This is a genomic window from Streptomyces sp. NPDC104096 (genome assembly GCF_055584385.1).
In genome coordinates, this window is record NZ_JBVJMD010000047.1 from 1 (window position 1) to 55697 (window position 55697).

The following is a 55697-nucleotide window of genomic DNA, read 5'->3' on the forward strand; positions in this document are numbered from 1 at the left end:
TATCGGGGCGACCCTCCGCCTTGCGATCGCACGCACCAGACGCCGCCGGGCCCGCCCTTCGGGCGGACGACGCTACTTTCGAAACACGCCCTAGCCGACGAGTGTCCTGGCCGGGCGCGGGTACGCCCCGTGACCGGCCCGGTGTGTCCGGCGCGCGGTGAAAGCCGTGTAGAGTGGAACCAACGACGCGGGGTGGAGCAGCTCGGTAGCTCGCTGGGCTCATAACCCAGAGGTCGCAGGTTCAAATCCTGTCCCCGCTACCAAAGGAAGGGCCCGGCAGCTGCCGGGCCCTTCCGCATGTTCCCGAGCGTCGGTCCTGTTCCCTGCCCGCCCCCTTGCCGCGCACGGCCCGATGGATCTCCGGAGCGCGCGGACTGGGATACTCCGGCCATGGACGACGGGGGAGTGGCCGGCGCGGCGCGAGCGGCCGTGGAGACACCTGCACGGAGTGCACGCGGTACGTCGACGCCCGGCGCGGGCTGGCAGCTGCGTCCCGCGGCCGGGACGGACATCGAGGTCATCGCGGAGCTGCGGGCCCACGTCATGCGTCCCGATCTGGAGCGCCTGGGACGTTACGACGAGCACCGGGTGCGACAGCGGCTGCGGGATTCCTTCTCCGCGCGGTACACATCGGTCATCATGGCGGACCGTGAGTTCGTCGGCTGTGTCACGGTCCGGCCCCGGGACGACAGGCTGTGGCTGGAGCACTTCTACCTTGCCCCGCCCCGTCAGGGCCGAGGGCTCGGATCCGCCGTCCTGCGCACGGTGCTGGGGCGGACCGACGCGCAGGGCATGACGGTGGGCCTGAACGTCCTGCAGGGCAGCCCTGCCCGCCGCCTCTACGAGCGCCACGGATTCGTCGTCGAGTCCCAGGACCCGGTCGACGTCTTCATGGTCCGCCCCCCGGGCGGTCAGTCCGCCTTGCGGGCCACGCCGCCGTAGAAGCCGATCTCGTCGGAGCGGGCCGGCGGCGGGGTGTCCGGGCGCCAGAACGGGACCTGGGCCAGGCCGGGTTCGAGCAGCTCGAAGCCGTCGAAGAACCGCTCGACCTCGGCACGGGTGCGCAGGTTCAGAGTGGCCGTCGCCTTGTTGTAGACGGCCTGGGCCTCGCTGCGATCGGCGAAGTCGCCCGTGGCGTGCGAGAGCACCAGGAAGCTGCCGGCCGGCAGCGCGTCCCGCAGCGTGGCGACGACCTGCTCGGGTTTCTCGGCGTCGGTGAGGAAGTGGACGACGGCGACGAGGAGCAGGGCGACCGGTTCGTCGAGGGCGATGATCCGGCGGACGTCGGGGTGGTCCACGACGGCCTGCGGATCGCGCAGGTCGGCCAGGACGATGCTGGTCGTGCCGGAGCGGCTGAGCAGGGCGTCGCCGTGCGCCTTCACGATCGGGTCGTTGTCGACGTAGGCGACGCGCACGTCCGGCGCCACCTCCTGAGCGATCTCGTGCACGTTCGGCGAGGTGGGCAGTCCGGTGCCGATGTCCAGGATCTGCCGGACGCCGCTGCCGACGACATGGCGGACGGCGCGCCGGAGGAAGGCGCGGTTGGCCCGCAGGCCGATGCGCACCTCGGGCGCCGCCGCGGCGAGCCGCTCGCCCGCCTGGGCGTCGACCTCGTAGTTGTCCTTGCCGCCCAGCAGATAGTCGTAGATCCGCGCGGGGTGCGGCCTGCTGGTGTCGATGTCCTCGGCACGGTAGCCGTCCTGCCCCACGCTGCGCTCCTCTCGGCGACCGCCACGGCTGCCCTCCCGTGACCGGCGGACGACAGCTTCCCACACCAACTCTGCTGCGAACGAACGCAGTTCTGGTGACAGACAGCGGTCGGACAGCCCGGAGCGGCTGTCACGGGTCAGGACGGGTTGCCCGCCGCGGCGGCCAGGCCCGGCTGGAGGCGCCGGGCGGCATCGAGATGGTCGGCGGTCCAGATCAGCCGTACGGCCGGAGCGGTGGCCCGCCCCGTCTCGTCGGTGAGGTCGCGGCGCAGGGCCTCGACCAGCTGTCCCTCGGCCAGCGGGCTGCGCGGCAGGGGCCGTGGGGGAGCGACGGTCCGGCCCAGGGCGGCGGCCAGGTCCCGGTACCAGCCGGCCACCTGGTCGGCGACGCTCTGCACGACCAGGCGCGCCGCGGGGCGGTCGGGGTCGACGTCCTGGTCGTCGGCGCACCGCCACAGCTCCAGTACGGCGTCCGCGGCCAGGCGGAGTCCCACGATCCCGGTGACCAGGGTGGTCATGTCGGCCAGCGGCACCGGCTTCGCACCGCGCTCCGCGAGGTAGCTGCGGAAGGCGTCGTCGAGCCGTCGTGCGGCGGCGGCCGCCGCACGGCCTTCCTCGACGGGGGTGTCCGCCTTCGGCGCTGGTCCGGGGGCGCAGCGGCCCACGGCGTACGCCACCGTCCCGGCCAGATACCGGGCGGTGTCGGTGTACGCCTCGGCGAGGGCCCGCTCGACCGCGGCCGAGGCGCCGCGCGGCCAGAGGAACAGCGCCATGAGCACGCTCACGGCGCAGCCGATGGCGATGTCCTGGACCCGCAGCAGGGCGATGTGCCAGTCGGGATCCTGGCCGATGTTGAACAGGACGACGAGGGCGACGGTGAAGGCCGCCTGGCCGGCGGCGAAGGAGATGACGGCGGGAGCGACCCCGGCGAGCAGCACGGCGAACGGCAGCACGAACCACAGCGCGGTGCCGTGATGTCCGACGAGGTGCAGCAGCCCGGCGCCGACGACCGACCCCACGACGGTGCCGCCCAGGGCGCGGACGGCGTTCTGCCCCGTGCTGAGGGCGTTGGAGCGCAGCACCGACAGGGTTCCCAGGAGTACCCAGAACGAGTGCTGGACGTTGGTCAGATTCGCCAGGGCGACGGCGATGCCGAGGCCCAGCGCGCCGCGGAGACTGTTGTGCAGCCAGACGGACTGGGGCCGGAAGTGCGCGGCGGCCCGCTCGCGGGCCGAGGCCAGGGGCTCGGTCACGGCTCCGGGATCACGGCCGAGCAGTCGTTCGAGCCAGCTACGGCGTTCGGCGGCGGCCGTCAGATCCACGTTGCCCGCGATCTGAAGGGTGGCGAAGCCCAGCTCCTGCGCGCGGAACGACTGGTCGAGGACCCCGATCACGGGATGCGCACGGGAGGGCGTACCGATCCCGCCCCGGTGCACGGGCAGCCGGGCGGTGGCGCGCTGCTCCATGTCGCTCATGGCCCGGCGCAGCTCGTCCGACGCGCCGCGCAGCGCCTCCCGCGAGCCGTGCGGCGCGTCGAGCAGGTCGGCCGCCTCGTCCAGCACCCGGGCGGCGGCCCGTCGTACGGTGTGCGCGTCGGCGTCGCAGGCCGGGCGGCTGTCGGGGCCGCTGTCGGGAGCGGGCGCGCTGTCGGCCAGGATGCCGCTGAGCCAGGTCAGCTCGTCGACCAGCCGCACCAGCGCGCGCGAGCCGGTGGACAACCCGGTGGGCCGGTAGGGCGTGGCGACGAAGACCTCGCGCAGCTCGGCCGCCGCTGCGCAGGCCCGGTCGGCCGTCACCCGGCACTGCATGACACCCGGCGGGTCGGGTCCCCCGGCCAGCCAGGACGCGTCGGTACGCAGCTGTCGAGCGGCGGCGCGGCAGACCCGGGCCGCGGGCGCGCTCAGCGGGTCGGCGGCCGGCCGCGGCCACAGCAGGGAGATCGCGAGCATGGTGGCAGCCGCCGCCAGCCCCGCCCCGGCGAGCCGCTCGGGCAGTTGCGACAACGACGCCGGCGAGGACACGGGCAGGACCAGTGCGAGCAGCAGCGCGGTCGACGCACCCGCGAGGACGGAGCTGACGACGCCCGCGAAGAGCACCAGGAAACCGACGACGACCATGGCCGTGACCGCGAGCCAGAGCTCGCGCGAGGCGATCGTGCCCAGGCTGATCAGGGCGGCCCAGGCGACGGCGAGCCCCAGGTGGGCCTGGAGCCGCTGGGCCATGGGCCCGGTGAACTCCACGAACAGCAGCATCGAGAACGAGCCGAACGCCGCGTAGGTCGCCATCGGCGCCGAGCCGATCACCTGGCTGCACACGGCGAACACCGTGGGCATCACGAGCGCGGTCCGCGCCGCCTTGCGCGTCGCCACCAGCTCGGGATCACGCTCACGCAGCCAGGAGAGGACGCGTACGCGCCGCATCGGACCAAGTGCCGGCACGCGGTCGCACCTCCTGTCCCTCCCGGCGCGGGGGAAATCGCCGTATCACGACCATTGTCCCTTCCGTGGAACGTGCCGCGCGGCGATGTACGGCCAGGGCCTTTGATTCCGACTCGTCCGCACGCGGCCGACTCGCCGGGCACCCGCACCGGGCAGTTCACCGGCCGGGCCCCTCGCGGGCGTCGAGGCGGGTGTTGAGGCGGGCGGCCTGGCGTGTCAGGTGGTCGCGCTCGGCGAGGCTGGGTGCCTTGAGCGCCGCCTCGGCGTACAGCCGTGCCGCCGCCACCAGGTCACCGTCCCGCTCGTGGAGGTGGGCGGCGACCGCGGTGTGGCGGGGCAGGCAGTCGTCGAGGGCGGCGAGCGCCGCCAGCCCGGCACGCGGCCCGTCGGCCTCGCCGACGGCGACCGCGCGGTTGAGCCGGACGACCGGGCTGTCGGTCAGGCGTACGAGCTCGTCGTACCACTCGACGATCTGCACCCAGTCGGTCTCCTCGGCCTCGGGCGCGTCGGCGTGCAGTGCCGCGATGGCCGCCTGGGCCTGGAACTCGCCCAGCCGGTCGCGGGCCAGGGCCGCCTGGAGGATCTCGACACCCTCGGCGATCGACTCGGTGTCCCACCGGGTCCTGTCCTGCTCGGCGAGCGGTACCAGGCCCCCGTCGGGCGCGGTCCGGGAGGCACGCCGCGCGTGGTGGAGCAGCATCAGGGCGAGCAGCCCCGCCACCTCGGGGTGGTCGATCGAGGCCGCGAGCTGCCGGGTCAGCCGGATGGCCTCGGCGGCGAGGTCGACATCGCCGGAGTAGCCCTCGTTGAAGACCAGATAGAGGACGCGCAGCACGGTGGCGACGTCTCCGGGCCGGGTGAACCGCACCCCGGAGACGGTGCGTTTGGCCCGGCTGATCCGCTGTGCCATGGTCGCCTCCGGCACCAGGTAGGCCCGGGCGATCTGGCGGGTGGTGAGCCCGCCGACGGCACGCAGCGTGAGCGCGACCGCGGAGGACGCGGTCAGGGACGGATGGGCGCACAGGAAGTAGAGCCGGAGCGTGTCGTCCACCCCGGTCGCCGGTCCCGCCGCCGGTTCCTCCTCGACGAGGTCCTCGCGTCGCCGGCGGGCGGCGTCCGCCCGGGTCGCGTCGAGGAACCGCCGCCAGGCCACCGTGACCAGCCAGCCCTTCGGGTCCCGCGGCGGGTCGGCCGGCCAGACGCGGACCGCCTCGACCAGCGCGTCCTGCACGGCGTCCTCGGCCGCCGCGAAGTCGGCTCCGCGGCGGACGAGGATTCCGAGCACACTCGGGGTGAGGCTCCTCAGCAGGGCCTCGTTCATCGGCGAGGTCACTCCGTGATGGTGGGCGGCTCGGTCAGGAACGGGCGCAGTTCGAGCCACTCGTGGATCGGCTCTCCGCCCGCCCCGGGGGCGGCCGACAGCTCACCGGCCAGCTCGACGGCGCGCTCGTGGCTGTCGACGTCGATCACCATCCAGCCGGCGATGAGATCCTTGGTCTCGGCGAACGGACCGTCGGTGACCGGCGGGCGCCCCTCACCGTCGTACCGGACCCACTGGCCCTCCGGGGCGAGCGCCTGGCCGTCGACGAACTCGCCGGTCTTCTCCAGCCGGTCCGCGAACTCCCGCATGTACTGGATGTGCGCCGTGACCTCCTCCGGCGTCCACTTGTCCATCGGGATGTCGTTGACCGCGCTCGGCGCGCCGCGGTAGTGCTTGAGCAGGAGGTACTTCGCCATCGTGGTTCTCCTCGGTGCCGGTACGACCCCATTGTGGTCGCGTTCACCCCGGGGACGGAGCGGTCCACGGGATCTCGACATCGCCGTCCAAGATTTTTTCGACGGGTTCGGCCGGTACCCGGGGGAGCCGTCCGGCGGCGGCCCCGGGCACCGGCCGGATGTCAGCCGAGGGCGGGCGGTGCGGACCCGTCCGCCGTCCCCCAGCCGGAGGGCACGGTGCCGACGTCGAACGCGAGGGACCTCGTGTCCCGCAGGTCCGCCGTCGTCAGGTACGTACGGTCGTAGGGGGAGCCGTCGACGCGGGCCGACCGGATGTAGCGGCGGTCGTCCGAGGTGCCCGGCGCCGTCAGGGTGAGCGCGCCGCGCGGGTAGTAGCGGCGGTCGAGGGTGAGGTCGACCCGTTCGAAGACGGGCGTGGACAGGCCCCAGGTGTCGTAGCCGGGCTGTACCGGGAAGACACCGATCGACGACAGCACCATCCAGGCGGACATGGTTCCCAGGTCGTCGTTGCCGGTCATCCCGGTCGGGGCGTCCGTGAACAGGGTCAGCGCCGCGTGCACCACGTCCGTGGTCTTCCACGGCTGGCCGGTGGAGAGATAGGTGTACGGCGCGATGAGATCGGGCTCGTTCTGGGGGTTGTACTTGTCCGCGTTGTAGTAGTCGTACGGACCGTTGACCCAGACCTCGCGGGCGGTCCTCGCGGGGTCCCGCACGAGTCGGTCGTAGGCGAAGAACGAGTCCAGGCGGTCGTTGGCGGCCCGCTTGCCGCCGATCAGGCCGACCATGCCCGGCAGGTCCTGCGGCACGAGCCACTGGTACTGCCAGGACGTGCCCTCGTGGAAGCCCTCGCTGCGGGCGGGGTCGGCCGGTCCGGTGAACGCCCCGGAGGCGTCGCGCGCGCGGAAGAAGCCGGTCGAGGCGTCGAAGATCCGGCGGTAGTTCTGGGCCCGTGCCGCGTAGCGCGCCGCGTCCGCGTCATGGCCGAGGTCGCGGGCCATCTCACCGAGCACGGCGTCCGACAGGGCGTACTCCAGTGTCGCGGACGCGCCGTGGTCGTAGTCGGAGTCACCGGGCTTCGCGTGCGGCCGGTTGCTGACGTACGGCGCGAACCCCTCGGCGAGGTACTCCCGGTTGGCCTCGCGGCCCACGGCAGGCGAGTCGGCGGCCGGCACGCCGTCCGCGTTCTTCTTCAGGGCCCGGTAGGCCTGCTCCTCGTACCCCTCGAGCAGGCCCTGCTGGTAGGCGTTGGTCAGGAACGGGGTCACCGGGTCACCGGTCATGATGTTCGTCTCGACCGTGCCGTAACCCCACTTGGGCAGCCAGCCGCTCTCCTCGTCGATCTTGATGACGGAGATCGCCATGTCCCGGGCCTCACGCGGCGCGAGCAGCGCGAGCAGTTGGGACTGGGTGCGGTAGGTGTCCCACAACGACCAGTTCTGGTAGTACGTGAAGCCGTGCGTCCGGTGGATCCGCTGGTCCCAGCCGGTGTAACGGCCGTCGACGTCGCTGCCGATGTTGGGCGCGAGGAACGACCGGTACAGGGACGAGTAGAAGGTGCGCCGGAGGGTGTCGCCGCCGCCCCGCGCGCGTACGTCGTCGAGCCGGTCCTCCCACGCGCGCTGTGCGGCGCCGCGGACCTGTCGGAAGGAACGGCCGCCCTCCGCGCGGAGGTTGACGGCCGCGCCGCGGGCGTCGACGTACGAGAGCGCGGTCGTCGCCTCGACGGTCCGGTCCTCGGTCGTGTCGAAGCGTACGTAGGCGCCGTCCCGTCCGGTGTCCGAACCGGCGGTGACCGTGGAGCCGTCCCAGGTGCCGTGCGCGGTGAACGGCCGGTCGAAGCGGGTGATCGTGTAGACGGTGTACGGCCTGGTGTCCTGGCAGAAGCCACTGCCGGTGATCGCGGTGCGCACGGTCCGGTTGTCGAGGACCTCGACCCGGGTGGCGACCGTCCGGTGCAGTGACTGCCCCGCGTCGAGCAGGACGTTGGCCCTGTCGGTGGCGGGGAAGGTGTAGCGCTGCACTCCCGTGCGTGCCGTCGCGGTCAGTTCGGCGGTGATGCCGGACTTCAGCGCGACCTTGTAGTAGCCCGGACTTGCCTGCTCGGTGTCATGACTGAACTCGGCCTCGTACTTGGCGTAGTCCGTCTCGGTGATGTCGCCCGTGGTCGGCAGCACGGGCAGATCGCCGCCCAGACCGCAGCCGACGCCGGAGAGATGGACGAGGGAGAAGCCCCGGATGTGGTTCTGGGAGTGGTCGTAGCCGGTGTTGTGCCCGGTGTCGGGGGAGAACTGCACCATTCCGAAGGGCACGGCCGCGCCGGGGTAGGTGTTGCCTTCGTTCTCGGTTCCGATGAACGGGTTGACGAGATCGGTGAGTCGGCCCCCGTCGGCTGGTGCCGTCCGCGCGGCGGCCGGTGCGGCCTGTGGCGCGCGGGCGGTCTGCGCCGCCTGGGCGGCCGGTGCGGTGAGGGCGGCGCCGAGCAGCGCGACCGCCGCGACCACCGTCCTCGCACCGCGTGTTCGCTGGATCCATCGCATGGGCGTCAGCGCCTCTCGAGCCACTGGACAACGTTGTCAGAGTCGAGCGCGTTCATTCTTGGCGTTATGTGTGTACTCGTCAAGAGCCTTTGTGGGCGGGTGAGTTCGCGAGACGTCCCGGGACGTACGTGGGCTCGACCGGTGAACGCGGCCTGTACAACATGGCGTTCGAGATCGCCTGCCGCGCGGTGAACGAGGTTCTCGCGGGCCGTGCCGAATCCGTCGACGTCACCTCACGGCCGACGGCGGCGTGCGGGTACGCGACGACGGGCCCGGTGTCCCCTTCGAGACCGACGACGACAGCGGGACTCCCGGCCTCGGAGCCCTGCTGCCCCACCCGCACGCCGGGGCGCGTCCCGATGGCCGACACGTCGTGGACACGGACCTCGTCGGCGTGGGCCCCTGCGTGGTCGACGCCCTGTCGAGCCGTCCGACGGCCGAGGTGCGGCACGGCGGGATCCGGTGGGGGCCCAGGAGTACGCGCGCGGGGTCGCCGTCGGCCCGCCCACCGCGGTGGGCCCGGTGACCGACAGCGGGACCACCATCGCCTTCCGGCCCGACACCACATCTTCGGCACGTCCGTGTGCTCGTTCGCCGCGCCGGCCGAGCGGTTCAGGGAACCGGCGTTCCTGAACCGCGGTCTGTGTGTCGCTGACCGACGAGCGCCTCCCGGCCGGCTCCCGGGCGGTACGGTTCCGGTCGCCCGGCGGGGCACGGGGCTGGTTCCGTGGTGTCACGTACGGCGAGCTGGGCGGCGCGGTGGTACGCGACTGTGTCGCGCAGGCCGTCCGGGGACACCTCCTCACCTGGCTGGAGGAGCATCCGGAGCAGGCCGCGGCCGTCGTCGGCCGGGTGGCCGGGGGCACCCTCCGGGACTGAGCCGGACCGGCCGTTCACGGCGCGGGCGGGGGTCCGGACGTACGCCCGTGGTCACGCGGCCGGGCCGCTGGGCCGATCGCGCGTGTTCGAGCCGGCGTCGGCTCGGCACCCCTGCCGAGCCGTCCGGAGGTGCGCAGGATGGTGTGCGACCTCCAGGCGGCGGGCATCCTGCTGGGAGCGGTCGCCGGAGTGGTGATCCTGGAGGTGAGGCCGCACACCGGCTCCTGGCGGATCGTGCTGGGATTCGGGGCGCTGCCCGCCCTGGCCGTCATCTGGCTGCGGCGCAGGGTGCCGGAGAGCCCTCGCCGGCTGGCGCGGAACGGGCGGGAGCGGGAGGCGTGCGAGGTCGGCCGGGCCCTGGTCGGCTCGCCGGTCCGGGTGTCCGACGCCGACCGGGTCCGGCAGGAGGCGACACCGGAGGGGCTGAAGGCGTTCCTCCGACCCCGGCTGTTCTCCCCTCGCCGGCGCAGACGCACGATCTTCGCCGCGGTGCCGCGGTGCCGTGGTTCCTGATGGACCTCGGGCCGAACTCCACCACCTTCGCCCTGCCCGCCGAGGTCTTCCCCTCCGGGATGCGCACCGCGGGCCACGGCTTCGCCGCCGGGTGCGGGAAACCGGGCGCCGCCCTGGGACGTTCCTCTTCCCCGTCCTGCTGTCCGACATCGGGGAGAGCGCGTTGCCGTACGGGGTGGCCGGTACCTGCGCGCCGGGCTTCCTGATCACCTGTGTCTTCCGGGCCGAGACCCGCGACCGTTCCCTGGACGAGCTGTCCGGCGCCCGGATGGCCGCGGTCGCGCCCCGGGTGACCCCGCCGTGATCCCGCGCCGGGCGGGACCGCCGAGGGGCCGGTCCGGGTTTCAGGACCGGCGGTCCGCGGTGGCCGCCTGTGTTGCCCGGCTGAACGTCGAGAGAAGGTGCAGGGCGGTCGTACGGGTTTGGGACAGCAGGGTGATCGCCGGTGCCGTCCAACGGTCCAGACTGCGCGCGGCGTCCGGCTCGAGTTCGATGGTGATGCGGACGAACCGGGTGCTGAGCGTGGTGGCCCTGGTGGCGGAGGAGCCCGGTTCGGCCGGGTCGCGGTGCAGGGCGGCGCGGTAGTTGTTCTTGCGCTGGGTCATGCGTTTTCCTGACGCTTGATGAGTTCTTCGGCGAGCTCCATGTAGGCCGTGTCCTGGGCGCGGACCGGGCCGCCGAACGACTGGGAGTACAGGTCCAGCCGGGCGATCTGGGTGCCGAGCACGTCGAAGCCGCGTTCGGCGAGCACTTCGCGGGCGTCGGCGTCGGGGCCGGTGCGCGTGGCGTCGGGGCGGTTCGTGCGGTTGAGCAGCACGGCGGTGCGGGCCGGTCGCGTGCGGAGGGACTGCACGTCGCCCATCTCGGCCCCGATGGGTGCCATCCGGTCGAGTTCGATGGGCGCCGGGGTGACGGGCACGATCCATTCGTCGGCGTGGCGCATGATGCTGCGCGCGATGCGGGCGTGGTCCTCCAGTTGGGGGGCGTCGTGCACCACGGTCTTGCGCAGGCCGAGGAAGTCGTCGATACGGCGGTGCACATCGCCCACCGGCAGGGCGATCACGGGGAACGGGAAACCGCCGGCGAGTTCGCTCCAACGCAGCGCGGAACCGGCCGGATCGCCGTCGACCAGGAGTGGGGGCCGTCCCAGTTCGTACAGGGCGTGGGCCAGCCAGACGGCACTGGTCGTCTTCCCGACCCCGGGCTTCAGATTGATGAAGGCACAGCTCAGCAGCACAGACGTCACCGTAGGGAGCCGACGCCGCGGGTGCCGCCCGGCACGCAGACGCGACTCCCGGGTTCACCCGCGGGGTCGCACACGACCCGCGCGTTGACGGCGGCCGGGCGACGTGCCGCGGAGCGACCGGCTCTGCGGCGCCTTCCCGGGCGTCGCCGCCGGTGCCGAAGACCGGCCGGACCCATTCGCAGCGCCTCGCCGACTCCGCTCGGCGGGCCCTCGAACTCCTGGCCGACGGGCGGATCCGTATCGACGTCACCGCCGAATACGCCCTCGACGAACTCGGCGTCGCCGTTCAGCGGCTGCCCGAGGGCGTCACCGTCGAAAAGAGTGTCCTGCGCATCGCCGGCCGGCCCGCGGACCGTCCCCGCCGAGGCGTGCGTCGTCCGTGCACGCCCTGAGCGCCGGGTGACGCTTCCGTGCGCCCTCGGGCATGGCCGGATCCCTGCCCTCCGCCGGGCAGGGCGGGCGCGTGCTGGGTATGCCTCCAGCGCCGGTGGGAGCGCGAGCTTGGGGGACACTGTGGCACGCCTGTCGTGGACGTCCGGGCCCTCCTTACCACCACGCCCCCGAAAGCGGCACGCCGTGAGCCGCACCCGGGGCCGGAACCTCACCGGGCCGAGGTTCCGTGATGTCCTGCCCGCCCTCGCCGCGACGACGGCAGCGGTGTGCGCGGTGACCGCCGCGCTCGCGGTGGGTTACCGCGCCGCCGGGATCGTCGTCCCCGTCGCCGGAATCGGTCTCATCCTCTGCGCCGTCGCGATCGGGGTCCGGCGCGGGCGCCCGGGCAGTCGCCGCCGCCACGGTCACTACACCGCCGAGGAACTCCTCGCCCTCGACATCCAGGGCCTGGCCCTGGCAGTGGCCCGGATGCTGCGACGGGACGGCTGGCGGGTACGGCTGCTGCCCGCACCCGACCGGCCGCGCCTGTGCGCCCGCAACGCGGCCGGCCACCGGCTCCATGTGGCCTTCCGGCCGGTCGCCGAGCCCCTGCCGGACGAGGACCGGCCGCACCGCCACGCACACCGGGACGGCGCGGCACCGCAGCTTCGACTCGTCGTTCACCGCGGCGCGTTCGCGGAGCGCGACATCCGATGGGCCCACCGCCAGGAGAACACGTTCCTCCTCGACGGCGAGGCGCTCCGATCCTGGGCGCAGGGCGTCCGCCTCGACGACCTGCTGGCCCGGACGTCGTGACGGACAGGTCCTAAGCGGCGCCGCTGACGCCGGGAGTGACGAAGCGTCGGTGCAGCGGGCTGAGGCCGGTCTCGGGTGCGCCGGAGATGCCCGCCTTCTGGACCGCGGGCGCGAGTCGTTCGGTGAAGAAGGTCTCGAACGCCTCCTCAGATTCCCATACGTCGGTCACATGGAGTCCTTCGGCGTCGAACCAGGCCACGTGCACCTGGCCGCCGGCTGCCGGGATCTCCTCCCAGCCGACCGTGTCGCGTACCGTGTCGTACTGCTCCGGCGTGACTCCCGCCCAGTGCAGCGCCATCACCACAGCCATGTCCGGCCCCCTTGTCGCACGTCGTGACGTCCGTGGTCGGGAGGATCGTTCCACCTCGCGGGACCCGCCGGACAGGGCGCGCGGATGCGCGCCGACCGCGACGGAAGGCCCCGCGCGCTCGTCGCCGGCGTCAGTTCTTCGAAGGAGAGTCATGTCCTTTCCCCGCCTTCCCCGGTCCGCGCCCGGTGAAGTGCTGTTGATGTGCACCTGTTACGAGGACGGCAAGGCCCGATGGGGAGACCTGCTCGACGAGATCGGGGGACGGCGGGAGGGCGACGCGTTCGTCCTGGCGGACGGCCGGGTGCGGCTGCGCCCGGTCGAGGACGGCGGGTGGGACTACCTGCACGGCGGCAACGTACCGGCGCTCCTGCCGGGCGGCGGTCCCGTGCCGCCGGTCGTCGTCCTGGCGGACATCCCGGTGGCGTACGGGGGGAGCGGGCCGTTGCTGGTGGACGCCGCGGCGATACCGGGGCGGGGCGTCCGGGTCGCGTCGGACCGGCTCGGCGAGGTCCTGGACGCGCTGCTGAGCGGCGCGCTCACCTTCGACGACCTGGTGCGCGCCATGGACCGGTACGGCGTGTACCAGGGGGACCGGGGCCGGCCCGCCTTTCCCGCGCCGGCACGGCAGCAGCGCCGGTCGTTCCCGGCGCTGCCCGCCACCGACGTGGCCCTTCTGGTCCGTACCGACTTCGGCGACGAGCAGGGCTGGCGCGCTCTGCTCGACGAACTGGGCGGGGCCGACGAGGACGGTTTCCTCGGTACGGCGCTGGGTGCCGACGAGATCGACGAGGACGACTTCCCGTTGCAGGCGCTGACCGTCGACGACCGGGCCTTCGAGGGGCTGTCCCCGGGCCAGGTCCCCGCGCTGGTCCCGCCCGAGAAGCACACCACCCTGGTCGCGCTCGCGGACGCCCGGACCTTCGCCGGGCACGGCAGGCCGCTGACGGTCGTCGACCTGTACGACACCCCGGGACAGGTCGCCGTCCTTCCGGGCCGCGAGGTCGGATCCATGGCGTGCAACCTGGAGATCGCCAACACGGACTTCTTCGACTTCGTCGCCGTGGAGGGCGTACGGCCCTGGTGGGAGGACTGATCCGCGGATCCGAGGGGAGGGCGGCGACCTGTGTCCCGGGTCCCCCGGATTCCGCCCGGCTCAGGGAGTCCTGGGCGCGGGAGTGCGCAGAGCGGCGTCCAGTTCGCGCATGAGTTCTCCCGCGCGGCCGCCTCCGGGAGGTGCGACGGGCAGTCGGCCGAGCACCGCGACGACCGCCGCAGGTGCGTGACGGCGTGCCCAGTCGAGGGTTCCGGCGTCGGCCCGCTCACTGTCCAGGGCTGCCAGTTCCTCCGCTCGTGCCGCGTGCGCGGCCGCGCCGAGAACGTGTTTGACCTGGTGCGCGTCGGCCAGCGGATGGAGGTACGCGGCGGCGGCCGCGTGGCCGGCCGCCCGTGCCGCGTCGGTAGCGGCGGGCGAGGGGGCCTCTCGCGCCGCCGCGAACGCCGCCCACGCGCACCGCCGCAGCGCCGCCGTGCGCGGGCCGCCCCGGGCGAAGGTGTACGCCGCGTCGACGGCGTCGCGTGCGCGCGGGTCGGCGGGCAGCGCCTGTTCGAAGATCGACAGCACCCGGTGCGCTCCGTCGGCCGCGTAGCCCGCGATCTCACGGAGTTCGGGTGTGTTCAGCTCGATGGGGTCCGACTTGCTCGGCACGGCTCAGCCTTCGGGGTCGGGCCGGTGCGGCGCGTCGGGCAGGTAGCTCGCCAGACCGCGCAGGATGATCTCCAGACCGATGTCGAACCGCTCGTCGGAGGAGTCCGTCACCATCATCCCGGCCAGGGCGCGCAGATGGGGGAAGTCCGCTTCGGGCAGGGACGCGAAGTAGGTCTGCATCTCGTCGGCCATCTCGCGCCAGTCGGGCCGGGCCGGCGACGAGCCGCTGCCGTGCTGGGCGGCCCGGTCCTGCCACATGCCCTCCTCCAGGGCGAACCCGTCGATGTAGGTGGAGATGAGGTCACCGGCCTCCGCGGCGATGCGGTCGGGCAGCCCGGCGGTACGGAAGATGGCGAGCAGCCCCTCGACGTGCGGCAGCAGTTCGGCGGTGAACGGGACATGGGCCATGGAGATCCTGGCCATGTCCCGGTGGGCCAGCAGGCGCTGCCGTCCGGCGCGGGCGTAGGACCGTACCTGCTCCTGCCACCGCTGCGGGTCGGGCCGGGGCATCTCGAAGCCGTCGAAGAGCCGGTTGTACATCAGTTCCAGGAGGTCCTCCTTGGAGCTGACGTGGGCGTAGAGGGCGGAGACGGTGACCCCCAGCTCGGCCGCCACCTGACGCATCGACAGGCCGTCCAGGCCCTGGCGGTCCAGCACGGTGAAGGCGGCCTCGACGACCCGCTCGCGCGACAGCGGCGTGCGTGCCGGGGTGGCACGGGTGCGTGCGGGACGCTCGCGCTCCCACGGGGACGGCGGCGGGGGTTCGGGGGTGTCGGCGGCCACATCGCTCATGAGAACAGTCTAGGCACCGGGAGAACAGTGTTCTCCCGGGTGAGTGGCGTTCACCTGGACCCAACGCGATATATCTTGTCCAGGTCCGAGAGTTGCGCTATATCTTAATGAACGCTGTTCTCTCGGTGAGCGCTGTTCTGCTAAGGTGAACAGTGTTCTCCGCGTTGTCGGGTCGCCCGTGCCCCGGGCCGACCGGCGAACCGGGCAGCCGCACCCATTCATCCGTCCCACCGCGCCCGCGGGTCGTCACCGTGGCGCGGCCCTTCCGCGAGGAGTACCGATGTCCACCACCGGTGTCGCGTCCACCGAGACGCCCACCGACTCACCAGCGCCCTACCGGTGGCGCTGGGCTGCGCTCTTCGTGATCCTCGCGGCCGAGGTGATGGATCTCCTCGACGCCGTCGTCACGAACATCGCCGGCCCCTCCATGCGGGCCGATCTGGGCGGCGGAGCCTCCACGTTGCAGTGGCTCGCCGCCGCCTACACCCTCTCGATGGCCGTCGGTCTGGTCACCGGCGGGCGGCTCGGGGACATCCACGGGCGTCGCCGGATGTTCCTGGTGGGGGCCGCCGGATTCACCGTGGGTTCGCTGCTGTGCGCGGTGTCCGTGTCGCCCGAGATGCTGATCGGCGCCCGGGTCGTGCAGGGGCTGTTCGGCGCGGTGATGCTGCCGCAGGGCCTCGGCATGATCAAGGAGATGTTCCCGCCGAAGGAGTCGCAGAAGGCCTTCGGCATGTTCGGCCCGGTCATGGGGCTGTCCGCGGTGTGCGGACCGATCCTGGCGGGCTGGCTCGTGGACGCCGACTACTTCGGCACCGGCTGGCGGATGATCTTCCTGATCAACCTGCCGCTGGGTGCCGCGGCCATCGCCGGTGCCCTGCGCTACCTGCCCAAGGGCCGGTCCGGGAGCAAGCCGCGCCTCGACATCCCCGGCATGCTGCTGGTCTCGCTGGCCGCGCTGCTCATCATCTTCCCGCTGGTCCAGGGCCGTGAGTACGACTGGCCGGTGTGGACGTTCCTGATGATGGGCGCCTCCGTGGTCGTCTTCGCCGCCTTCGCCGTGTACGAGTCCCGCCGCGGCAAGGCCGGCCTGGACCCGCTGGTCGTCCCGAGCCTCTTCCGCAAGCGCGGCTTCAGCGGCGGCATGGTCCTCGGCCTGGTCTTCTTCTCGACCATGCAGGGCTTCATGCTCGTCTTCAACCTCTACACCCAGATCGGCCTCGGCTACTCGCCGCTCAAGGCGGGTCTGGTGATGGTGCCCTGGTCGGGCGGCATGATCGTCGGCTTCGGCATCGCCCAGGGCGTCGCCAAGTTCGGACGGACCGTGCTCCAGGGCGGCACCCTGGTCATGGCGCTCGGCGTGTTCGGCGTGTGGCTGACCCTCGACACGGTGGGCAGCGGCGTCGGCCCCTGGCAGCTCCTGCCGTCGCTGCTCGTCACCGGTATCGGCATGGGCCTGCTCATGGCGCCGTTCTTCGACATCGTGCTCGCCAGCGTCGAGCAGCACGAGACGGGTTCGGCCTCCGGCACGATGACCGCGATGCAGCAGCTCGGCGGCGCCTTCGGCGTGGCCCTCCTCGGCACCGTCTTCTTCGGTCTGCTGGGCGGCGCGATCGCCGACGGTGTCGACCACCGGTCCGAGGGCCTGCGGCGGCAGCTGACCGCGGCTCAGGTGGCGCCCGCCGCCCAGGACCGGGTCGTCGCGGACCTGCGTACCTGCGCCTCGGACCGTGCCGTCGCCAAGGACCCGGCCGCGACGCCCGCGTCCTGCGACCGCCTGGAGAAGGACACGCGCTCCGCCGCGACCTCGCCCGAGGCCGGCGCCCGGATACCCGCGGCGCTCCAGGCCACCGCGTCGTCGGCCTTCGAGAGCGGGTTCGGCTCCGTCATGAAGTCGGTGCTGTGGATCGTCGACGGGATGCTCGCCCTGACCTTCCTGCTGTCGTTCCTCCTGCCGCGTCAGGCCCGTCCCGAGGGGGGCGCCGGGCACTGAGCCCCGGCCCGCGCGCCGGCGGCGTCGAACGGGACGGCCGGGCATCCCCGCGCAAGGGGGTGCCCGGCCGTCCCGTCCGCACCGTCACCGGGGGTCCGTGATCCGGCACCGGGCGTTCGGCGGCCCCTGCGTACAATTTGGACTCGAACGACGTTCGCGACGCGACGTCCTCCTCCCAGGAAGGAGCGTGCCCGTGCCGGGACAGCGATCCATCAGCGAAGCCGAGAAGCTGGCTCAGGCCAAGCTCGGCGGCATTCGCGTCCACCGTGAACAGATGGCCGTCGTGGCGAACATCTACCGCGCGGCCTCCGCGGTGCGCCAGCACCTGGAGAACTCGGTGCTGCGCGGCCAGGATCTGACCTGGACGGCGTTCGTGGTGCTCTGGGTGGTCTGGATCTGGGGCGAGTCGGAGACCCGGCACGTGGCCGAGGAGGCGGGCATCTCCAAGGGGACGCTGACCGGGGTCGTGCGCACGCTGGAAGGCCGCGGGCTGGTCAGTCGTACGGGGCACCCCTCCGACGGAAGACTCGTCCTGCTCAGCCTCACGGACGACGGGGAGGCGCTGATGCAGCGGCTGTTCCCGCAGTTCAACGAGGAAGAGGCGTTCGTGGCCTCGCGGCTGAGCGACGACGAGTGCCGGAGCGTCGCGGACGGCCTGCGCCAAGTGGTGCTCCAGGTCGAGGAGTCCGGTGAGGAGCGGCGCCTCGCCCTCCTCGACGGCGCCGATCCGGCCCCGCGCCGCAGCGGACGCCGCCCGAAGGCCTGAACTGAACGGCGGGAGAGGTCACAACGGCCGGAAAGGTCTGAACGGCGGGAGGGCCCGAACGGCCGGAGAGGCCTGAACGGCAGGAGCCCGGACGCCGCCGGGCGCCCCGTGCCGTCGCTCCTCAGGCCGGCGCGACGGCAGTTCGACCTCGGTCCCGTCGGTGGACGACGGGGTGTCAGGGGCGCCCCGTGCGGGCTGCGGCGCCCACGAGGGCTTCGAAGAGGCCCTGCTGGGCGGGGTCTTCGTGCGCGGTGTCCTCGGGGTGCCACTGGACGGCGGTGAACCACCCGGTGGAGCCGGGGAGTTCCAGTCCCTCCACGGTGCCGTCCGCGGCCCGTGCCGTGACGGCCAGTCCGTCGCCCAGGCGCTCCACCCGCTGGTGGTGGTAGCAGGAGGTTTCGGCCTTGTCGGTGCCGACGGCCTGTTCGAGAAGGGTGCCGCGCAGGAGGGCCACCGGGTGCACCAGGTGCCGGTGCTCCTTCTCCGGTCCGCCCATGTCCTGTTCCAGGGTGCCGCCCAGGGCTACGTTGACGACCTGGAGCCCCCGGCAGATCGCCAGCAGCGGCAGACCCGCCTCCAGCGTGCGGCGGGCGACCTCCAGATCGAAGGCGTCCTGGACGTCGTCCACGTCGTACACCGCGTCATGGGTGTCGGTGGCGCCGTAGCGGTGCGGGGCGAGGTCGCCGCCGCCGGGGAGCAGGACGCCGTCGAAGCGGCCGAGGCGGGCCGCGACGTCCGTGGCGGCGGGGTGGACGCTCACCGGTTCGCCGCCGGCCCGCCATACGGCCTCCACCAGGGCGCGGGCGTTGACCTCGGCGGCGTAGCGGAGCGCGGAGGTGGTGGCCGAGAAACGGGCGGGGATCGCGATCAGCGGTCGTACGGGTGCGGTCACAGCTGGATCCAGGTGGTCTTGAGTTCGGTGTACTTCTCCAGGGCGTGCACGGACTTGTCGCGGCCGTTGCCGGACTGCTTCATGCCGCCGAAGGGGACGCTGAGGTCGCCCTCCTCGTAGCAGTTGACCCAGACCGTGCCGGCCTTCAGGGCGCGCGAGACCCGGTGGGCGGTGGACAGGTCGGAGGTCCACAGACCCGCCGCGAGCCCGTACTCGGTGCCGTTGGCCAGGGCCACCGCCTCGTCCAGGTCGTCGAAGGCCAGCACCGAGAGCACGGGGCCGAAGATCTCCTCACGGGACAGCCGCATGCCGGGCTCCACCCGGTCGAAGACGGTGGGCCGCAGATAGCTGCCGCCGGTCCCGGTCAGCGTGCGTTCGCCGCCGGCGCGCAGCCGGGCGCCCTCGTCGAGCCCCGTGCCGACGTGGTCGAGGACCCGGCCGAGGTGGCCCGCGCTCACCAGCGCGCCCATCTCGGTGGCGGGGTCGAGGGGGTCGCCGACGCGCAGTGCGTCCGCTCGCGCCACGATGGCGTCGGTGACCTGGTCGGCGACGGAGGAGTGGACCAGCAGCCGGGAGGGGGCGGTGCACATCTCGCCCTGGTTGAAGAAGATGCCCCAGGCGGCGGTGGCGGCCGCCTTCGCCAGGTCGGGAGCGTCGGGCAGGATGATGTTGGGCGACTTGCCGCCCAGTTCCAGCCAGACCCGCTTGAGGTTGGAGTCCGCGGCGTAGTGCAGGAAGTGGCGGCCGACGGCCGTCGAGCCGGTGAAGGCGAGCACGTCGACGTCCGGATGCAGACCGAGGGCGCGGCCGGCCACCGGCCCGTCGCCGGCCACGACGTTGAGCGCGCCCGGGGGCAGTCCGGCCTCGGTGGCGATCCGGCCCAGCAGCAGCGCGGACAGCGGGGTGTTCTCGGAGGGCTTGAGGACGACCGTGCAGCCCGCGGCGAGCGCCGGGGCGACCTTCCAGCCGGCCAGCGTCAGCGGGAAGTTCCAGGGCACGACCGCGCCGACCACGCCGGCCGCTTCCCGGGTGACGAGGGCGAGGGCGTCCTGCGGGGTGTGTGGGGACTCGTCGGTGAGCTTGTCGGCGAGCTGGCCGTACCAGCGGAAGGTGGCGATGACGGCGCGCAGTTCGATGGCGTAGGCCTCGGTGACCGGCTTGCCCATCTCCAGGCTCACGGTGAGCGCCAGTTCCTCGCGCCGCTCCTCGAGCAGGTCGGCGATCCGCAGCAGCACCCGGCCGCGTTCGGCGGGGGCCAGCCGCGGCCACGGTCCGGTGTCGAAGGCGCGCCGGGCGGCCGCGACGGCGGCGTCCACCTCGGCGGTGCCGCCGTCGGCGACCTCGGCCAGGATCCGGCCGTCCCGCGGGGAGACGACCGTGAAGGTCGCCCCGCTTCCGGGCTCGTCGGCGCCGTCGATGTGATGGGCGCCGGAGACCTTCCAGGACTCGGCGCGGCGCAGCCACTCCTCGTGGGTGATGTCCGGCATTCGGGAGACCTCACAATCTGGTTTGGATTCAAACGATACGATCGCCGGACGAGCCGCCGCAAGAGCGCGGCCGCAGCTCACGGGATCGGACCGGCCGTGACGCCGGGCCAGGTGAAGGGGTGTTCATACGTGCGCGCACTCGTCGTTCTGCACGACCACGTGACGGAGCCCGGGCTGGTCGGGGCCCGCCTCGCCGAGCGGGGTTACGACCTCACCACGGTGACCGTCGTACCGGCGGACCGGCATCACGCGCCCGACGTACGGTTCGACTTCCCCCGGGCGGAGGGCTGGGACCTGATCGTGTCGCTCGGCGCGCCCTGGTCGGTCTACGACGAATCCTCGGTGGGCGGCTGGATCGGCGGCGAGCTCGCCCTGCTGCGCGAGGCCCACGAGCTCGGCATACCCGTCCTGGGCGTCTGCTTCGGCGCCCAGGCGCTCACCACGGCCCTCGGCGGCTCGGTGGCCGCCGCCGGGCGCCCCGAGATCGGCTGGGTGGAGGTCGACACGGACGATCCCTCCCTGGTGCCGGCCGGCCCGTGGTTCCAGTGGCACTTCGACCACTGCCTCCTGCCCGACGGCGCCGAGGAACTGGCCCGCACCGACGTGTGCGTACAGGCCTTCCGGGTGGGGCGCTCCCTCGGCGTGCAGTTCCACCCGGAGATCACCACGTCGATGGTGCGCGGCTGGATCGACCTCGGCGGACGGGAGCAGTGCCTGCGGGAGGGCGTCGACCCGGACGAACTGTTCACCCGCAGCCAGGCCATGCAGGAGCGGGCGCGGGTGAACGCCCGTCGGCTCGTCGACGCCTTCCTGGACCGGGTGGCGGGCGCCGAACGCTGACGACGGCGCCCCCCTGCCCGTCCGGAGGCGCAGGGGGGCGCCGCACACGGCTCGACGGCGGCAGGGACGCAGGAGCCCCGGTACGGCCGGGGGAACCGGGCCGTACCGGGGCGGTGGAGCAAGGGTGTCGGTCAGCTCTCCGCAGCCGCGGTCGCCCGTCCGTCCCGCTTCACGCGGGCGGTGACGACGCCGGCCAGCAGGATCACCGGCACGGCCGCCTCCAGCCAGTGGGCGGTGGTCGCGTCACCGCCGATGAGCGTCGCGAAGTTGGCGATGATGAGCCAGATCGCGCCCGCGATGCCGAGCGCGCCCAGGGAGGGGGCGATCAGCGTGTTCCACGGCCGGGTGTCGGCGCCCGAGCGGCGGAAGAAGGCGACCACGGAGACCGAGGTCAGGAAGTAGAGCAGCATCATCCCCAGCACGGCGACACCGCTGAACCAGGAGAAGAGGGTCAGCACCGGGTCCTTGCCCAGCACGGCGAAGGGCATGACCAGCAGGACCGCCAGCACGGTCTGGGTGATGCCGGCGACCCAGGGCGAGTGGCGGGTGTTGAGCGCGGTCAGCCCGCGGGGCAGCAGACCTTCGCGGCCGAGGGAGAACAGGTACCGGTTCGCGGAGTTGTGGAACGCCAGGATGCCCGCGAAGAGCGAGGTGGCCAGCAGGATCGGCAGGACGTCGGAGGTCCAGCCGCCGAACAGGGCCGTGATGGGCGCGAAGACGAATCCGGTGGCGTCCCCGGAGGCCAGCGCCTTGCCCGCCGCGTCCGTGGCCTTCGAGGCTCCGTGCGCGGAGATCAGCATCCACGAGGTGAAGGCGAAGAAGCCGGTGACCACCGCGACCGAGAGGTACGTGGCCCGGGGGACGGTACGACGCGGCTCGCGGGCCTCTTCGCCGTAGATCGCGGTGGCCTCGAAGCCGAACATCGACGCGATGGCGAACATCACCGCCACGCCCGGCGCACCCTGGAGCGCCGCCGCGGGGGAGAAGCTGTCGGTGAGGTCGAGCCCCTCGGGGCCGCCGCCCTTGAGGAAGGTCACGAGGGCGAAGGCGATCAGGATGCTGAACTCGGCGAGCACGAAGACGGCCAGGACCTTGGCGCCCATCTCGATCCCGGCGGCGCCGAGGATCTGGACGACGACCATGGTGAGCAACGTCCAGACCCACCAGGCCACATGGACGCCGGCGTAGTGCTCGACCAGGCCGCTCACCGTCGCCCCGTACAGCCCGTACATGGCGGCCTGGATGGCGCAGTAGGCGAAGAGCGCGACCCCCGCGCTGCCGGAGCCGGTCAGGCGGCCCAGCCCCTTGCCGATGTACGTGTAGAAGGCGCCCGTGTCCACGACGTGCCGCCCCATGGCGACGAAGCCGACCGAGAACAGCAGGATGACGGCACCGGCGCCGAGGTACGCGGCGGGGGTGCCGGCCCCGTTTCCGATGCCCACGGCGATGGGTACGGCGCCCGCGATGCCGGTCAGCGGCGCCTGGGCCGAGAGAACGAAGAAAACGATGCCCAACACACCGAGGGAGTCGGGCTTGAGGCCGCCGGCCTTGGTGGGCTCCTGTGCGGTCCGCGCCTCGACCGCTGCTTGACTGTCCACGCGAAATCACCTACTGGGAACGGGAAGGGGTGTTTCGTTTCAGGCCAAACGAGTTGCCTCATCCTGGGCTGGAACCCTCCGCTTGGCAAGAGCTCCGGCGATGATTTTCGAGCTGTCGCGGGCTCCTTGCACATCTGTGACCTGGGGCGGGGCGCATACCGCGGACGTTCCGGGAGGTACGCCTCGTCAGGTGGTCGGCCGCGCTCATGACGAAGGGCCCCGGACGCCAGGTCCAGGGCCCCTCCCTGCGGTGATGTCCGCGCCGGACAGGCGGACGGCCGGACGACCGCGCAGCCGGTCAGCCGGTCATGCGTCCGTCACGTCCGCGCCGCGGGCTTTTGCGAGGAGCCTCAGCAGCGCCCGCAGTTCCTCCAGGGCGGCGTCGGTGACCTCGGGCTCGCCGAGGACGAGCTGGTGCAGCACGAGGCCGTCCAGGGCGGCGAAGACCAGCCGGGACAGCGCCGGGTTGGCGGCGTCGGGCAGTATGCGGTCCAGTTCGCGCCGGGTCGCGCGGAAGTACTGGTCGTACAGGGTGCGGATCTGCGGCAGCAGTTCCGGCCTGCGCCGGGCCTCCAGCAGCAGCTCGTACTGGAACGCCTGGATGCCGGCGTCCGCCTCGACCATGTCGGACAGTTCGGCGGAGAAGTCGGCGATCCTGCCGGTCCCGGGCTCCAGGGCGCTGGTGTCCAGGGAGGTACGGATGGTGTGGGCCAGCATCTCCTCGATGAGCGCGTCGCGGGAGCCGAAGTGGTGCACCACCAGACCGTGGGTGACCCCGGCCTCCTGGGCGACCGCCCGGTAGGTGAGCTTGCGCAGGCCGCCCTGCGCCACCACGCGCACTGCGGCGTTCAGCAGCGCCGTACGTCCCTCGCCGTAGTGCACGCGCTTGCGTGGCCTGCGGGCGGGGGCGTCAGCGGAGTCGGTCATGGTGGTGACCCTATCGGCCGGATTCGAACGGAAGCGCCGCGGACAGGAACGCCGCACCGGGGGCTTCTCCTCTCCCCGGCGCGGCGCTGTTCACGGGCAGCGGTCAGTCCCTGCGGGGCGCCCGGATGCCGCGGAACTCCCAGTCGCCGCCGAGCGCGGTCGACAGCACTTCCTCGGACTCGGTGGGCTGGGCGCCGACGTCGCTGCGGATGGCGGTCGGGCCGGTGACGATGTGGTTGGTGAGGCGGCCGAGGCCCTCCACCTCGACCTCGACGACGTCGCCCGGCCGGACCGGACGGGAGTTGGCGGGCGTGCCGGACAGCAGCACGTCACCCGGGTAGAGGGTGATGGTGCGGGCGATGTCGGCGACGAGGTAGTGCATGTCCCACTGCATCTCGTCGGTGGTGCCGTCCTGGACGACCTCGCCGTTGACGTACGTGCGCAGGCTCTTGCCGTGGAAGTCCCAGTCGGTGACCAGGCCCGGGCCGAGCGGGCAGAGGGTGTCGGAGCCCTTCACCCGGAGCATGGAGCCCGCGTCGGTGTCGCGGAAGTCGTGCAGGCCGTAGTCGTTGGCGACGGTGTAGCCCGCGATGTACTCCCCGGCCTCGTCCGGGGAGATGTTGCGCGCGGTCCTGCCGATGACGATGGCGACCTCGCCCTCGTAGTTGAGCCACTTGCAGCCCTCGGGGCGGACGACGGCGCCCTTGTGGGAGTTGAGCGCCGAGGTCGGCTTGTGGAAGTAGGTGGGCGTGTCGGGCAGGGTGATCCCGAACTCGTCCACGCGGCTGCGGTGGTTGAGGTGGACGGCGATCACCTTGGACGGGACCACCGGAGGCAGGTGCTGTGCCTCCTCGATCTTGACGCGGCGGCCGTCGCCGGCGACGAGTTCGTCGCCCTCGACGGTGACCTGGACGGCGGCGCCGTCGAGGAGGATGCGGCGGTACTCGGGCATGTCGTGGCTCCTAGCGGCTGTGGGGGGTGCGCGGGGCGCGGGGGGCGGGAACGCCGGTGCCGGTCCATCCGTCGGCCGGGCGGTCGAACCAGAGGTGGACCTGGCCGGTGCCGATGGAGTTCTCGTACTCGCCGTACTGGCGGGCGGTGGCGACGCAGGCCTGCTCGCCGAGGGCGCCGGCCATCATCAGGTAGTGGAAGAACCTCGCCTCGGGCTTGTACTTCCAGAACTCGTCCATGGTGTCGAGGACCTTGTCGTGGCGGCCCTCCTTGAACCAGGCGATGCGCTCCAGGTCGGCGGCGCGGGCCTCGGGGGTGAAGATGTGCGCCGGGTCGCTGGACTCGTGCTCGCGCAGCTGACGCAGCGGCCAGAAGGTGTGCGAGAGGGCGCCGGAGGCGATCAGCAGCACGCGGCGGCCGGGCGTGGCGGCGATGCCGTCGGCCAGGGCGCGCCCGAGGCGCAGGTGGTCCTCCATGTCGCCGGTCTGGCACACGCCGATGGTCACCCAGCGCTTGTCCGGCAGTCCTTCGCCGAGGAACTTCCAGAGGTTGATCGTGGCGTAGTAGACGGGCAGGTAGTCGTCCTCGATCGCGGTGATCCAGGTGCCGTGCTTGTCGGCGAACCTCGCGATGTTGTGGGCGAGTTCGGGGTCGCCGGGGTAGTCGTACGGCATCCGGCACATGCCGCGCGGCAGTTCCTCGGAGGTGAACAGGCCGGCCCGGCGGTGCTGTGCGGTGGCGACGAACTCGACGGTGGTGGCCCAGTGCGAGTCGAGGACGACGACGGTGTCGTAGTCGTCGCGCTCGAACACCTCCTCGCGGAGCTGGTTCAGGCCGGTGACGAGGGTGATCTCCTTGCCCTCGTTCAGCTCCAGCCGGGTCTCCTCGGGGAGCACGATGGTGGGGACGTGGGCGAGCAGGCCCGCCCCGACGATCTCACCCATGGTCCTGCCATCCCTTCGGAGCGGTGACGGTGTTCTTGACGTCGCAGTAGAAGTCGAAGCTCCAGGTGCCGCCCTCGCGGCCGACACCGGAGTGGCGGGAGCCGCCGAAGGGCGCCTGGAGGTCCCGTACGAAGAAGCAGTTGACCCAGACGGTGCCGGCCACCAACCGGGCCGTGACGCGCTCGGCGCGCGCGGGGTCGCCGGTGGCGAGGGTGGCGGCGAGGCCGAAGCGGGTGTCGTTGGCGAGGCGGACGGCCTCGTCCTCGTCGGTGAAGGTCTGGAGGGTCAGGACCGGGCCGAAGACCTCCTCCTGGACGATCTCCGAGTCCTGGGCCACGTCGGTGAGCAGGGTCGGCGCGTAGTACTGGCCGTTCCCGCGGTGTCCGCCGACGACGGCGCGGGCCCCGGCGGCGAGCGCCCGCTGCACGAACCCGTCGATCTTCTCCAGCTGACGCGGATGGATGTTGGGCCCGATGTCGGTGGCCTCGTCGCGCGGGTCGCCCTGGACCAGCTTGGCCGCCTTCTCGACGAAGCGGCGGGTGAACTCCTCGGCGACCGTCTCCTCGACCAGGAAGCGGGTCGCGGCCAGGCAGACCTGTCCGGCGTTGTCGTACTGCTCGACCGCCAGGTCGACGGCGAGGTCCAGGTCGGCGTCGGCGAAGACCAGCAGCGGGGACTTGCCGCCGAGTTCCAGGCTGAGCGGGGTGAGCTGGGCCGCCGCCGACCGCGAGATCCGCTTGGCGGTCGGGACCGAGCCGGTGAAGCTGATCCGGCGCACGTCCGGGTGCGAGGTGAGGGCGTCGCCGATCTCCGAGCCGAGGCCCTGTACGACGTTCAGCACTCCGGCGGGCAGTCCGGCCTCGGCGGCGATGTCGGCCAGCAGGGAGGCGGTCAGCGGGGTCCACTCGGCGGGCTTGAGGACGACCGTGTTGCCGGCCGCGAGCGCCGGGGCGATCTTCCAGGTGGCCAGCATCAGCGGCGCGTTCCACGGGGTGATCAGCACCGAGGGGCCGGCCGGGTCCCACGAGACGTGGTTGGTGTGGCCGCGGGTCTCGAAGTCCTCGTGCTCCAGCTTCAGCAGCCAGTCGGCGAAGAAGCGGAAGTTGTGGGCGACGCGCGGCATCACGCCACGGCGGTGCGAACGCAGCAGGGCGCCGTTGTCGTGGGTCTCGACGATCGCCAGCTCTTCGATGCGCTTCTCCACGCCGTCGGCGACGGCGTGCAGCAGCCGGGCGCGCTCGGCGCGGGGGGTGGCGGCCCAGCCGGGGAAGGCGGCCCTGGCGGCGGCCACCGCCGCCTCGGCCTCGGTGGCGGTGCCCCGGGAGATCTCGCCGAGGACGCTGCCGTCGATCGGTGAGACGTCGGTGAAGGTGGCGGGGGAGGCGACGCGTTCGCCGCCGATCCAGTGCCGGGTGTCGACGGCGACGCCGGCCACGGTGGTGGTGTGCTCGGTCATGTCCGGTCTCCAGGTCGTGTGCTGATGCGTACGGGAAGGGGTTATTCGGCGTCGGAGGTGCCGGACTCCAGCAGCCGGCCGCCGTCCCAGACCACGCCGACCTGCCGGTAGTACGCGGCGATGGGCTCGTGGATCTCCAGCCGGGCCAGTTCCTCGGTGGGCGCCTCGAAGAGCTCCAGCTCGGCGTCGCCCTTCCAGGCCTGCCCGGCCTCGAAGGAGGCGGCGCCGGTCTCGATCAGTTCGTCGAGCGCGAGGCCCTTGCCCTTCTCGATGGACGGCAGCCAGCGGTGGTGGGCCATCGGGTGGGCGTTGACGAAGCCGTTGGTCTCGGACGGCTCGCGCAGCGTGACCACAGTCTGGGCCAGGCGCCGGTCGGCGGCCGCGAGCGTGGCGCCGAAGCGGGCGCCGGCCTCGATGCGCGGGGCGGGGCCGTAGGGGTGCGGGCGGGTCTGGTGGATCGAGCCGAGCTTCTTCGGGTAGCCCTGGTGCAGACCGCGGGCGATCGCGAAGTCCTTGTCGACCCAGATGTACACGCAGCGGGAGTACGTCCGGCCCTGGTACCGGCAGCGCACGACCGCGAACGCCTCCTTGTACTGGGAGAGCACCGGGTCCAGCAGCTCGTCGCCGGACGCCGAGCAGGACTGCCAGTCGGCCCAGATCAGCGCGACCGCACCCGGGTCCTCGTCGGCGAGCTCCAGCGGCTCGGGCAGCAGCTCCCGTACGCGCGCCGGGTCCGTGCGGTACTCGACGGTGAGCAGGTCGCCGGAGTAGCGCCACGGTGGGTTCGGGATCAGCGACGAGGCGCCGCTCGTGGTCTTGGGGTGGAAGAAACCACGGACTGGGGACATGGCGGGGATTCCTTAGGCGGTGGGGACGGGCTGCTTCAGGCGGTGGGGACGGGCTGCTTCATGAGCTGGGTGCGGTAGCGGGCGGCGCCCATGGCGGCCTTGTGACCGCCGAGCGCGACGACACCGACCAGCCGGTCGTCGACGTGGTAGCCGGCCAGGACGTCGCCGTCCGGGTCGCCGTCCAGCACCCGGACGTCGTCCTTGCCGAGGGCGGGGGCCCCGAAGGACTGGAGCCGGAACTCGTGCTGGTCGCTCCAGAAGGTGGGCAGCGGGGAGAACGGCGCGGCCTCGGCGTCGGCGCCGGTCAGCTGGGCCACGAGGGTGCGCGCCGCGTGCTTCGCGGTGTCCGTGGGGATGGACCAGTGCTCGACGCGGCGCGGTACGCCGTCGTAGCGGGCGTTGGGGAAGCGGGCCACGTCGCCGACCGCGACCACCTCGGGCCGGCCGCCGACGCGCAGCTGTTCGTCGGTGAGGACGCCGTCGGAGAGGTCGAGGCCGTTGCCCTCCAGCCACTCGACGTTGGCGACGGAGCCGACCGACTCCACGACCACGTCGGCGGGCAGGACCGTCCCGTCGGCGAGCACGACACCGGTCACCCGCTCGTCGCCCTCGAACCCGGCGACCTGGGCGCCGAGCGCGAAGCGCACCCCGCGTGCCTCGTGCCGGGCGAGCAGGGCGCGGGCCAGCAGCTCGCCCAGCGGTCCGACCATGGGCAGCGGCAGCGGGTCGACGACCGTCACCTCGGTGACACCGAGGCCGACCGCGGTGGCGGCCACCTCGCAGCCGATGAACCCGGCGCCGACCACGACCACCCGGGCGCCCGGCCTGGTCAGGTCGTCGCGCAGCGCCTGGGCGTCGTCGATCGTGCGGACGGTGTGCCGTCCGGCGAGCGGTCCCGGGCAGCGCAGCCGCCGCGGCCGCATGCCGGTGGCGACGACCAGTCCGTCGTAGGCCAGGGTGGAACCGTCGTCGAGCGTGACGGTCCGCTCGTCGAGGCGGGCGGCGACGGCCCTGGCGCCCAGTCGCCATTCCACGTCCGCCGCGGCGGCCTTCGGGGTGAAGGCCAGGGACTCGAACGGGGCCTTCCCGGCCAGGACCTCCTTGGAGAGCGGAGGCCGGTTGTAGGGCATGTGGGGCTCGTCGCCCACCACGGTGACGGTCCCGGTCCAGCCGGCTGCGCGCAGCTGTTCGGCGGCACGCAGGCCGCTCATCGAGGCCCCCACGACGACTATGCGTCCGCTCATGTGGATCAGTCCTCGATCCGGATGGCCTGGAGCGGGCAGACGTCCGCGGCTTCCTCGACCTCTTCGCGCAGCGCGTCGTCCGGGTCGGGGACGAACAGCAGGCGGCCGTCGTCGTCCATCGAGAAGACGTCGGGGGCGGCGAAGACGCACTGGCCGTGGTCCTGGCACTTGTTCATGTCGACGACGACCTTCATGGCCGGTCCTCCAGTGGGTGGGGGCGTCGGGGAAAGAGGAGAGTGAAGGGGGTGTGAGGAGCCCGGCCGTGACCGGCCGGACCCCTCGGCCAAAGGGCCGCGGCGGAACCGCGTCCCCTACTCGTTTGGCTTCAAACAACATAGGAAGCGGACCGCTCCCGGTCAATAGCTGTCCAGGTGGATAATTTTTTGCGAACCCCCTCTTGCGGGGGGCCCGTTCCCCTCCCTACCGTTCGGAATCAAACGAGCCCTCCCGGGGCGGCCGGCGCTTCTCGCCCTCCCGCCCGGTGACCGCTCTCATCCCGCCGTTCCATCCGCATACGCCCAGGAGATTTCGGTGAGCGCCCAAGACACTCCAGACATCCGTCGGCACCTGGACCGACTCACTGCCGAGGGCATCGACGTGGTCCGGGTCAGCTACCCCGACCTGATCGGCACCGACCGGGCCCGCGACGTGCTGGTGGACCACCTGCCCTCGGCCTGCGAGCACGGTCTGGCCTTCTGCCGGGCCGTCTACCACACCACCCCCCAGGGTGACGTGGTGCCGGTCTCCGGCGGCCTCGACGCCGGCCTGCCGGACGTGTCCGTACGCCCCGATCTGTCCACCCTGACCGCGCTGCCCTGGGAGCCCGGGGTCGCCTCCTGCCTCGGCGAGGTGCGCGACCCCGCCACCTCGGCGCCGGTCCCCGAATCACCCCGCGACCTGCTCCGCACGGTCCTGGACCGGTGCGCCGAGCACGGACTGCGGCCCGTCGTCGGCCCCGAGCTGGAGTACTTCCTGCTGGAGCCGGACCCCGCCGCCCCCACCGGCTGGCGCCGGTCCCCCGAGACCACGGGCGCCGTCTACACCGCCGGACTGCGCGCCGACCCGGACAACCATCTGCTGCGCACCCTGCGCCAGCTGCGCGACCTGGGCATCGGCGTCGTCACCGGCAACCACGAGTTCGACGGCGGCCAGTACGAGATCAACCTGACCCACTCCGAGGCCCTGGACGCCGCCGACCGCGCCTTCCGCTTCAAGTCGGCCGTGAAGGAACTGGCCCGCAGGGAAGGCAAGACGGCCACCTTCATGGCCAAGCCCTTCGGCGACGCGGGCGGTTCGGGCTTCCACCTCCACCTCTCCTGCGAGGACGGCGAAGGACGCAACGTCTTCGACGACCCGGCCGGCGCCCACGGCCTCTCCGCCACAGCCCGGCACGCGATCGCCGGCATCCTCGCCCACGCCCCCGCGCTCGCCGCGCTGGCCAACCCGACGGTGAACTCGTACAAGCGCTTCGGCCCGGACACCCTCGCGCCCTGGCTGATCGACTGGGGCCTGGACAACCGCAGCGCCATGCTCCGCGTCCCGCCGGAGCGCGGCTCCGGCGCCCGGCTCGAACTCCGGCTCGGCGACGCCAGCGCCAACCCCTACCTGCTGATCGCGGGCACCGTCGCCGCCGCGCTGCTCGGCGTCCAGGCGGGCGAGGAGCCGCCGCTCCCGCTGGAGGGCTACGGCTACGACACCGCCCGCTCCGCCACCCTGCCGATGAACCTCGCCGACGCGCTCGACGCGCTGGAGGCCGACACCGCCCTCACCGACGTCCTCGGCAAGGACTTCACCGCGTCCTTCCTCTCCTACAAGCGCGACGAGGTCGAGCGCTTCGGCCGGCACGTCACCGACTGGGAGTTCACCGAGTACGCCTACCACCTCTAAGCCCCCCACGCCCTCGCCCAGGAGATCCGCCATCATGACCAGCCCCGTCGTCCCCGCCGTCCCCACCACGCGCGAAGAACTGCGCGCCGCCCTCGACGAGCCGCTCCCGCTCGACCAGGTGAACCTCGCCGACCTGGACAACTTCGCCGACGGGATCACGCCCTGGCGCATGTTCCACACCCTGCGCCACGAGGAGCCGGTGCACTGGCAGCCCGAGGACGCACCCAACTCCGGCTTCTGGTCCGTGACCCGGCACGCGGACATCGCCCGCGTCGACCGCGACTCCGACACCTTCACCTCGACCCGGTTCGTCAACCTCGAAGAGGTCGACGACGACCAGATCAAGAAGCGGGCCTCCATCCTGGAGATGGACGGCGTCCGCCACCGCGCGCTGCGCAGCGTCATCCAGCGGCAGTTCGGCGCGAGCGTCATCAACAGCTACGCCGACTTCCTGCGCGGCCTGACCGCCACCACCCTCGACAAGGCGCTCGCCAAGGGCACCTTCGACTTCGTCGAGGACGTCTCCGCGGACTTCCCCATCAACGTCCTGGCCCGGCTGCTCGACGTGCCGGCGGAGGACAACCAGCAGCTCATCGACTGGGGCAACCGGATCATCGGCAACACCGACCCGGACTACGCCGACGTCCTGCTGCACAGCGCGGAGAGCGAGAAGTACCGCGACCTGCCCTTCCGTTCGCCCGCCTCGATCGAGGTCTTCGAGTACGGCCGCGAACTGGCCCGGCAGCGGCGCGGCGGCGAGGGCACCGACCTGATCTCCAAGCTGGTCAACACCGTGCCGCGGGACGGAGTGCCGCTGTCCGCGCAGGACTTCGACAACTACTTCCTGCTCCTGGTGGTGGCCGGCAACGAGACCACCCGCCACACCATCAGCCACTCCATGCTGGCCCTGCTCCAGCACCCCGAGCAGCTCGCCCGACTCAAGGACGACCCCTCGCTGATCCCGACGGCCGTCGAGGAGTTCCTGCGCTGGGCCTCCCCCGTCTACCACTTCCGCCGCACCGCCACCCGCGACACCGAACTCGGCGGCAAGCGGGTCAAGGAGGGCGACAAGGTCGTCATGTGGTTCGCCTCCGGCAACCGTGACGAGGAGATCTTCGGCAACCCGTACGACTTCGACGTCGCCCGGCAGAACAACGACCACGTCACCTTCGGCAAGGGCAGCCCCCACCTGTGCCTGGGCAATCTGCTCGCCCGCACCGAGATCCGCATCATGTTCGAGGAGCTGATCCCGCGCCTCGCCGACATCAAGCTGGCCGGGGACGTGCCGCGGGTGCGCTCCAACTTCGTCAACGGCATCAAGCACCTTCCGGTCCAGGTCACCCTCGCCTGACCGGAAACCCGCTCCGGGGGAGTCGCTGCCCCGGACCCCGCCCTCGCGGGCGCCGTCCGCTCTCCCTCGGGCTTCCCGGGGGAGAGCAGGCGCGTTTCGGGGCACGGGGCGGCGCACCGGCGGGCGTGCGCGGTGCCGGGCAGGCGAGCGCGCGGGGGTACCCGGCGGTCAGAGCGTGCGCAGGAACTCCTCGACGATCGCGGTGAACTCCTCGGGCCTCTCCATGTTCGGGTAGTGCGCGGTGCCCTCGACGAGCACGGCACGGCCGTGCCGGACGGTGTCGGCCAGGCGCTGGGCCGCGGCGATGACGTCGGGGGTGTCGAGCGCGCCGTTCAGGGTGAGCACCGGGACGTCGACCCGCGGCATCCGGGCCCAGGTGTCGGTGACCGGCACGTGCAGGTTCGGTTCACCGGGGGTGTGCTTGGCGAGCGTGTGCAGGGCCATCTCACGCAGCCGTCGCGGGACGGCCGGATCGACGTCGTCCAGGGTGCGGTGCGGTCCGGGAACGTACCCGAGGAACGCCTTCAGCCAGCCTTCGATGTCACCGGCGGCCAGCGCGCGGGCGGTCTCGGCCTGGATCGCCCGGTGCCAGGGGTCGGAGTCCTGGAACTCGCCGGTCGAGGCTCCGGCCACGACGGCGGCGCGGACCAGTTCCGGATGTTCGAGCAGCGTGTCGGTGACGACGATGCCGCCCATCGACACACCCACGAGCACCGCGGGGCCCGCGTCGAGGTGGCGCAGCAGGTCCGCCAGGTCGTCCGCCCAGCGGAACGGCTTCGAGGCGTTGGCGGAGGCGCCGTGCCCGCGGATGTCCGCGGCGACCACCCGGTGGGTGGCCGCCAGCGCCGGGAGCACCGCGTCGAACACCCGGTGGTCGACGAAACCCGAGTGGAGCAGCACCACGAGATCCCCGGTGCCCGCCTCGCGGTAGGCGAGGTCGCCGTCGGCCGACGCGAAGTGGTTCATGGCCGGGTACTTCAGTTCCGAAGCAACAGTCATGACAACCAAGGTGTCATCTTGGCCCGACTTTGGCAACCAAGGTGTCATGATGACGGCGTGAACGACACCGGAAGCCCGCTCCCGCCCGACGAACTCGGCCACCGCCTCGTCGAGGTCTTCGACCTCGTGGGCCCCCTCTACCGGCGCGCCCTGCGCAAGGTGGAACAGGGCGAGGCGATCGAGGGCGCCTCGGTCGGCGTACGCTCCGTGCTGGACCTGCTGCGCAGGCAGGGCGACATGACGGTGCCGCAGCTCAGCCGCATCCAGGCGCTGAGCCGGCAGTTCGTGCAGCGGATGGTCAACGACGCGGCGGCGCGCGGGTGGGTGCGGAGCGTCCCCAACCCCGCGCACCAGCGCTCGTCGCTGATCCGCCTCACCGAGGAGGGCCGGGCGGTCATCACCGCGGTGCTCGACCGCGAGCACACCCTGAACCGCCAGGTCGGCGGCGACCTCACCGACGCCGAGGTACGGGCCTGCGTGCGGGTGCTGCGGGAGATGCTGCGGACCTTCGACCATGTCGACGTGGAGGACTGACCGGCTGCCGTGACACCGATGAGTCCGACGGCGTTCCCGGGTCTTCCTTTCGACCGGAGCGACCGGAAGGGCCGGACGACCGACACGTCAGGAGCGCGGCATGGGACTCATCGACATCGAGCTGTTCACCACCCTCGACCTCGTCGGGCAGGCGCCGGGCGGCCCCGACGAGGACCCGGCGGGGTTCCCGTTCGGCGGCTGGCAGGCGCCCCTGCTGGACGAGGTCACCGGGGCCCAGGTCGGCGCCGCGTACGAGGGCACGGACGCCCTCCTGCTCGGCCGGCGGACGTACGACATCTTCGCCGCCTACTGGCCCCACCAGAAGGGCGGCGAGGACAACGACATCGCCACGCTCTTCAACGGCGTCCCGAAGTACGTGGCCTCCCGCGGCAGGCCCGACCTCTCGTGGGACAAGTCCACGCAGCTCGGCCCGGATCTGGCCGGCGCGGTGCGCGAGATCCGCGACCGGCACGAGCGGATCAAGGTCGTCGGGAGCCTGAACCTGGTGCAGACCCTCCTGCGCGAGAAGCTCTTCGACCGTCTCGACCTCTGGGTGCACCCGATCATGCTGGGCGTCGGGAAGAAGGTGTTCGACGGCGGAGCGGTGCCCACGAACATCACCCTCCTCCAGCCACCGGCAGCCGGCGGTACGGGCGTGGTGCACCTGCGCTACGGGATCGCCGACGGCACGCCAGGGACCGGCGACATGGGCGCGCCCGACCGCGGTATGTGACGCGACGACCGGAGCGGCGCCGCGCCAGGGGCATACGATGTTGCACATGACGCAAGACGCTGGCGAGCTGGACAGCCTGGTCCGCAAACGGATCCGCGCGCTGCGGGTGGCGCAGGGCTGGTCGCTGGAGGAGCTGGCCGCCCGCGCCAGGGTCAGCCAGTCCACGCTCAGCCGTATCGAGAACGGTCAGCGCCGACTGGCCCTCGACCAACTGGTCACCCTGGCGCGGGCGCTGGACACGTCCCTCGACCAGCTGGTCGAGACGGCCACGGACGACGTCGTATCCAGTCCCATGATCGACGCCGCTCATTCGCTGATGCGCTGGCCCGTCAAGGCCGATCCGGGCATGACCGTCGTACGCCGGCGCATGACGGAGCCGCCGCCGGACAATCCCGCCCGGCTGCGCGCGCACCCGGGCCGGGAATGGCTCGTGGTCCTGTCCGGCACCGCGACCCTGCTGCTGGGCAACCGCCGCTTCCGGGTCGAGACCAACCAGGCCGCCGAGTTCCCCACCATGCTGCCGCACGCCATCGGCGCCGACGGGGGACCGTGCGAGATCCTCGGCATCTTCGACCGGGACGCCCGGCGGGGCCACCAGCGCGACGAGGACGGCACCGGAGCGAGCAGTCCTCCCCGGTGACCGGGCCGGTCGTGAGCGGTGGGGCGGATGCGGGGTCGCTTGCGCTTTCGGCAGCCGAACGGGGAACCTTCTTGCGTTCGGCGAAACGGGGAGAGCCGCCGGCCCCGGTCCGGCCTAGCGTGAAGCGTATGACCCACCCCATGCCGCACCCGGCGCACTCCGGCGCCCACCCCGCCCACCCGCACGAGCAGCAGACCCGGCACGCACAGCACACCGGGCACGCACAGCACACCGGGCACGAACAGCACACCGGGCACGAGCACCGGCACGAGCACGCCGCCGACCAGGCGGAAGTCCTCGACCTGGATGCCGAAGTACTCGCCGAGCACCTCGCCTTCCTCACCCGGTGGCTGCCGGTCCAGGAGGCTCCACGCCGCATCGTCGACCTCGGGGCCGGGACCGGCGCCGGAACCTTCGCCCTTCTCGACTGCTTTCCCGAGGCCCGGGTCACCGCCGTCGACTCCTCGGCCGCACACCTGGACCGGCTGCACGCCAAGGCCCGCGCTCAGGGAGTCGGCGACCGGGTGCGGACCGTCCGGGCCGACCTCGACACCGAGTGGCCCGACCTCGGCACGCCCGAACTCGTGTGGGCGTCCGCCTCCGTGCACCACATGGCCGACCCCGCGCGCACCCTGCGCCAGGTCCACGACATCCTCGCGCCCGGCGGGCTGTTCGCCGTCGTCGAGCTGGCGGGCTTTCCCCGCTTCCTGCCCCTGGACGCCCCGGAGGACGCTCCCGGCCTCCTGGAGCGCTGCCATGCCGCCGCCGAACGCCCCCACGCGGAGCATGTGCCGCACCGCGGCGCCGACTGGGGCCCCGAACTCGCCGCCGCCGGATTCACCGTCGAGGCCGAACGCACGGTCACCGTCAACGTCGACAGCACCCGCTCCCCGGCGGTGGGACGCTACGCCCTGGCGGGACTTCGGCGCCTGCGCGCGTCGGCCTGCGACGAGCTCTCGCCCGGCGACCTCGCCGCGCTCGACCGGTTGCTCGACCCCGTCGGCCCGCACGGCATCCTGCGCCGCGACGACCTCGCGGTGCGCACCGAACGCACCGTGTGGGCCGCTCGCCGCTGACGCGTCGCCGGACGTCCCGGCCTGCGTCGACGGGGAAGGCCTGAACGGATGTCAGGACCCGGCGCCGCGGGCCGGGTGGGGAAAACATGGTTCCCGCGGCAGTGCAACCATTCGGATCCCGCGCATGTCTGTCACTGTGAAATCGCCTGTCCCCTTCACCAGGAGCATCTGGGGGCGTCATGTACCACCACCCAACCCGTGCGGCCGTCGCCGCAGGCGTCCTTCTCGCCGCGGTGGGCGCCACGGTCCCCGCTTCAGCGGCCACGCAGCCGCAGACAGCGGCCAAGAGTTCCCCGCCCGCCCGCGTCGTCAACGCCCGGTGGGCCGGGCACTGCACCTTCGACCGGCTCGTCATCGACCTCGGCGGCACCACCGCGACCGTCGGCGTGAAGGCGGTAAAGGAGCTTCGCTACGACCCTTCCGGGAAGAAGGTCCCCCTCCCGGGGAAGTACTTCCTGGAGATCCGGCTCTCTCCCGCGGTCGCCCACGACAGCACCGGCAAGTCGGTCTACCGGGGACCCCGGCTGGCGAAGATCCCGTTGTCCAAGCTGAAGGGTCTCGCCCTGACCGGCGACTTCGAAGGAGTGGTCACCTTCGGAACCGCCTTCCAGACCAAACCCGCGTACAAGGCCTACAAGCTGCACAAGCCCGAGCGCGTGGTCCTGGACTTCAACCACGCCAACCGGTGCGGGTGAGCAGGCACTGACAGCCCGGAGGCCCTGACCGGCGGCATCTCGCCGGTCAGGGCCTCCGGGTCCCGTGCTCAGCCCTCCGTGCGGGCGGGCAGCCGCCATCCCGGGCGGGGGAAGTGGCAGGTGTAGCCGTCGGGGTAGCGCTCCAGGTAGTCCTGGTGCTCGGGCTCGGCCTCCCAGAAGGGACCGACCGGCTCCACCTCGGTGACCACCTTGCCCGGCCACAGTCCGGAGGCGTCGACATCGGCGATGGTGTCCTCGGCGACGCGCTTCTGCTCGTCGTCCACGTAGTAGATCGCCGAGCGGTAGCTCAGACCGATGTCGTTGCCCTGGCGGTTCCTGGTGCTCGGGTCGTGGATCTGGAAGAAGAGCTCCAGGATCGCGCGGTAGTCGGTCACCTCGGGGTCGTAGAGGATCTCGATGGCCTCCGCGTGGGTGCCGTGGTTGCGGTACGTCGCGTTCGGCACGTCGCCGCCGGTGTAGCCCACCCGGGTCGCCGCCACGCCCGGGAACCGGCGGATCAGGTCCTGCATCCCCCAGAAACATCCTCCCGCCAGCACGGCCCTCTGCGTCTGCGCTGCCATCTCAGCCCCTTCGATCTCTGTCGCGCCGGTCGGCCGGCCCGCTCTGCTCACGGGCCGCCGACACGCCGCACTCTCCGCATCCCTCAGCGCCTGTGGCCTGCAAACCATTCCCTGGCGCCCAGTCATCTCGCGTACAGACGTATGGTCATACCGCGGTGTGGAAAGTTCCGCCGTATGCGCTAGACTTGATCTTGAGCTGGTCGCCGCAACCGCGGACGGCTGGTGTCGCGTTGGTGGTCCAAGGAAAGACGCCCCGCTTCCTGTGGGGAGATGCAGGTGCAAGGCCTGCCCGGCGCTCCATGACAGGGCCCGTCCCGCACTCGGTGCGGGACGGGCCCTGTGCGTTCTCCGCTCGGGGGCAGGGCGTGGCAGCGGCGCCTCGCGGTACGCGGGCGGGCGCGCTCCGCCGTTGCGGCGAAGCAGACTTATCGGTTGAAAAACGGTTAATTATTCATTCGTCGCCCAAGGTGACGATTGTGGTCGCATGGGATTAGGCTTTCTAGGTGAAAGCCGCGACGCGCGGTACGCCCGTCGGGGAGGCTTCGCCGTCACAGCGGAGCCGGCCGTAGTGTCCGTCCGCGACATCCCGGGCTCAGGCCCGAGGGTGTCACAGGTCGGGGCGTGCCCTAGGAAACGGCGTGGTGAGCCAAGAGACCGCCGCAATCCTCTGCCATGTGCGGCGGCCATCCACCTCGCATCCTCCCTGTCGGGGGGCGCGAGAGACGATGAGAGGTAATTTCCCATGCGATCACAACGCGCGAGGCGCGTCTTCGTGATGTCCGTCGCCGGTCTGCTCATGGCCGGTGGCGCGGCGGTCGGCGCGGCGGGCACCGCTTCGGCGGCTCCGACGCATGTCTCCAGCTACAGCAGCCACCACGGCCACGGGGGTTACTGGGACGACGACGACTACGGCTATGGCGGCTACGGCGGTTATGGCGGCTGGGGCCACCACCACGGCGGCTATGGCGGCTGGGGCGGTGACTACGGCGGCTACGGCGGCTATGGCGGCTACGGCGGCTACGGCGGCTACGGCGGTTATGGCGGCTACGGCGGCGGCTGGGGCGGCTGGTGACCCTCGGACCTGCGGCTGATCCCCGTAACGGGTGACGGAGAAGGTGTGCGGCTCGCGACTGTGTCGACGGGTCGCACACCTTCGTCCGTGCCGTCCCGGGCGGCTATGCGAGGTCAGGGCCGTACAGCGCGGCGATGTCCTGCGAGCCGGCCCACCGGCTGTAGGTGGGCGACTGCGGCCAGCCGTCGGGCGAGTCCTGCCACTCCTCCTGCCGTCCGTAGGGCAGCAGGTCGATGAGTGCGAAGGTGTGGCTGAGCTGTTCGGTGCCGCGACCGGCGGTGTGCCAGGTGCGGTAGACGGTGTCGCCGTCGCGGAGGAACACGTTGACGGCGAAGCCGCCTCCGGGCGGTGCTCCCGTGTCCGCGCCGAACGCGCTGTTCGCGGTGGAGTACCAGGACATCCTGTTCCCCACCCGCCGCCTGTAGGCGAGTGCCTCCTCGATCGGACCCTGGGTCACGATGACGAAGCGGGCGTCGTAGGCGTCCAGGAACTCCAGCCGGGTGAACTGTGCCGTGAACCCCGTACAGCCGGAGCACTGCCACTGCTTGTCGGCGAACCACATGTGGTTGTAGACGATGAGCTGGCTCCTGCCGTCGAACAGGTCGGCCAGCCGTACCGGCCCGTCCGCGCCGTCCAGGGTGTAGTCGGGCATCCGCACCATGGGCAGTCGACGGCGCTGGGCGGCGATCGCGTCGAGTTCCCGGGTAGCGGCCTTCTCCCGGGCGCGCAGCGCGTCGAGTTCGCGCTGCCAGGTGTCGGCGTCGACGACGGGCGGTAGTGCGTGGGTCCGTGTGCTGGGCTCCATGATTCCTCACTGATCGTGCGCGCTGTCGGTGGTGTGCACAGGTGGACTCCGCCCACCCCGTGAATTCATCGGTCCGCGCGATCGCGTCGGCAACCGGTCGTGGGTACGTCGCGGGTACGTCGTCGGCGCGCGGATGCGCGAACGGCCGCGGCGGGAGATGCCGGGCGGTCGGGGGTGCGTGATCCTGTAGGGGTGTGTGGTGCCCGTGCCGGGTGGAGCCCGGCGGCCTATGCCGCCTCGGGCCGTCGGGCGATACGCCTGACCCTCGTCGCCGCGGCCGGCTTCTACCTCTTCCGCTACGGCCTCGACCGTCCCGTCGCGGCCACCTACGCCCTGTTCTCCGCCGTGGCGCTGGGCGGGCTGTCCAGGATCCCCGGTACCGGGCGGCAGCGTGCCGTGGTGGTCGTGGCCCTGCTGCCCGTGTGCTGGCTGCTGGTGGTCATCGGCACCTGCCTCTCGGTACGGACCTGGAGCGCCGTCGTCGGCATGCTGGTGGTCGGCTTCGCACTGGCGTTCGCCGCCGTGGGTGGACCGCGCCCGGCCGGTGCGGCGCCGGGCCTGCAACTGCTCTACATCCTGCCGTCCTTCCCCCCGTACGACCCCGGCTCGCTCGGCGACCGGCTGGCCGGGACGACGACGGGGCTGGTCCTGTTCGCCGTCGCCGAGGCGCTGATCCTCCCCGGCCTAGCCCCGCCGCCGTACCGGGAACGGGCCGCCCGGGCCGCGGACACCGCGGCGCACTGCGCGGCCCTCCTCGCGGCTGTCCCGTACGCCCTGAACGCTGCGGATGTCCGCGCGGCCGGTGAGGCGGGCCAGGCACTGCGGGCCGTGAGCGTGCCGGAGGCGGAACGCCCGGCCGGGCCGGGGGTGCACGACCGCGCCCTCGCCCACACCGGTCTGGCGACCCGTGCGCTGCTCAACCGGCTGGCCCAGCTGCCCGCCGCGCCGGGCGGCGACCCGGGACCCGACGACTCGGCCGTGCTGCGCGCGGTGGCGCGGCTGGCCACGCAGAGCGCGGGCTGCCTGCGCGCGGGACCGTCGCCCGTGGTGGCGTACGACGAGCTGGCCGCGGCCCGCGCCCGCCTGTCGGCCTCGTCCGCGGGCCCCGCCGACGGCGGTGGCGCTGCCGGTGGCGCGGTCCGCGGTGCCGGCGCTGCCGGTGCCGACGGCTCCGGCCCGGCCGACGGGCCCGCTCCCGAACCGGCCTTCCCGCCCGCCGTGCTGCGCCGGCATGCCGCCGTGCTGGAGGTCGCCGACGCCGCGCTGGCCATGGGTACGGCGGCCGATCTCGCGGCACACGGCCGCCGGGCCTCGGTGAAGCCGGCGCCGGGGCGCTTCTGGTACGCCCGGACCTGGGCCCCGCTGCTGTGGTGGCACCGGTTGCGCGGCCATGCCGGGCGCCGGTCGGTGCTCTTCCAGAACTCCTGGCGCATCGCCATGGCCCTGACCGCGGCCCGGTTCGTGGCGGGCGTGGACACCCTGCCCCACGGGTTCTGGGCCATGCTGGCGACGCTCACCCTCACCCGGACCACCCTGGACGAGACCTGGCGCACCATCCGCCTGGCTCTGGCCGGCACCCTGGCCGGGGCGCTGGTGGCCGCGGCCCTGCTGACCCTGGCCGGAGCCGACACGGCGGTCTACGCCGCCGTGCTGCCGGTGTGCATGCTGTTCGCCTTCACCCTGGGGCCGGTCAAAGGGGTCGGCTGGGCCCAGGGTCTGTTCACCGTGCTCGTGGCCCTGGTCTTCGCACAGCTGGCGCCGACGACCTGGCAGCTGGCGGAGGTCCGGGTGCTGGACGTCCTGGTGGGCAGCGCGATCGGCGTGGTCTTCGGTCTGCTCGCCTGGCCCCGAGGAGCCCACGACGAGCTGCGGTTCGCGGCGGCGAGTCTGCTGCGCAGGGCGGCGGAGATCGTGGTGGCGACCAGTTCCTCGGTGGCGCAGGGCGGGATCACCGGGGCACCGCCGGGGGCACCCGGCCACCGCTCGCTGCGCCAGGCGGTCGTCCTCGCGGAGTCCGCCTACGCGCAGTTCCAGAGCGAGCCGACGCCGTTCGGCGGCGGGCGGCGCGCGCCGGCGATGCCCGAGGTCGACTGGCAGGCGACGCTGATGGCCGGTCACCACACCCTGTGGGGCGCCGAGCGGCTGTCACAGCCGCCGCACCCCGGGCTCGGCCCGGCGGCGGCCGGGTCGCTCGACGGTCTGGGCGACCGGGTGGCCGGGCGGATGCTCCAGGTCTCGGCGGCGCTGGATCCCGGCGGTGACACGCCGACGGCACCCCTGCCGTTCATCGACCCGGCTTCCCCCGCGTTCGCCGCGGAGCCGCCCGGCGCGCCGAGGCTCTACTACGCCACCGTGTCCTGGCTGGAGTCGCTGACGCGCGACCTGGCCAGGATCGCGCACAGCGACCCCGGGCCGGGGCACGACCGGCAGCGCACCGGGACGGAGGACGGGGTCAGGGGCGATTCAGACCCCAGGTCTGGAGGACGAAGGGCCGCCCCTTCTCCTCCCCCTTGATCAACGGCACGTCGAGCAGTCCGAAGCCCGTCCTCGTGGCCACGGCGACGCTGGCGGTGTTCTCCGCCTCCACCTCCAGGATCACCTGGTGCGCGCCCAGCTGTCCGAAGGCGTACGCGGCCATCACCCGTACCGCCCGCGCGGCCAGCCCCTGGCCCCGGTGGGCCGGTCCGACCGCGTAGCCGATCTCCGTGCCCTCCGGGGCGCGCCGCAGCATCACCTCGCCGAGCGGCGCGCCGCCGTCGAGCGTGATGGCGAGCAGCATGGCCGAGCCCTCCGCCCGCAGCTGCCGGTCCCGGCCCAGCCGGGCGCGGGCGGCCGCCTCGTCGAAGGGGGAGACGAGCGGCGTCCAGTACGCGATGTCCGGGTGGTCGAACAGAGCGGGCATCGCGGCCACGTCCGCCTCCGTCCAGTCGCGCAGCACGAGACCCTCTCCGGTGAGCTCGATCCGGTCGGGAAAGGGTGACGTGGTGCTGCTCATGGCGGGGGACCTTTCTGGCCGGTCGAGGACGAGGCAGGATAACCGGCAGCGGTCATCGGACGATCCGATTTCTCCGCGAGCCCCTTCCGACGGGACCAGGACGACGACCTCGCGGGGGCCGTCAGCGGGAAGGCCTTCGGTAGCGGGTGAGTACGGCGGCGCCGGTCTGCTCCGCGGACAGGCAGCGCAGTTCCGTGGGCGGGGTGTCGGCCGGGAACAGGCGGTGGCCGGCTCCCAGGACGGTGGGGAAGGTCAGCAGCCGGTACTCGTCGACGAGGTCCTCGGCCATCAGCTGCCGTACGACGCCCAGGCTGCCGGCGACGACCACGTCGCGCCGCTCGCGCTTGACGGCGTCGAGGAGGTCGCCGGAAAGGATCCGGGAGTTGGCCCAGGCCGACGCATCGGTCAGGGTGCGGGTGACGACCAGCTTCGGTACGGCGTTCATGCGCCGGGAGAACGGGTCGTCGCGGTTCGGCCACAGCCGGGAGAACAGCTGCCAGGTCCCGCGTCCGAGCAGCAGGACCCCGTCGTCCAGGGTGCTCCCGAGCCGGAACTTGTCCCCGGCGACCGCTTCCGGACCGTGCCGGAAGGCCCAGCCGCCCAGCGGGGTGCCGGCCGATCCGTCCGGGTCGGAGACGATCCCGTCCAGGGTGGTGAACTCGATGACGACGACGCTCATGACGAGGTTCCCTTCGGTTGAGTGCTCACCGGTACATACCGGCGGCACCGCCCCGACTCATCGCTCCCGGCGGAACAGTTCGACGGAGATCCCGGACGGCAGGCCGAAGGCGCTGAGGACGCGTGGGTCGGCGAACACTACGTTGTGTGCGACGCGCCCGGCGGTGACGGTGAACACCTGGAGCGTGTGCAGCTCGTGACCGCCGTCGGGCCGCGGCGCGTACGCGGCGAGCGCGGGCTGTCCGTTGGCGGTGAGCTCCCGTGTGCGCCAGCCCGGTCCGCGCATCCGGAACACGCGCTCCATGAACAGGCCGTACGCCCGGCTGCCCCGGTACCACAGCGGAACCGGCGGCATCTCCAGGACCACGTCGTCGGCCAGCAGCCGCACCAGCGCGGGCACGTCGGCCGCCTCGAAAGCCCTCATGTACTTGCGGACCGCCGCGCGTGCCCCGCTGTCGCCGGGCTCGGGCAGCTCCCCGGGATCGCCCGCGTCGGCGAGGGCGGCGCGGGCGCGTTGCAGCGCGCTGTTGACCGCCGCGACCGTGGTCCCCAGCTGCCCGGCGACCTCGGCGGCGGAGAATTCCAGCACCTCGCGCAGCACGAGCACGGCGCGCTGCCGCGCGGGCAGGCACTGCACGGCCGCCACCCAGGCCAGCCGCAGGTCGGCCCGTACGTCCACGTCGAACCGCGCGTCGGGGAACGGCTCCAGCCAGGGGACGTCGGGCGCCGGTGCGAGCGGTGCACCCGGATCGTCGCTCGGCGCCTCCAGCCCGGACGGCAGCGGACGCCGCCCGCGTCCCTCCAGCGCGGTCAGGCACACGTTGGTCGCGATCCGGTACAGCCAGGTGCGCACGGAGGCCCGCGCCGGGTCGTACCGGTCGCGGGCCTTCCAGGCGCGCAGCAGGGTCTCCTGCACCAGGTCCTCGGCCTCGTGGAACGAACCGAGCATGCGGTAGCAGTACGTCAGCAACTCGCCCCGGTACGGTTCGTACTCCATCCGGGCATCATGCCGCACGGGCGCGGCGTGCACGGCGCGATGCCGTGGGGGAGAGGACCAGGTGCCCGGTCGCGAGGGCACGCGGCCGTACGACGTTCCTCGGGCACCCGGTCCTCGGGCGGCGCGGAGGGCTAATTGCCGGGAAGCATGAAGTCGGCCGGGGCGAGGGCGCGGTCGACGATGCGGGTGTCCCCGATCCAGCCGTAGAACCGTTCCTAAAGACCGAGCGGGAGTGGGTCCTGTCTCCAGGACTGTGGTTGCTCAGCCGTGTGCCCCGAACGGTGTTGGGCACGCTGGTCGCCCGCTTTCGCTCCGCAGCCGGGCGGCACGGATCTCGTCCGTGGTCCGGGAAGGCGGGGGCAGGGTCCCTCACGCCCTCGGGTTTCCGGTCCGGCCTGGGCGGTCCGATGCCCCTGCTCATCGCTCCGGTGAGCAGGGGGCGGTGCCGTCCGACGCCGAATGGGATGTCCGAGGGCGCGTCGCCCGATCGCGATGCTCGCGGCATCGTGCCGGGAAACCTTACGAATGTTGCTGGTCAGGGGCTTCTGCCAGTGCTGGGCACCCCACCGGGAGGTGTAGGCCGGATCGACCGCCACCACCGCAATCTCCTGCTCGGCGGCCATCGACACCAGCCGCGCCCTGAGTCTCGCGGTGGGGAAACGGTAGATCAACCGACGGAAACGCTTGTTGCGGCCGTGCTTCTCCCGGCTGCTGCCGTCGGTGAAGTCCAGATCTTCGACGGCGATCGCCGCCGCCCCGGTAGTACGGGTGTGGTGCAGCAGGCGGGTCAGCGCGTGCCGGATCTGCGCGTCCCGGTGCGCGGCCGTACCCGTGAGGTCGTAGAAGAAGCGGCGGGGCTCGCCGACCGGGTTGCCGTGGACGTCCAGGCGCCAGGCGGCGAGGTGGTCGTCGTTCATGTCGACGCCGACCACACCTTGTGCCAGCGCCGCATGGAGCGGCAGCACGGGGATGGGCGCGGGGGTGGTGTGTTGCCAGGAGGCGGTCACATACCAGCGGCCCCGCACCACATCGTGGTGGATGCGGTACGCGACGGCCCGGTCGGCGGTGATCCGGCCGAGCCATTCCCGGCTGCGGTGGGTGAAGGTGACGGTCGCGTTGAGGAGGTAGCGGCCGTGCGGGGCGTTGGCCAGATGTGCCAGCGCGGCCGGGAGTTTGAGGGTGAGCTGTCCGGTGTCGGTGACGCGGATGGTCTCGTTGCCGAAGCGTTTGCCGGACTCCCCGTCGGCGCTCAGGAACATCCGCGCGGCCCGCCACCGCTCCCGCCACACGTCCTTGCTCAGGCCGGCCTGGTCGAGGTGGTGGCGCAGATGGGCGAGGCGTTTGCCGCCGCGCACCACGTGCACCCGACCGGCCGCCCAATCCGCTTCCGCCTTCGCCAGTCGGTCCCGCAAGGTGTGCAGGCGGCGGGACTTGGCATGCCACTTCGCCCGAGAGCCGTAGCCGCGGGCCAGTCCCGCCCGCCGGTCCGCCTTGGCCCCCAGCGGCCGGGCCGGCCGCGCGGTGATCGACGCGATCTGCCCGCGCAGCCACCCCGGCTCGGTCGCCTGCCCGCGCCGGGACAGCGCCCACTGGTCATGCGTGGCCTTGGTGATACTGCCCGCCCACCTGGCGGACGAGACGCCGGTCAGCTCCCGTTTGCGCACCGCCCAGGTGACCGGATCATGCTCCGCCCCCTGCCGGACACGCGAGGCGAGATCACCTGCGGCGAGCGAGCCGAGGAACACCCCGACCTCGGCCAGCACCGCCACGTCCGCCCGCGACACCCGCAGCCTGGCCCGGACCGCAGCCCCCGTGGGACCGGGTACTACGAACGACGCCGCCACCTCCCGCAACCCACCCACTCCCGCCCGCCCAACGCCGCACCACTCCAGCCACCCCGCTCGACGAACCCCACCCGAAAACGTCACGCATTCGACCGACAAACCCCCGTTCCCACCCACAGCACCCGCCACACGCCGCCAGCCGCTCACCCATGCTCACGAAAGCTCACTCGTCCATGATCAAACGGCAGCAACTCCGAACCCCTGGCCGAACGCCTCGGCGAACTGGGTGCTGCCGATGACGAAGGGCTTGCCCAGCGTCTCGATGCCGGTGGCCGGCTGGGACGGGTTACGGGTGATCCTGGAGTCGTCCACGTACATGACATGAACCGGTTGGCGTCGGCGGAGGCAGGGACCGGTCGGCTCGTACGATCCCGCGTACGACGGCCGCCGATCCCGCGGTGTGCCGCGGTCACCGGGTCACAGGCTCGTGAGGAGGTCGTCGAGCGGGGCCGGCACCTGGCCGGGGGCGAGCGCCTCGACCAGGAGGCGGCCGTAGCGGATCTTGCGGCCCTTCTTCGTGCCGAGGAAGCGCCGCAACTGCGCGTGCCGGGGCCGCCCGTGGTGCGCGGGCTGGTGCCGGAAGGTCTGCCAGGCGCGCAGGTCGCCCTCGACGCGGACGATCTCCTCGACCCGCGCCGTGCCCAGCGCGCGGATCAGCTCGTCCTCCAGGTCGCTCACGCACACGAAGAAGTTCGCGTGCGGTGCCCCCGCCCGCTCCAGGCCGCGCTCGTAGAAGCCCTGCTCGCCCTCGTCGCACAGTCCGGTCAGCCGCAGGCCGAGGCCGGGCGGTCCGAGGAGGGCCGCGTAACGGCCGACGTTCATCGCGCCGCCCATCGGCACGGCGCACACCCCCTCGGCGGCCAGGTCACGACCGCGCCGGACGGCCAGTGCCTCCACGGCCGCGAGGTCGCTCGCCCCCTCCAGCAGCACCGCCGTCCGTATCCCGAGGCGCACCGCCAGATCGGTCGCCGGCCCGCCGGGGCCGCCGGTCGCCCAGCCGCCCACCGCGTCCCGGAACGCCACCATCTCCGCCATGGTGGGAGTCTGCCCCTCCGGCGGCGGCACGGCACGGGATTATCCGGCGGCCCCCGACGGCTCGCCGTGCGGCCCGGGGGCACAGAGCTCCGGACAGGAGGGGGCCCGGCAGGCGGGCCCCCCTCCTGTCCGGAGCTCTCGGAGCTACGAGCGCTTCGCCCCGCTGAGCGTCGCGTAGACCACGACGTTCCGCTGGTACCCGGCGCCCCTGACGTATCCGGCGCAGGTGATCAGGCGGAGTTCGGGCCGCTCGGAGCGGTCGTAGACCTTCTTGGCGGGGAACCTGTCCTTGTCGTAGACCTCCACGGCGTCGACGGTGAAGACGGCCGTGCGCCGGTCCGCGCGGTTGACCTCGATCGTCTCGCCCTTGGTGAGGGCGCCGAGCTGGTAGAAGACGCCGAGGTCGCCGGCGGGCGTGTCCACATGACCCACGGTCACGGCCGTGCCCCGCGAACCCGGTGCCACGCCCTCGCTGTACCAGCCGGCGAGGTGGGCGTCGTTGGCCGGTGGCGGCCGCAGCACCCCGGCCTTGTCGAGGTGCAGCTTGGTCATGGGGGCGTTCACGTGGATGGCGGGAATGCGGATCCGGACGGGCTCCGCGCGGGGCAGCGGCGGTACGGCGGGGGGCGCCGCCGAGGCGGTGCCGCCCGCCTCCGGCGGGGCGAAGGCCTGCTCGGCGGACGGCTCCGGCGGTGCCTGCTCGTGGTTCAGGGCGCTGATGACCAGCACGCTGCCGGTCACCAGCGCCAGGGCCAGAATCGTGGCCGGGGGGACGAACCGGCGCGAGGGTGCGCTGGTCTTGCGCCGGAGTCCCGTACCGGTCCGGTTTCTCGACTGCGGCCGGATGCGGTTCATTCCCGCGGTCCTCGCGGCTGCGCTGCCGGGTCGATGCGGCGGGGCGGGGGGTCAGGCGCGGGCGCCGTGCGGACGGCGGCGCATCCTGACCAGATATCCGGCGCCGGCCGCGGCGACCAGCGCACCACCCACGGCCAGTTGCGCAGGGTTGTCCTCGACCTCTCCGAAGCCGGCCGCGACGGCGCCGTTCGGCTCCCGGCCGCCGATCTCGTAGGTATCCGTGATCATGGTCCGTGGCGGGCACTTCACGGTGATGGTGTCGGTGCCGAGATCCTGCCCGTCGGGGATCGTGAACTCGCCGGTGAGTTCGCCCTCTTGGTCGCCCTCGAAGAGCTGGAACGATCCGGCCGCCTTCGACTCGCCCTTGCCGAAGGTCTCGCCCGGGGCGCAGCCCTTGGCGGTGACGGTGACCGTGGAGCCCGGGGAGGTGTCGCCCGTGATGCGGAGGCTGGAGCCGTTCGAGTCGGCGACGGCCGGACTCGCCAGAGCCAGGACACCGATGAGCAGGCCGATACCGACGCCAACGGGGTTGTTTCGCATGGGAATCCTCCAGAAGTGCAAGGGACCGGCCTGTGTGTGCGGTGCCCCGGTGGGGCTCTACGGACGAGGAAATCGATACCCCGTCAGCTTCGCAACAGCAACCGTCGGTGTGCGCTTCGCCCGGACAGACGAAGCCGCGGCGCTCGAGGATCCGTTTGCGCAGGTCGCCGGAGCACGGGCCGGCGCGAGGCGGGTACGCCCGCGGGGCGGCGGATGGGCTAACGGCCTCCGTCGCCGACCTCGCGCATGGGCGTGCGCCCTCGTCGCGCGTCCCACGACGAGTTCCGCCGTGCCGGGCGCGATGCCGGGGCGCGCATTGACGCGTCGGAGATTTCCGACGTAACGTTGAGGCATGCCGACCGACGTGTTCGCCGTCCTGGCCAATCCGGTGCGACGCAGACTGCTCGAAAGGCTGCGGGAAGGGCCGTGCTCCGCGAGCGAGCTGGCCGGGATGTTCGAGCTCGGCAGGCCCGCGGTCTCCGAGCACCTCGCGGTACTGCGTGGCGCCGGACTGGTGCGCGAGGAGCCGCGCGGCCGGCACCGCTTCTACCACCTCCAGGCGGACCGGCTGGTCGAGGTGGGTGAGTGGCTGCACCCGTTTGAACAGTATTGGCAGCAGCGCCTGGAAGCGCTCGCCGATCTTCTGGACGAGGAAGACGACACATGACCGAGAACGACACGATCACGTGCGAGAAGTTCCTGCCCCACCCCCCGGCGAAGGTGTGGAGGGCGCTGACCGACCCGGACCTGCACGCCCGTTGGTGGGCGGCCGGCGACGTCAAACCCGTCGTCGGGCACCGCTTCACCCTCGACATGGGCGACTTCGGTCTCCAGCCCTGCGAGGTGACCGAGGTCGACGACCAGCGGCTGCTGGCCTACCGGTTCGCCGAGGGCGTGCTCGACACCACCGTCACCTGGGAGCTGCGGCCGGAAGGCGAGGGCACGCGGCTGGTCCTGACCCACGCGGGCTTCGATCTCGACTCCCCGATGGGCCGACAGGCGTACGACGGTATGGGCAGGGGCTGGCCCCACGTCCTGACCCGCCTCGACACCGTTCTGGGCGAGACCGCCTGACCCCGCGTCCCGCCGGGCGTGTCTCGAGCGATGACGGGCCCGGCACCGCTAGCTTGGTGATCCGGGCCCTGCCGAACCGTGTACCTGACCAGCGCGGTGCGGGAGGGCCTGTTTCCGTCTGCCGTCCGCGTCTGTCGCAACGGTGCCCCTTCTGTGGTGATGTGAGTCACAGGATCCTGGCCACCCTTGCCCGTGGACCGCGATCGGCATTTACTTGGAAGTCCTAGTAGTTATACGTATGGTGATTCTTGGCCTACTCGTGTGTCCGTGTGCCCGCGCGGCCCCGGGACGCCGCACCCAGGCGTTGCAGTTTCCTCAGGAGGGCATGTGTCCATAGCCGAGCCGGTTGCATCTCCGCTGTACCGGGCCAAGCACCCTGTCCGCTTCGTCACCGCGTCGGCGCTGTTCGACGGCCATGACGCGGCCATCAACATCATGCGGCGGATTCTCCAGGCCCAGGGTGCCGAGGTGATCCACCTGGGGCACAACCGGTCCGTGCAGGAAGTGGTGGACGCCGCTCTGGAGGAGGACGCGCACGGCGTGGCCGTCTCCTCGTACCAGGGCGGCCACATCGAGTACTTCGAGTACCTGGTGAAGCTGCTGGGCGAGGCGGGCGCGGGCCATGTGCGGGTGTTCGGCGGCGGCGGGGGCGTCATCGTCCCCGAGGAGATCGCCCGGCTCTCCCGGTCCGGGGTCCGGATCTTCTCCCCGGAGGACGGACAGCGCCTCGGACTCGCCGGGATGATCAACTCGATCATCGAGGAGTGCGACACCGCGCTGTGGCGCCAGGCGCCGAGTGAGCTGTCCGCCGTGCTGGCCGGTGACCGCCACGCGCTGGCCCGCATGATCAGCGGCCTGGAGGGCGGATACGTTCCGGAGGCGGATCTGGCGGTGCTGCGCGAGGCCGCGGCGGCACGCAGCGTTCCGGTGCTGGGCATCACCGGCACCGGCGGCTCGGGCAAGTCGTCGCTGACCGACGAACTGGTCCGCAGGCTGCGCACCGACCAGCACGACCGGCTCCGGGTGGCGGTGCTGGCGGTGGACCCGAGCCGGCGGCGCGGCGGCGGAGCGCTGCTGGGCGACCGGATCCGGATGAACAGCCTGGACGGCGACCGGATCTACTTCCGGTCCCTGGCCACCCGGGGAGTCCGCGAGGTGCCGGAGGCGCTGTCGGACGTCATCGGCGCGTGCAAGGCGGCCGGGTACGACCTGGTGATCGTGGAGACGCCGGGCATCGGCCAGGGCGACGCGGCGATCGTTCCGTACGTCGACGTCTCGCTGTACGTCATGACGCCCGAGTTCGGTGCCGCCTCCCAGCTCGAGAAGATCGACATGCTGGACTTCGCCGACGTGGTCGCGATCAACAAGTTCGAGCGGCGCGGCGCGGCCGACGCCCTGCGCGACGTCGGCCGTCAACTGGTGCGCAACCGCGAGGCGTTCGGGTCGCGCCCCGAGGACATGCCGGTCTTCGGCACCAGCGCCGCCACGTTCAACGACGACGGTGTGACCGCTCTCTACCAGCAGCTCCGGGACCGGCTGGCCGACCGCGGCCTGGCGACGGCCGAGGGCGCGCTGCCCGCGGTGACGGTACGTCACTCCAGCGGCGCGGCGCAGATCGTGCCGGCGAGCCGCGTGCGCTACCTGGCCGAGACGGCCGAGACCGTGCGCCGCTATCACGACGAGACGCAGAGCTGGGCCGAGCAGGCACGTCGCGTCCAGCAACTGGACTCGGTGTGTGAGCAGTTGAGCGCGGCCGGGCTGCCGGTGGCGGATGTGCAGGGGCTGCTGGAGCAGGCGCGGCACCGGCTGGCGCCGGAGGCGCGGACGCTGCTGGAGCGGTGGCCGGCGACCAAGGAGGCGTACTCCGGCGACGAACTGGTGGTCAGCGTGCGCGAACGCGAGCTGCGCACCGCGCTGACCCGCGAGTCGCTGTCCGGGAGCCGGGTGCGCCGGGTGGCGCTGCCGCGCTACTCCGACGCCGGGGACCTGCTGGGCTTCCTGCGCCGGGAGAACCTGCCCGGGTACTTCCCGTTCACCGCGGGCGTCTTCCCGTTCAAGCGCGAGGGCGAGGACCCGGCCCGGATGTTCGCGGGCGAGGGCGACCCGCAGCGCACCAACCGGCGCTTCCACTACCTCTCCAAGGACAGCCGGGCGACCCGGCTGTCCACGGCCTTCGACTCGGTGACCCTGTACGGCCGGGACCCCGGCGAGCGGCCCGACGTCTACGGCAAGGTCGGCACGTCCGGGGTGTCGGTGGCCACCCTGGAGGACATGAAGGCGCTCTACGCGGGCTTCGACCTGGTCGCGCCCACCACCTCGGTGTCCATGACCATCAACGGTCCGGCCCCGACCATCCTGGCGTTCTTCCTCAACACCGCGATCGACCAGCAACTGGACGCGTTCCGCGCCGAACAGGGCCGCGAGCCGTCCGAGCAGGAGGCGTCCGAGGTCCGTGCCCGCACGCTGGCGACCGTGCGCGGCACCGTCCAGGCGGACATCCTCAAGGAGGACCAGGGCCAGAACACCTGCCTGTTCTCCACCGAGTTCAGCCTGCGGATGATGGCCGACATCCAGGAGTGGTTCATCGACAACCAGGTGCGCAACTTCTACTCGGTGTCCATCTCCGGCTACCACATAGCCGAGGCGGGGGCGAACCCCATCAGCCAGCTGGCGTTCACCCTGGCCAACGGCTTCACCTACGTCGAGGCCTACCTGGCCCGGGGCATGGACATCGACGACTTCGCCCCCAACCTGTCCTTCTTCTTCTCCAACGGCATGGACCCGGAGTACTCGGTCCTGGGCCGGGTGGCACGCCGGATCTGGGCGGTCGCGATGCGCGAGCGCTACGGCGCGAACGAGCGCAGCCAGAAGCTCAAGTACCACGTCCAGACCTCGGGCCGCTCGCTGCACGCCCAGGAGATGGACTTCAACGACATCCGCACCACGCTCCAGGCGCTCATCGCCATCTACGACAACTGCAACAGCCTGCACACCAACGCCTACGACGAGGCGGTGACCACACCGTCCGAGGACTCCGTCCGGCGCGCGCTGGCCATCCAGCTCATCATCAACCGGGAGTGGGGGCTCGCCATGAACGAGAACCCGCTCCAGGGCTCGTTCGTCATCGACGAGCTCACCGACCTGGTCGAGGCGGCGGTCCTCGCCGAGTTCGAGCGGATCAGCGAACGCGGTGGCGTGCTCGGCGCGATGGAGACCGGCTACCAGCGCGGCCGCATCCAGGACGAGTCCATGCTCTACGAGCAGCGCAAGCACGACGGCACGCTGCCCGTCATCGGCGTCAACACCTTCCGCAACCCGCGCGCCGCCGGCGAGAGCACCACCACGGTCGAACTCGCCCGGGCCACGGAGGCCGAGAAGCAGTCCCAGCTGGAGCGCGTCGTCGACTTCCAGGACCGGCACCGCGACCCGGCGCAGGCCGCCATCGCCGCGCTCAAGGAGGCGGCCACCACCGGGCGCAACGTGTTCGAGGTGCTCATGGACGCCGCCCGCGTGTGCTCGCTCCAGCAGGTCACCGAGGCCTTCTTCGAGGTCGGCGGCCAGTACCGGCGCAACGTCTGACCCGCTGCCGCCGACGGCCGCCCCGCACCGTGCGGGGCGGCCGTCGGCGCTGTGTCGCCGTGCGTCGCGCGCGTGGGTGCGGCTCCCGGGGCCGGCCGTCAGCCCGCCGCGGCGGTGAGCGCCGCGAGCGCGCCCGCCTGGGTACGCCAGTCGGTCTGGTTGGGGGGAGTGCCGGCCCAGCGTTCACCGAGGGAGTTGAGGGCGCTGCGGTCCCGGTCCCACAGTGTGTCCGCCTGCTTCTGGACGTAACCCCGGTAGGCGCTGGAGCCGGTGGCCTGCGCGAGGTCGGCGAAGTTGCGCATGAAGACGCCCTTGAACTGCTTCTGGTTGTCGTCGCAGGACGCCGGGCCGAGGTCGCAGGACTCGGTGAGCACCCCGTCGCGGGTCAGCGCCGGGCTGCTGATGGCGGCGTCGGCCAAGGTCCGCGCGGTGGTCAGCAGTGAACCGTCCCCGGTCGTCCGCCACAGTTCGGTGAACGCGCCGACGGCCAGTCCCTGGTTGTAACTCCACACGGTGCCGCCGTTGTTGGCGCAGGAGGCGGTCAGCCCGTCGTTCACCAGACCCGAGGAGGCGATCAGCCCGCTCGACCGGTACCAGGCGGCGGCGGTCCTGGCCCGCTGGAGCCATACCGTGTCGCCCGGGAGGCGCTGGTGCAGCGCGGTGGTCAGCCAGAGGTACTGGCCGTTCGTCACCGCGTTCTTGTAGGTGCGTTCCCGGTCCCACCACACCCCGCCTCCGCACGTGCCGGGGTCCCAGTACTGCTGGACGTACCCGGCGATGGTGACGGCCTCGTCGAGGTAGCGGGAGTCGCCGGTGTAGTCGTAGGCGTCGATCCAGGCGATGGCCCACCAGCCCGAGTCGTCGACGGAACGGCTGATGAAGTGGCCCTCGATCGCGTCCGAACTGCGCACGCCGGCGGCGAAGACGCCCTTGTTCCGCGCGTAGGTGCGGGCCACGACCCAGTCGTAGTCGTGGGTGCCGGTGGTCCTGGCGAAGTCGACGAGGGCGGTGAGCGTGGCCGCGGAGTTCCACCAACTGCTCGGCCACCAGCCGTTGTAGGGGTCGTACGCGGACATCAGCGCGTCGGCGGCGGCGCGGAGCCTGGTCGGTGCGGGCCTGGCCCATGTGGTGCAGCTGCCCTCCTGGTGTCCGGTCGCACGGCCGCAGGCGCGTACCGCACCGCCGTACAGCAGGCCGCGCGGGTCGCGGGTGGCGTACATGACCGTACGGGTGCCGGTGGCACCGCCCGGGACGGCGGTGCGGCCGAGCGAGGAGCCGTCCGGCCAGGTCGAACCGCCGTCCCAGGAACGGTCCAGCCAGATCTCGTCGCCGCCGGCCCCGGATCCGACGCTCGCCCACGCCATGGAGTTCCTCTGGTCGAGGTGCAGCCGGATGGTGCGGCCGTAGAGCGTGGTGGACGGCACGGGCTGGTCGTCGCCGGCCGCCCGGGCGGCGTCGGTGCGGTCGCAGAGCACGTCGCAGACGGTGGGGTAGACCCAGTCCGTGCAGCCGACGACGGCGGCGTCGCCGCAGGCCCGGACCAGCCCGCGGCGGTGGCCGCGAGGGTCGGTGAGGTTGTACATCAGCGTTCTGGTGCCGGTCCAGGTCCCCGGTATCGAGGCCTTGCCGAGCAACCCCTCCCAGGTGGCGCCGCCGTCCCAGGAGCGGTCCAGCCACACCGAGTCGCCGGTGACGCCGTCGTCGATGCTGGCCCACGCCATGTCGTCCGCGTCGGAGACGTGCAGTTCCAGGCGGCGGCCGTTGAGGTTCTTGTCCGGCACCGGAAAGCTCTCCTGCCGGGCCGACGAGGGGTCCAGCGTGTCGCAGGACAGAACGCACACCTGGGTGGCGGCGGCCGCGGGCGCGGTCGCCGGGACGAGCGCAGCGCACGCGAGGACGGCCGTCACCAGGAAGTCGAGGAACCGCGATCCGACAACGATGTCGGCGCTGCGCAAGGACACCGGAACTCGCCTCGCTCTCACGCTGGGGGATGCCGCTCGGCGGTCCCGGCCGACGGCCCTCGACGAGCCGGACGGGGGCCGAGTCCGGTCCGTACCTGCCTTCCTGGCAGTGAACCGGCGTGGCAAGTCCCTGTCAATTCCCTCGACAGGCCTCCGGGACAGGCCGGTTCAGGACATGAGTCACGGTCGACCGGGGGCGCAGGACCGGCAGCCGCCTTCGGTGTCAGTGGCTCCCCGTACGGTGTGCGCATGGTTGATCGAGGCATTCCGCCGCACTCGCTGAACGACTTCGGGACCTGGGCGCCCGTGCTGCGGCTGCTGCGGGACAACCACGCCGACGGGCAGGCCGCACGTACCGGCCGCGTGGCGGGAAGCATCGGCAGGCACGGCTGGAGTCTGCCGCTGCGGCGCCCGATGCCGACGCCCGGTCGCGCCGCCCAGGTCGAGGACGTCCGGGACGAGTGGGAGGCGGCGGAGCGGGTGCGGTCGGTGCTCGCGGACGCCGGTGTCGAGGAGATCGCGTTCACGGCGACGATATCGCCGAGCGGGAGGACCGTGCTCCGCCTGCGCGCGCCCAGCCCCGCCGTGGAGTCCGGCATCGGCACTCCGCACCCGGGGACGCTCCTGCTGGTCGAGGGCGCCGTCCCGCAGCCGTGGCGCTGCCTGCCCGATCCGGCGCCCGGGGCGGTGCCGTCCCCCTCGGCGGACCCGGAACTGCTGGAACGGACGCTCCGTGAGCGGCTGCCCGACGCCATCGGCGCGACGG

General features: G+C 72.3%; 55 protein-coding genes and 1 tRNA gene (1 of these 56 running past the window's edge). 24 read left to right on the forward strand and 32 right to left on the reverse strand.

Annotated elements, in window-relative coordinates; translation table 11 throughout:
• Positions 1-186: 186 nt before the first annotated feature.
• A tRNA-Met gene (locus tag ACZ60B_RS32980) sits at positions 187-263 on the forward strand.
• Positions 264-390: 127 nt separating this feature from the next.
• On the forward strand, positions 391-942 hold the full coding sequence (locus ACZ60B_RS32985) for a GNAT family N-acetyltransferase (RefSeq protein ID WP_469393555.1): 552 nt from the start codon (positions 391-393) through the stop codon (positions 940-942).
• Here ACZ60B_RS32985 and ACZ60B_RS32990 read toward each other — a convergent pair.
• The 5 genes from ACZ60B_RS32990 to ACZ60B_RS33010 form a co-directional block, all read right to left on the reverse strand.
• On the reverse strand, positions 912-1709 hold the full coding sequence (locus ACZ60B_RS32990; RefSeq protein ID WP_469393557.1) for an SAM-dependent methyltransferase: 798 nt from the start codon (positions 1707-1709) through the stop codon (positions 912-914). The two genes, ACZ60B_RS32985 and ACZ60B_RS32990, sit on opposite strands and share 31 nt — an antisense overlap.
• Before the next feature lie 137 nt (positions 1710-1846).
• Complete coding sequence (locus tag ACZ60B_RS32995) at positions 1847-4147, reverse strand: FUSC family protein (protein WP_469393559.1); 2301 nt, start codon at positions 4145-4147, stop codon at positions 1847-1849.
• Positions 4148-4304: 157 nt separating this feature from the next.
• On the reverse strand, positions 4305-5468 hold the full coding sequence (locus tag ACZ60B_RS33000) for an RNA polymerase sigma factor (RefSeq protein ID WP_469393690.1): 1164 nt from the start codon (positions 5466-5468) through the stop codon (positions 4305-4307).
• Positions 5469-5476: 8 nt separating this feature from the next.
• Positions 5477-5884 carry a YciI family protein gene (locus tag ACZ60B_RS33005; RefSeq protein ID WP_469393562.1) on the reverse strand — a complete coding sequence of 136 codons (408 nt, stop codon included), beginning with the start codon at positions 5882-5884 and terminating at the stop codon, positions 5477-5479.
• A 161-nt stretch (positions 5885-6045) separates the two neighbouring features.
• On the reverse strand, positions 6046-8421 hold the full coding sequence (locus tag ACZ60B_RS33010; protein ID WP_469393564.1) for a GH92 family glycosyl hydrolase: 2376 nt from the start codon (positions 8419-8421) through the stop codon (positions 6046-6048).
• 645 nt (positions 8422-9066) lie between these two features.
• On the opposite strand from ACZ60B_RS33010, the gene ACZ60B_RS33015 reads away from it, so the two are divergent.
• From ACZ60B_RS33015 to ACZ60B_RS33025, 3 genes are all read left to right on the forward strand, one after another.
• Complete coding sequence (locus ACZ60B_RS33015) at positions 9067-9300, forward strand: hypothetical protein (RefSeq protein ID WP_469393566.1); 234 nt, start codon at positions 9067-9069, stop codon at positions 9298-9300.
• Between the two features lie 138 nt (positions 9301-9438).
• The gene (locus ACZ60B_RS33020) at positions 9439-9813 is read left to right on the forward strand and encodes an MFS transporter (protein WP_469393568.1); all 375 of its coding nucleotides are present in this window, start codon (positions 9439-9441) and stop codon (positions 9811-9813) included.
• 91 nt (positions 9814-9904) lie between these two features.
• Positions 9905-10117, forward strand: a complete 213-nt coding sequence (locus ACZ60B_RS33025; protein ID WP_469393570.1) for a hypothetical protein — start codon at positions 9905-9907, stop codon at positions 10115-10117.
• 40 nt (positions 10118-10157) lie between these two features.
• Here the strand turns inward: ACZ60B_RS33025 and ACZ60B_RS33030 are convergent, their stop codons facing one another.
• Together ACZ60B_RS33030 and ACZ60B_RS33035 are read right to left on the reverse strand one after the other, a co-directional pair.
• The gene (locus tag ACZ60B_RS33030) at positions 10158-10418 is read right to left on the reverse strand and encodes a hypothetical protein (protein WP_469393572.1); all 261 of its coding nucleotides are present in this window, start codon (positions 10416-10418) and stop codon (positions 10158-10160) included.
• Positions 10415-11059 (reverse strand): nucleotide-binding protein, encoded by a 645-nt coding sequence (locus ACZ60B_RS33035; protein ID WP_469393574.1) that lies wholly within the window; start codon positions 11057-11059, stop codon positions 10415-10417. The genes ACZ60B_RS33030 and ACZ60B_RS33035 overlap by 4 nt, the downstream gene beginning before the upstream one ends.
• 152 nt (positions 11060-11211) lie before the next feature.
• Between ACZ60B_RS33035 and ACZ60B_RS33040 the strand changes: the two genes are divergently transcribed.
• Together ACZ60B_RS33040 and ACZ60B_RS33045 are read left to right on the forward strand one after the other, a co-directional pair.
• Complete coding sequence (locus tag ACZ60B_RS33040; RefSeq protein WP_469393576.1) at positions 11212-11451, forward strand: hypothetical protein; 240 nt, start codon at positions 11212-11214, stop codon at positions 11449-11451.
• A gap of 184 nt (positions 11452-11635) precedes the next feature.
• Positions 11636-12247: a hypothetical protein gene (locus tag ACZ60B_RS33045; protein ID WP_469393578.1), complete on the forward strand. Its 612-nt coding sequence runs from the start codon at positions 11636-11638 to the stop codon at positions 12245-12247.
• Positions 12248-12257: 10 nt separating this feature from the next.
• Here the strand turns inward: ACZ60B_RS33045 and ACZ60B_RS33050 are convergent, their stop codons facing one another.
• Positions 12258-12557, reverse strand: a complete 300-nt coding sequence (locus tag ACZ60B_RS33050) for a hypothetical protein (protein ID WP_469393580.1) — start codon at positions 12555-12557, stop codon at positions 12258-12260.
• Positions 12558-12708: 151 nt separating this feature from the next.
• Here ACZ60B_RS33050 and ACZ60B_RS33055 point away from each other — a divergent pair, with 151 nt between their 5' ends.
• On the forward strand, positions 12709-13650 hold the full coding sequence (locus ACZ60B_RS33055) for a DUF6924 domain-containing protein (protein WP_469393582.1): 942 nt from the start codon (positions 12709-12711) through the stop codon (positions 13648-13650).
• A gap of 60 nt (positions 13651-13710) precedes the next feature.
• Here ACZ60B_RS33055 and ACZ60B_RS33060 read toward each other — a convergent pair whose 3' ends face one another.
• Both ACZ60B_RS33060 and ACZ60B_RS33065 read right to left on the reverse strand, forming a co-directional pair.
• Positions 13711-14262: a putative immunity protein gene (locus ACZ60B_RS33060; protein WP_469393584.1), complete on the reverse strand. Its 552-nt coding sequence runs from the start codon at positions 14260-14262 to the stop codon at positions 13711-13713.
• Positions 14263-14265: 3 nt separating this feature from the next.
• Positions 14266-15054, reverse strand: a complete 789-nt coding sequence (locus tag ACZ60B_RS33065) for a TetR/AcrR family transcriptional regulator (protein ID WP_469393586.1) — start codon at positions 15052-15054, stop codon at positions 14266-14268.
• Between the two features lie 280 nt (positions 15055-15334).
• On the opposite strand from ACZ60B_RS33065, the gene ACZ60B_RS33070 reads away from it, so the two are divergent.
• Positions 15335-17047, forward strand: a complete 1713-nt coding sequence (locus ACZ60B_RS33070; protein ID WP_469393588.1) for an MFS transporter — start codon at positions 15335-15337, stop codon at positions 17045-17047.
• 193 nt (positions 17048-17240) lie between these two features.
• Positions 17241-17813, forward strand: coding sequence for a MarR family winged helix-turn-helix transcriptional regulator (locus ACZ60B_RS33075; RefSeq protein WP_469393590.1), 573 nt, complete (start codon positions 17241-17243; stop codon positions 17811-17813).
• A gap of 175 nt (positions 17814-17988) precedes the next feature.
• On the opposite strand, the gene ACZ60B_RS33080 is transcribed toward ACZ60B_RS33075, so the two are convergent.
• Entirely contained in the window at positions 17989-18705 is a 717-nt protein-coding gene (locus tag ACZ60B_RS33080) for a gamma-glutamyl-gamma-aminobutyrate hydrolase family protein (protein WP_469393592.1), read from the reverse strand.
• Entirely contained in the window at positions 18702-20192 is a 1491-nt protein-coding gene (locus ACZ60B_RS33085) for an aldehyde dehydrogenase (protein WP_469393595.1), read from the reverse strand. The genes ACZ60B_RS33080 and ACZ60B_RS33085 overlap by 4 nt, the downstream gene beginning before the upstream one ends.
• Before the next feature lie 129 nt (positions 20193-20321).
• Here ACZ60B_RS33085 and ACZ60B_RS33090 point away from each other — a divergent pair, with 129 nt between their 5' ends.
• A complete protein-coding gene (locus ACZ60B_RS33090) occupies positions 20322-21032 on the forward strand; it encodes a type 1 glutamine amidotransferase (RefSeq protein ID WP_469393597.1) in 711 nt (236 codons plus the stop codon).
• A gap of 131 nt (positions 21033-21163) precedes the next feature.
• Here the strand turns inward: ACZ60B_RS33090 and ACZ60B_RS33095 are convergent, their stop codons facing one another.
• From ACZ60B_RS33095 to ACZ60B_RS33130, 8 genes are all read right to left on the reverse strand, one after another.
• Positions 21164-22630 (reverse strand): APC family permease, encoded by a 1467-nt coding sequence (locus tag ACZ60B_RS33095; protein ID WP_469393599.1) that lies wholly within the window; start codon positions 22628-22630, stop codon positions 21164-21166.
• A gap of 306 nt (positions 22631-22936) precedes the next feature.
• Positions 22937-23557 (reverse strand): TetR/AcrR family transcriptional regulator, encoded by a 621-nt coding sequence (locus ACZ60B_RS33100; RefSeq protein WP_469393601.1) that lies wholly within the window; start codon positions 23555-23557, stop codon positions 22937-22939.
• A 103-nt stretch (positions 23558-23660) separates the two neighbouring features.
• Positions 23661-24509 carry a fumarylacetoacetate hydrolase family protein gene (locus tag ACZ60B_RS33105; protein ID WP_469393602.1) on the reverse strand — a complete coding sequence of 283 codons (849 nt, stop codon included), beginning with the start codon at positions 24507-24509 and terminating at the stop codon, positions 23661-23663.
• A 10-nt stretch (positions 24510-24519) separates the two neighbouring features.
• Entirely contained in the window at positions 24520-25452 is a 933-nt protein-coding gene (locus tag ACZ60B_RS33110) for a 3,4-dihydroxyphenylacetate 2,3-dioxygenase (RefSeq protein ID WP_469393603.1), read from the reverse strand.
• On the reverse strand, positions 25445-26908 hold the full coding sequence (locus tag ACZ60B_RS33115; protein ID WP_469393604.1) for an aldehyde dehydrogenase: 1464 nt from the start codon (positions 26906-26908) through the stop codon (positions 25445-25447). The genes ACZ60B_RS33110 and ACZ60B_RS33115 overlap by 8 nt, the downstream gene beginning before the upstream one ends.
• Before the next feature lie 41 nt (positions 26909-26949).
• Positions 26950-27756: an acetoacetate decarboxylase family protein gene (locus ACZ60B_RS33120; RefSeq protein ID WP_469393605.1), complete on the reverse strand. Its 807-nt coding sequence runs from the start codon at positions 27754-27756 to the stop codon at positions 26950-26952.
• 35 nt (positions 27757-27791) lie between these two features.
• A complete protein-coding gene (locus ACZ60B_RS33125; protein ID WP_469393607.1) occupies positions 27792-29000 on the reverse strand; it encodes an NAD(P)/FAD-dependent oxidoreductase in 1209 nt (402 codons plus the stop codon).
• Between the two features lie 5 nt (positions 29001-29005).
• Positions 29006-29194 carry a ferredoxin gene (locus ACZ60B_RS33130; RefSeq protein WP_152890831.1) on the reverse strand — a complete coding sequence of 63 codons (189 nt, stop codon included), beginning with the start codon at positions 29192-29194 and terminating at the stop codon, positions 29006-29008.
• Between the two features lie 337 nt (positions 29195-29531).
• On the opposite strand from ACZ60B_RS33130, the gene ACZ60B_RS33135 reads away from it, so the two are divergent.
• The gene (locus ACZ60B_RS33135; protein ID WP_469393609.1) at positions 29532-30887 is read left to right on the forward strand and encodes a glutamine synthetase family protein; all 1356 of its coding nucleotides are present in this window, start codon (positions 29532-29534) and stop codon (positions 30885-30887) included.
• A gap of 34 nt (positions 30888-30921) precedes the next feature.
• Entirely contained in the window at positions 30922-32238 is a 1317-nt protein-coding gene (locus ACZ60B_RS33140) for a cytochrome P450 (protein WP_469393611.1), read from the forward strand.
• A gap of 168 nt (positions 32239-32406) precedes the next feature.
• Here ACZ60B_RS33140 and ACZ60B_RS33145 read toward each other — a convergent pair whose 3' ends face one another.
• Positions 32407-33237, reverse strand: coding sequence for an alpha/beta fold hydrolase (locus tag ACZ60B_RS33145; protein ID WP_469393613.1), 831 nt, complete (start codon positions 33235-33237; stop codon positions 32407-32409).
• Between the two features lie 57 nt (positions 33238-33294).
• Between ACZ60B_RS33145 and ACZ60B_RS33150 the strand changes: the two genes are divergently transcribed.
• From ACZ60B_RS33150 to ACZ60B_RS33170, 5 genes are all read left to right on the forward strand, one after another.
• Positions 33295-33771, forward strand: a complete 477-nt coding sequence (locus ACZ60B_RS33150) for a MarR family winged helix-turn-helix transcriptional regulator (RefSeq protein ID WP_450666436.1) — start codon at positions 33295-33297, stop codon at positions 33769-33771.
• Positions 33772-33871: 100 nt separating this feature from the next.
• Positions 33872-34504: a dihydrofolate reductase family protein gene (locus ACZ60B_RS33155; protein WP_469393617.1), complete on the forward strand. Its 633-nt coding sequence runs from the start codon at positions 33872-33874 to the stop codon at positions 34502-34504.
• A gap of 46 nt (positions 34505-34550) precedes the next feature.
• Positions 34551-35144: a helix-turn-helix domain-containing protein gene (locus ACZ60B_RS33160; RefSeq protein WP_469393619.1), complete on the forward strand. Its 594-nt coding sequence runs from the start codon at positions 34551-34553 to the stop codon at positions 35142-35144.
• Between the two features lie 128 nt (positions 35145-35272).
• Entirely contained in the window at positions 35273-36220 is a 948-nt protein-coding gene (locus ACZ60B_RS33165; protein ID WP_469393621.1) for a class I SAM-dependent methyltransferase, read from the forward strand.
• 179 nt (positions 36221-36399) lie between these two features.
• Positions 36400-36915, forward strand: a complete 516-nt coding sequence (locus ACZ60B_RS33170) for an AMIN-like domain-containing (lipo)protein (protein WP_469393624.1) — start codon at positions 36400-36402, stop codon at positions 36913-36915.
• 68 nt (positions 36916-36983) lie between these two features.
• Here ACZ60B_RS33170 and msrA read toward each other — a convergent pair whose 3' ends face one another.
• Entirely contained in the window at positions 36984-37496 is a 513-nt protein-coding gene (gene msrA, locus ACZ60B_RS33175) for a peptide-methionine (S)-S-oxide reductase MsrA (protein WP_469393626.1), read from the reverse strand.
• A gap of 742 nt (positions 37497-38238) precedes the next feature.
• Here msrA and ACZ60B_RS33180 point away from each other — a divergent pair.
• The gene (locus ACZ60B_RS33180) at positions 38239-38568 is read left to right on the forward strand and encodes a hypothetical protein (protein ID WP_469393628.1); all 330 of its coding nucleotides are present in this window, start codon (positions 38239-38241) and stop codon (positions 38566-38568) included.
• 103 nt (positions 38569-38671) lie between these two features.
• On the opposite strand, the gene ACZ60B_RS33185 is transcribed toward ACZ60B_RS33180, so the two are convergent.
• Positions 38672-39373, reverse strand: a complete 702-nt coding sequence (locus tag ACZ60B_RS33185) for a DUF899 domain-containing protein (protein ID WP_469393630.1) — start codon at positions 39371-39373, stop codon at positions 38672-38674.
• Positions 39374-39565: 192 nt separating this feature from the next.
• On the opposite strand from ACZ60B_RS33185, the gene ACZ60B_RS33190 reads away from it, so the two are divergent.
• Complete coding sequence (locus ACZ60B_RS33190) at positions 39566-41887, forward strand: FUSC family protein (protein ID WP_469393632.1); 2322 nt, start codon at positions 39566-39568, stop codon at positions 41885-41887.
• Here the strand turns inward: ACZ60B_RS33190 and ACZ60B_RS33195 are convergent.
• From ACZ60B_RS33195 to ACZ60B_RS33230, 8 genes are all read right to left on the reverse strand, one after another.
• Positions 41826-42368, reverse strand: a complete 543-nt coding sequence (locus tag ACZ60B_RS33195) for a GNAT family N-acetyltransferase (protein WP_469393634.1) — start codon at positions 42366-42368, stop codon at positions 41826-41828. The two genes, ACZ60B_RS33190 and ACZ60B_RS33195, sit on opposite strands and share 62 nt — an antisense overlap.
• A gap of 121 nt (positions 42369-42489) precedes the next feature.
• Positions 42490-43047, reverse strand: a complete 558-nt coding sequence (locus tag ACZ60B_RS33200) for a dihydrofolate reductase family protein (RefSeq protein ID WP_469393636.1) — start codon at positions 43045-43047, stop codon at positions 42490-42492.
• 57 nt (positions 43048-43104) lie between these two features.
• Positions 43105-44076 carry an RNA polymerase subunit sigma-70 gene (locus tag ACZ60B_RS33205; RefSeq protein ID WP_469393638.1) on the reverse strand — a complete coding sequence of 324 codons (972 nt, stop codon included), beginning with the start codon at positions 44074-44076 and terminating at the stop codon, positions 43105-43107.
• Positions 44077-44258: 182 nt separating this feature from the next.
• A complete protein-coding gene (locus ACZ60B_RS33210; protein ID WP_469393641.1) occupies positions 44259-45827 on the reverse strand; it encodes a nuclease/transposase family protein in 1569 nt (522 codons plus the stop codon).
• A gap of 237 nt (positions 45828-46064) precedes the next feature.
• Positions 46065-46205: a hypothetical protein gene (locus ACZ60B_RS33215; protein ID WP_469393643.1), complete on the reverse strand. Its 141-nt coding sequence runs from the start codon at positions 46203-46205 to the stop codon at positions 46065-46067.
• 99 nt (positions 46206-46304) lie between these two features.
• A complete protein-coding gene (locus ACZ60B_RS33220) occupies positions 46305-46922 on the reverse strand; it encodes a TOPRIM nucleotidyl transferase/hydrolase domain-containing protein (RefSeq protein WP_469393645.1) in 618 nt (205 codons plus the stop codon).
• 144 nt (positions 46923-47066) lie between these two features.
• Positions 47067-47777, reverse strand: coding sequence for a class F sortase (locus ACZ60B_RS33225; RefSeq protein WP_469393647.1), 711 nt, complete (start codon positions 47775-47777; stop codon positions 47067-47069).
• 51 nt (positions 47778-47828) lie between these two features.
• Positions 47829-48317 (reverse strand): sortase, encoded by a 489-nt coding sequence (locus tag ACZ60B_RS33230; protein WP_469393649.1) that lies wholly within the window; start codon positions 48315-48317, stop codon positions 47829-47831.
• A 352-nt stretch (positions 48318-48669) separates the two neighbouring features.
• Between ACZ60B_RS33230 and ACZ60B_RS33235 the strand changes: the two genes are divergently transcribed.
• The 3 genes from ACZ60B_RS33235 (at position 48670) to icmF (ending at position 52970) form a co-directional block, all read left to right on the forward strand.
• Positions 48670-48984 (forward strand): ArsR/SmtB family transcription factor, encoded by a 315-nt coding sequence (locus tag ACZ60B_RS33235; RefSeq protein WP_469393651.1) that lies wholly within the window; start codon positions 48670-48672, stop codon positions 48982-48984.
• Positions 48981-49391, forward strand: coding sequence for an SRPBCC family protein (locus ACZ60B_RS33240; protein ID WP_469393653.1), 411 nt, complete (start codon positions 48981-48983; stop codon positions 49389-49391). Before ACZ60B_RS33235 ends, ACZ60B_RS33240 begins: the two co-directional genes overlap by 4 nt.
• 327 nt (positions 49392-49718) lie before the next feature.
• Positions 49719-52970, forward strand: a complete 3252-nt coding sequence (icmF, locus tag ACZ60B_RS33245; RefSeq protein WP_469393655.1) for a fused isobutyryl-CoA mutase/GTPase IcmF — start codon at positions 49719-49721, stop codon at positions 52968-52970.
• Positions 52971-53068: 98 nt separating this feature from the next.
• Here the strand turns inward: icmF and ACZ60B_RS33250 are convergent, their stop codons facing one another.
• A complete protein-coding gene (locus ACZ60B_RS33250) occupies positions 53069-54931 on the reverse strand; it encodes a glycoside hydrolase family 76 protein (RefSeq protein WP_469393659.1) in 1863 nt (620 codons plus the stop codon).
• A 249-nt stretch (positions 54932-55180) separates the two neighbouring features.
• On the opposite strand from ACZ60B_RS33250, the gene ACZ60B_RS33255 reads away from it, so the two are divergent.
• Positions 55181-55697, forward strand: partial view of an SMI1/KNR4 family protein gene (locus ACZ60B_RS33255; protein WP_469393661.1) — the 5' portion only. The gene runs 875 nt beyond the window's last position; 517 of the gene's 1392 nt are visible here — the first part of the coding sequence; it begins with the start codon at positions 55181-55183; the stop codon falls past the right edge of the window.

Excerpts from the sequence above, each read along its gene's own strand:
- ACZ60B_RS32985 (WP_469393555.1), top strand. The coding sequence starts at position 391 with ATGGACGACGGGGGAGTGGCCGGCGCGGCGCGAGCGGCCGTGGAGACA.
- ACZ60B_RS33000 (WP_469393690.1), bottom strand. The coding sequence starts at position 5,468 with ATGAACGAGGCCCTGCTGAGGAGCCTCACCCCGAGTGTGCTCGGAATC.
- ACZ60B_RS33005 (WP_469393562.1), bottom strand. The coding sequence starts at position 5,884 with ATGGCGAAGTACCTCCTGCTCAAGCACTACCGCGGCGCGCCGAGCGCG.
- ACZ60B_RS33010 (WP_469393564.1), bottom strand. The coding sequence starts at position 8,421 with ATGCGATGGATCCAGCGAACACGCGGTGCGAGGACGGTGGTCGCGGCG.
- ACZ60B_RS33020 (WP_469393568.1), top strand. The coding sequence starts at position 9,439 with ATGGTGTGCGACCTCCAGGCGGCGGGCATCCTGCTGGGAGCGGTCGCC.
- ACZ60B_RS33030 (WP_469393572.1), bottom strand. The coding sequence starts at position 10,418 with ATGACCCAGCGCAAGAACAACTACCGCGCCGCCCTGCACCGCGACCCG.
- ACZ60B_RS33050 (WP_469393580.1), bottom strand. The coding sequence starts at position 12,557 with ATGGCTGTGGTGATGGCGCTGCACTGGGCGGGAGTCACGCCGGAGCAG.
- ACZ60B_RS33055 (WP_469393582.1), top strand. The coding sequence starts at position 12,709 with ATGTCCTTTCCCCGCCTTCCCCGGTCCGCGCCCGGTGAAGTGCTGTTG.
- ACZ60B_RS33065 (WP_469393586.1), bottom strand. The coding sequence starts at position 15,054 with ATGAGCGATGTGGCCGCCGACACCCCCGAACCCCCGCCGCCGTCCCCG.
- ACZ60B_RS33070 (WP_469393588.1), top strand. The coding sequence starts at position 15,335 with ATGTCCACCACCGGTGTCGCGTCCACCGAGACGCCCACCGACTCACCA.
- ACZ60B_RS33085 (WP_469393595.1), bottom strand. The coding sequence starts at position 20,192 with ATGCCGGACATCACCCACGAGGAGTGGCTGCGCCGCGCCGAGTCCTGG.
- ACZ60B_RS33100 (WP_469393601.1), bottom strand. The coding sequence starts at position 23,557 with ATGACCGACTCCGCTGACGCCCCCGCCCGCAGGCCACGCAAGCGCGTG.
- ACZ60B_RS33105 (WP_469393602.1), bottom strand. The coding sequence starts at position 24,509 with ATGCCCGAGTACCGCCGCATCCTCCTCGACGGCGCCGCCGTCCAGGTC.
- ACZ60B_RS33110 (WP_469393603.1), bottom strand. The coding sequence starts at position 25,452 with ATGGGTGAGATCGTCGGGGCGGGCCTGCTCGCCCACGTCCCCACCATC.
- ACZ60B_RS33115 (WP_469393604.1), bottom strand. The coding sequence starts at position 26,908 with ATGACCGAGCACACCACCACCGTGGCCGGCGTCGCCGTCGACACCCGG.
- ACZ60B_RS33120 (WP_469393605.1), bottom strand. The coding sequence starts at position 27,756 with ATGTCCCCAGTCCGTGGTTTCTTCCACCCCAAGACCACGAGCGGCGCC.
- ACZ60B_RS33125 (WP_469393607.1), bottom strand. The coding sequence starts at position 29,000 with ATGAGCGGACGCATAGTCGTCGTGGGGGCCTCGATGAGCGGCCTGCGT.
- ACZ60B_RS33130 (WP_152890831.1), bottom strand. The coding sequence starts at position 29,194 with ATGAAGGTCGTCGTCGACATGAACAAGTGCCAGGACCACGGCCAGTGC.
- ACZ60B_RS33140 (WP_469393611.1), top strand. The coding sequence starts at position 30,922 with ATGACCAGCCCCGTCGTCCCCGCCGTCCCCACCACGCGCGAAGAACTG.
- ACZ60B_RS33145 (WP_469393613.1), bottom strand. The coding sequence starts at position 33,237 with ATGACTGTTGCTTCGGAACTGAAGTACCCGGCCATGAACCACTTCGCG.
- ACZ60B_RS33155 (WP_469393617.1), top strand. The coding sequence starts at position 33,872 with ATGGGACTCATCGACATCGAGCTGTTCACCACCCTCGACCTCGTCGGG.
- ACZ60B_RS33160 (WP_469393619.1), top strand. The coding sequence starts at position 34,551 with ATGACGCAAGACGCTGGCGAGCTGGACAGCCTGGTCCGCAAACGGATC.
- ACZ60B_RS33165 (WP_469393621.1), top strand. The coding sequence starts at position 35,273 with ATGACCCACCCCATGCCGCACCCGGCGCACTCCGGCGCCCACCCCGCC.
- ACZ60B_RS33170 (WP_469393624.1), top strand. The coding sequence starts at position 36,400 with ATGTACCACCACCCAACCCGTGCGGCCGTCGCCGCAGGCGTCCTTCTC.
- msrA (WP_469393626.1), bottom strand. The coding sequence starts at position 37,496 with ATGGCAGCGCAGACGCAGAGGGCCGTGCTGGCGGGAGGATGTTTCTGG.
- ACZ60B_RS33180 (WP_469393628.1), top strand. The coding sequence starts at position 38,239 with ATGCGATCACAACGCGCGAGGCGCGTCTTCGTGATGTCCGTCGCCGGT.
- ACZ60B_RS33185 (WP_469393630.1), bottom strand. The coding sequence starts at position 39,373 with ATGGAGCCCAGCACACGGACCCACGCACTACCGCCCGTCGTCGACGCC.
- ACZ60B_RS33195 (WP_469393634.1), bottom strand. The coding sequence starts at position 42,368 with ATGAGCAGCACCACGTCACCCTTTCCCGACCGGATCGAGCTCACCGGA.
- ACZ60B_RS33200 (WP_469393636.1), bottom strand. The coding sequence starts at position 43,047 with ATGAGCGTCGTCGTCATCGAGTTCACCACCCTGGACGGGATCGTCTCC.
- ACZ60B_RS33215 (WP_469393643.1), bottom strand. The coding sequence starts at position 46,205 with ATGTACGTGGACGACTCCAGGATCACCCGTAACCCGTCCCAGCCGGCC.
- ACZ60B_RS33220 (WP_469393645.1), bottom strand. The coding sequence starts at position 46,922 with ATGGCGGAGATGGTGGCGTTCCGGGACGCGGTGGGCGGCTGGGCGACC.
- ACZ60B_RS33225 (WP_469393647.1), bottom strand. The coding sequence starts at position 47,777 with ATGAACCGCATCCGGCCGCAGTCGAGAAACCGGACCGGTACGGGACTC.
- ACZ60B_RS33230 (WP_469393649.1), bottom strand. The coding sequence starts at position 48,317 with ATGCGAAACAACCCCGTTGGCGTCGGTATCGGCCTGCTCATCGGTGTC.
- ACZ60B_RS33235 (WP_469393651.1), top strand. The coding sequence starts at position 48,670 with ATGCCGACCGACGTGTTCGCCGTCCTGGCCAATCCGGTGCGACGCAGA.
- ACZ60B_RS33240 (WP_469393653.1), top strand. The coding sequence starts at position 48,981 with ATGACCGAGAACGACACGATCACGTGCGAGAAGTTCCTGCCCCACCCC.